Here is a 57,671-nt window from a genome sequence, read left to right on the forward strand (position 1 = left end):
GGCAAGTGATGCGAAATTGAGCGATCGCATCTGGGCACAAAACGACGGAGCGACCAAACCGCCTCGATTTACTCATGCAGAAGGCACTTCATTTAACCCAGTGCGTGCTGTTCGCTACGACCTCTCTGTGCAAGGCAATTACTATGGACTCTTCGCAAACGGCAATTTCCAGACTCCCATTCTCACCGGAAGCCTGCGTAACTACTCACCCGAAGGCGTGCCGTACAATTTACCAAATTTCGTTTTCTTCGGAGATAACACCACCTCAGCCAGTGCTTCTGTTCGCATCACCAGAGTCGATCTCACTCCTAGAGCGATCCCCTTTGCTAACTCTACAGCTCGTGCTGCTCGGCTTGCAGTCGATGTAACCGCTGTTCCAGAACCTTCTACTCTGCTCGGTTCAGGAATTGCCATCATGCTCGGTGGCTTAGTGCATCGCAAACGGCGCAAATAGATTAGATTTTCTAATCAGAATGAACAGCGGAAGCAACGACCCGAGTTTCGCCATCCATAGACCAAACTGTAATAATCTATATATTGCGCGCAATATGGAAGGGAGTTTAGAGGATGGCTAAGGCAGTCGGAATGGTAGAAGTGCGGGGTTTACCCCCGGCGCTTGCGGTTGCAGATGTCATGGTCAAAGCCGCACGAGTGACATTAGTTGAAATGGAACGTGTTAGCGGCGCTTATATTACGATCGTCGTTCGAGGCGATGTTTCAGAAGTCAAAATCTCCGTTGAAGCTGGATTAGAAGCTGCCAAAAAAATGACGGCTTACAAAGAAGGCGACAAACTGTTTCTATCATCGCACTATATTCCTCGCCCCAATGAAAACTTGATGGTTGTTTTACCGATCGATTACAGCGAACGCACCGAAGAATTTAATCAAGTCTAAGGAAAGCAGAACGAATGAGGCTATACTCCTGTTGGCTTCTTCTCTAAACTTCGGTTCCTCATGACTCTGGCAGTTCTCACACAAGCTGATTTCGATGCTTGGGTTATCCAAGCACGACGGTTTACGCTGCAAGGACGGCTTCCAGATTATATTCCGCAGTTGGCGCAGGTTGATTCGCGCCTGCTTGCGGCTCAAGTTTTGGCTGAAACTCAAACGCTAGCCGCGGGTGATGTCGCTCAGCCTTTTGTGCTGATGAGCGTCATTAAGCCGTTTTTGCTGCTTTATCTTCTAGAGCAGGTCGGTGCTGAGCGCGTCTTTCAGCAAGTGGGGATGCAACCTTCGGATTTGCCGTTTCATTCGATCGTGCAACTGAAAGCGGATCATAGCCGTCCTCGCAATCCTATGATCAATAGCGGCGCGATCGCGCTTACAGGTCTGATGCCCAAAGCTTCCGGTTCAGACCGCTGTGCCGCATTTTGCAAATGGTTGAACGATCTCGCTCACACTCAAATTGAATTGGATCAAAACGCGCTGAATTCAGTACGATCGCTGCCGAATGAAACCAATCGTGCGATCGCGGATTTACTTGTTCAGAGTGACTTGCTGGATCGTTCAGATCTGGCGCTGGATACGTATAATCAGCTTTGCTGTTTGTCAGGGACGATCGCAGATTTAGCACAACTGGGGTTATTGCTGGCAAAACCGCATCCGGAAATTTCTCACTTGCACCAGCAGACGGTTTCAGCCCTGATGTTGACCTGCGGATTGTATGAAGTGTCTGGAATTTTCGCTGTAAAGGTTGGCTTGCCGATGAAGTCGGGCGTGAGTGGAGCGCTGCTCGCCATCGTGCCAAAACAAGGCGTGATCGCTTGCTATAGTCCAGCGATCGATCGGATTGGAAATTCTGTTGCTGGACTTTTTCTAGTTGAAAAACTGGCTCAGGAATTGAAATTGAGTGTGTTTTGCTAGTGCAGAGCGTTACCACGTACTAAACGGATGCTTCGCTAAATTGGAGTTGTAATAGCGCGGGTCGTGAGAAACATCTTCTCCAATCCATTCGGGCAGATCGATCGACTGATCGGCGCTTTTTAGTTCAACCTCTGCCATGATTAATCCTTGATTCTGCCCTAAGAACTCATCGACTTCCCAAACTAAGCCATTCAGTGAAATTTTGTGCCGATATTTTTCAATCAGTGGCGGTTTGCAGAGCGTATCTAACATTTGTGCAGCATCCGTGATCGGAATTTCATACTCAAACTCCGATCGCGAAATGCCTTGAGTCATGCCTTTAATCGTGATAAATCCTCGATCGTCAATAATCCGAATTCTCACTGTACTTTCTAGCGTTGGAATGTAGCCTTGTCGATAGAGAGTGCCTGGTGCAAGCGCGCGCCATTCATCTCCAATCACTAAGAATTTTCGCTCAATTTCGATTCCCATCACTTAGCTCGCCTGTTGATCTAAAAATAAGAAAGCATCGACTTCTGCCCCGGTCGGTTGAGCGGCGATCGCGCCTGCTTTTAAGGTCGTTAACGCACCCGCAGCACTGGCATATTTGACAATATGTTCTGCATCATGGTTAATTTCAGACAGTTGGTGCTGGCAAAGTTGATGTACAAATCCAGCTAAGAAGCTATCGCCTGCGCCTGTTGTGTCTTCAACGTCGATCGAGAAAGCTGGAATCTTTCCTTCTCGCTGATTGAGGCAGTAGCTACATCCTTTTTCGCCTGCGGTTACTAGCACGCCTTCTAGGGATTCGACGCGATGGGCAATCACACCCGGATCAGTTGTATCAAATAACCATGCAGCTTCTTCTTCTGCCATTTTGAGAAAATCTGCCCGCTTGATTAAGTCATGAATCAGTGCAGGTGCAATGTTCTGGTCTTTCCAAAACACAGGTCGCCAATTGACATCTAAGACGACTTTGACAAAAAACTGTTCGGCAAGTTGTAAAGCCCGCTCGATCGCGACTCGACTGCGCGGATAAGCCATCAATAAAGTTCCAAGCACCAGATAATCTGCATGTTGAAACAATTCGACCGGAATGAGATTGCCTTGAAGTTGTGTATCTGCAAATTCGCTTGTATCGCGGTTCTCGCCGAACGCGACGAAACTACGATCGTTGGTTTGTGATCGCAACACCAGGACTGTCCGAGTTGGAGCGGGATAGATTTGCACACCGCTCGTATCGACTTTGAGCGTATTGAGTAACTCGGTCAGCGATCGACCTAAGTCATCATCTCCAACGGCTCCAACGAATGCGCTGGGTGTGCCAAGTTTAGTTAAGGCACAGGCGACATTGGCAGGAGCACCACCCGGATAATCTGTCCAAGTGGTGACTGCTTCGAGGGGGAGTCCTGGCTGGTTGGAAATGCGATCGAAGAGAATTTCGCCGAGACAGATAACACGCGGATGCATTACAGGCTTTAGGTTGAATGTGTTCTCTCATAGTGTATGAGCGCGAGAGACTTCAAAACCTAAAGAATGTTGAACTTGACAGAAAAAGGCGCCAGAAGTCTTAACTTGCTTCTATGGCTTTGTAATTCTTGACGCGATCACCTTCTGCAATGCCTAAAACTTTAGCCATCCAAGGCGGTGGAGCCGTCGCAATGACAGTTTGCAGATCAGTCAGAATCGCTCTTGCTTCACCCCCTTCGATTAGTTTCATTGGATAAATACCAGCTTGCACAACCTTGGCAGCAGCAGGGCCACCGATGGAGACGATATACACGACATGGCAATCTCGAATCAGATTGATGCGAAATCCATTGCGATCGTCGGATAGATCAGCTTCGAGTGCTGAGCGAATATCAATTAATTTAAGCGTTGTAGCAGAAAGTTGGTAGACCAAGTACCGCAAACAAGATCCGAAGTGACCATCAAGCAGTTCGCGATTGTTAGAAGCAACTGCAATCCGAACAGAGTGTGGCATTTCACCATCTTGATAAGGCTCGATCGTCGGAAGTGCCTCAGCTTCATCTTTTGCACCCCAGAGAATCCGAACCGCTTCTTTGAGCGCAGCAATGTCGCCTGCATTGGCATCTTCGCCTTCTTCTTCACCATCTAGATCATAAGTCTGTCCAAAAGCAGTTTTTAAGTTCGTAACTGTAATGCGGCTGAGTGCTGCTTCATTCAAAACTTCTCCAACATTATCTTGGAGTGCTTCAATCAACTCAGTGAGCGAAATTTCAGGCAAAACTCTAGCAGCTAGAGCGATTCGTAAGGCAACTTCATTCGAGATAGGAGGGTTACTGGTGGTAGTACTCATGCTTAAGTTTCTAGAGAGTAGGGCAAACGTAGAGATAGGTCAGACGTGAGAAAACACAAGAAAACATCTAATGTTTTCTCTATTCATTAGCTGAGACTTGACCTAAGATTTCAGTACGATCGACTACGAACTAGAGGGTGAGTCTGATTGAGTTAAGTGAATAAATAAGTGTGCTTTGTAAACCTCTGTTGCATAGGCTGTTACAGGCATGTCAGACACAAGTTCTGACGCCCGATTTTGCACCTGGACTGAGGCTGATGTTTCTAACTACGGTTTCAACGATCGATTGAAATCGATTTTTGAAATAGACACTCTATCAACTGAAGGCAGCCGTTTAGATGTAATACATTGTAATCGGCTGCTGAAAATGATTGCGCTGCTCTAGCAGATCTTGTAAGGAATGAGTTTCTAAAACCTCATCAGCTGCTTGTTTAACCTTTTGCCAAAAGCCAGTGATTGCTTGCATTGCAGCAGATTCAGAACTACCTTCAGCAGACGTTGCAGGTTCTTCTCCTTCCATACAGTTCACAATCTCCAAAATTGTGATTCTGCGAGGATGGCGAGAGAGAAAATATCCCCCTTTTTTGCCCCGCTCACTCGAAATAAGAGTAGCTCGTCTTAGGGTCGCGAGTAACTGCTCTAAATAGCGATCGGGAATATTCTGTGATGCTGCAATCTGTCGAATCTGTAATGTTTCCCCTGTCTCATAGACTGAAGCCAATTCCAACATCGCTAAGAGTGCATATTTCGTTCGACCTGAAAGTTCTAAGAGCATGATTTCGGACTATGAAACAGGTGCGCATTCAGATTTTAGCTTAGAATCACACTCCATTGATGGCTGAGGTGGGAATTTATACGGGGTCTATGTTGCCCCGAATCCTCGACTGATGGCAGTTTTGGTTCGTACCAAAATTATTGTTTGCGAATCGCTTCAAATGGCTCAGTTCCTAATGGGCTAGGTGTCCATCCGGCGATCGATTTTCGCTGCACTAATAACGGATCAGAATGCACGATCGATAATCGCACCGCTTCGCGCTGAATAATTTCATCTACTTCAGCATAAAGTTTTGCACGACGAGTCCGATCGCCTGTCAATCGAGCTTGATTCAGCAGTTGAATGACTCGATCGTTTTTCCAGTTGCCTAAATCGGTTGTGCTACCTGGGCCAAAGTGTGGATAGTAAAATGTATCTGGATCACCATAATCTCCTGTCCAACCCAACATAAACATTGGATAGCCCGGTTTTTTATTGCGATCGGCAAGATAAGCTGCCCAATCTTTTGTTTTCAGATTTGCTTTAATTCCCACGGCTTGTAGGTCGGCGGCAAACGCTTCTGCGATCGCTTTTGGTGTGGGAAAATAAGGGCGTGCTACAGGCATGTACCACAAGTCGATTTCAAAGCCATTGGCAAATCCTGCTTGTTTGAGTAACTCTTTTGCTTTGTCAGGATTGTAGTCATAGCCTTTGACCTTAGGTGACGTTGCCCAATCCAGAGACGGCGGAAGAAAATGCGGCGTTGTTTGGGCTGATCCTTTCCAAAACGCTTGCACCAGCGCTTCTCGGTTAATGGCATGTGCGATCGCTTGTCGCACTCGCACATCAGAAAGCTGCTTAAAGCTCGGATTTAATGCTAAGTAGCCGACATTAAACGAAGGACGATTCATCACTGCTAAATTCTGATCTTGCTCAATTTCTTGCTTTTGATCAGGTGCTAGCTCAACTGTAAAATCAACTTGTCCTGCTCTAACTTGTGCAAGTCTTGCGCCAGAATCCGTTACAAACCGCATCACAAGCTGATTTGACTGAGGTAAGTTTGGCTTCCAATAGTTCGGATTTTTCTCAAGCGTAATGCGATCGCCACTTTGCCACCCCTTGAATACAAATGCCCCGGTTCCAATTGCTCCGCTTGCAGGTGTCCCATAGTTTGCCCCTGCTTTCTGAATTGCGGTTGGACTCGCAATGCCAAAGTAAGAAGATGCGATCGCTGTTGGAAAAGCAGCAAACGGCTGTTTCAAAACGAATTGAATCGTCAAAGGATTGATCACTTTGACATCCTGAACGAGTGAATCAGGTTCACCTTTGTAGCCCCCGAAAATCTGACCCCAAATTTCGTAGCTTTTGCCCGCATTGCGAAATCCATTCGGATTCTTTTTATCCCACCAGCGATCGACATTAAACTTCACTGCTTGTGCATTAAACTCGGTGCCGTCATGGAATTTCACACCTTTGCGCAGCTTGAATGTCCAAGTTTTACCATCTTTTGAGGCGCTCCAAGATGTTGCTAAACTCGGCTCTAAGTCCGCAGTTCCGGGCTTGAATTGGATCAAGCGATTGTAGATTTGATTCTGAACAATCAGAGAATTTCCGTCAGTAATGTTTCCAGGTTCTAAATTGGTCGGCTGCCCACTGGCTGCATATACTAGAACCCCCGGAGTTGTTGGAGTCGTATTTTGTGAGGCACAATTCGTAACGATCGCACTCATTACAAATAGAAGCGCGATGAATGTCGATCGCCAAATTCGAGGTTTGACCATTGCAACTGATGACTAAAAGACTTCAGGATTGTATCCGAAACCCGTTGACAGTAATTGTATTATATATGTAGTATATCAGTAGTTTGCTCATGTATACGTCAGAAAATGAAATTACTGAATTGGTTCGAGCGTTTGAGGATTGTCGTTTAGCGAGAGAACACTGGACACATACAGCACATTTAACCGTTGCATTGTGGTATTTAATTCGATCTCCTCGCACTGCAGTAGAGAAAATCCGCTTTGGCATCCAACGCTATAATCATGCACACGGGATTGAATCAACTCCAACTGGCGGCTATCACGAAACAATTACGTTATTTTGGATTCACCTCATTCAAACCGATCTCAATCATGTTGATATTCATGATTCTTTACTGAACTTAGCCAATCAACTCATTCATCACTACGCTGATCCGGCAGTGTTGTTTGAATATTACAGCCGCGATTGTTTGTTTTCACCGCTTGCTCGTTCTACTTGGGTCGAACCCAATTTAAAATCGTTCTGAAATCTTATGTCAGACTTCAACTTCAATCAATACAATCAATTTCAGCATAGTCAACAGCAAGGGCAAAACTTACTAGCAGCGGGATGGCGACCGCTGAATCGAGATTTTGACTGGAATTATTTTTTGCACCTTGTACAGAACGATGGGGATGAACTGAATCGCCGCATGATGGGTGCAGTGAGTACGATTACAGATTCTCTAGGACGGAGCTATCAAGCTTGGTGGTCAAATGTAATCAATCTTTGCTCGTCTTATACGCGTGGAGAACTAGATCAGGTTTGGAACTATCTCACGCCTGAGCCACCCTGTCCGGATCACCACTATATCGATAGCTTGAGTGTAGAAACTCCGATGCGGCAAGTTGTGAGCCGTAGCAGCATTCCGATCGATTATGCTTTGAATCGATTGCAGGAAACGGCAATTCGGAAAATGCTGGAAATCTTAGGTCGTCCAGATTTGATTACTCAGAACTATCTCGATCGCTGGTTTTACTTTCCACCCGATCGATTTGATCAGTGGGAACGTCTCGATGTAGTTAGTACCGTTTATGCCTATTGGTCAAGCCATGATGTGTGGTTGCAAATTGACTATGTCGATCGCGGTCGGCGGTACTGGACGCTGATGGCGAAGAATATGGCTCCGTTGATTCAAAAGGCGACCTATGGCTTAGCAGTGATGCTAAGTGGGTATCAGAACCGTGTAGGTCAAATTCATGCTCAGTTTAGTACCCGTGACTTTCCAGAGGAGATTCAAGCCTTTAGTGATGCGGTGCAGCAAACGGTCATGACGCAAGATCGTCTCGCCGTCTTAGTGCATGGTGATCCGGGAACTGGAAAGACTGCTTGGACGCAAGCGATCGCGAAAGAAATTCTCGTGCCATTAGGCTACGTGATTTTCATTTTGGATCACGATGCAGTCGAGAATTTTGTGCCGCCTGCTTATCTAGAGCGGATTTGTCTGATTATCAATGAGGCAGATAACTTAGCACAGGATCGCTCAACGGAGATTGCTCAGGCGAGTAATAAGACAGAGCATATTTTGAGCTTGCTCGATGGAACGTTGTATCAGAGTGTGGTGAGCGTTGGTAACTTTGAGCTAGAGCAAAAATTAGTCGTGCTGATGACTTGCAATACGACGGAACGGCTTGATCCGGCAATGTTGCGCAAAGGTCGAGTCGATTTGATCTGTGAATTTCAGCATCGATTTGTTTAGCGCGATCGAGTGAATCGTGGGGTTGAGTTGCGACTACGCTCAGCCCACGCATCGCTCACGTATCGAGTTAAGCCTAGTCGAGGAGAAACCGAAACTTTCCTCACACATCTTTGGGCGTATCTATTGTGGGCGCATCTCCCCGCGTTCAATCCGTTTCACTTGCTCAAGCTGCTGTTCTGTCTTCTTCGCCCAAGCTGTATTCCCTTGACTAGAAAAGAGATCTCTGGCATATCGCAACACCCGTTCAGCTTCAGGCAAATTCTTCTGCCGAACAAATACTAAACCTGCGGCATAGTAACCCGTTGCAAACTTCGGATTAATCTGCGTTGCTTTGCGAAACCCATTCAAAGCTTGGTCTAATTTACCCTGATAGTAAGAGACTAAACCTAAGCTATAGTGTGCTTCGACATAGTTCGGATTGCGCTGAATCGCTTGCTGAAACGCAGACATCGCTTCATTCAATTTTCCTTGCTGCTGATAGGCTTGTCCGATCTGAAATAAAGGCTCCGGAGCATTCAAACTTAGATTGGCTGATTTCTGAAACGCTTGCACTGCAGCATCATAGTTCTTCTCCTGCATCAGAACTAAGCCCAGATTATACTGAGCCACACCCGACTTCGGATCAAGTTCGATCGCTCTTGCTAAGTAGTCTCTTGCTTGCTTGATATTATTGCCTTCTAGCAACGCAGCACCCAGATTTGCAAATGCTAGTGCAAAATTTGGATCGGCTTTGGTGGCTTGATGAAACGCATCGGCTGAGGGCTGAAGTTGTCCAGCTTGACGTAATGCTAACCCCAAATTATAGTGAGCCGCAGCAAGACGCGGATTGAGCTTAGCTGCTTCGCGAAATGAAGCGATCGCTTCATTCAATTTTCCTTGCTGAATTTGTTGTAATCCTTGATTAACTTTTGATTCTGCTGATGCTGTTGCTTGTCGAGAAGCTTGAGCAAGCAGCAGCGGAGTCGCATGACTCAGAGATGCCGTAGAAGAAAGCAGACACAATCCAGCGGACAAGAGTACGACTTTAAAACACAATCGGATAGACATATTTACACTCACAATCAATTGCTATAGTTGCAGACCTACCTCTCATCGCCTTCTACAAAATTCAGGTCTCATCTTTAAATTCAGGACACAATGTTCGGTTGATTTGTTCACTAAACGTTCACAATTTCAATCGATTAAACAATCTTCTAGAATTTATGGCAAGGGCTTTTCAATGTATCAGAAGCCTCAGTAATTCGGGGCATGTGTAGCGTGAGAAGGCTTAAGACATATCCCTTGAGTTCGGAAATTACAGCGACAACCTCAACTCTTCGATGTTCGAGAGTTGAGGGAATGAACGATGCTGTAGAGCAGATCTCTTTTCACCGAGTAGTTCACGGCAATCAATCAGATAGAAAGATGGGGAGATAGGGAGCAATCTGAATTTAGTCTCCCCATCTCCCCATTCCACGTCGGGCTAGCAAATGCGCCTATTGACGGTTCGACTGAACAGGCTTTTGAGCCACCTGCATCGATTTCACTAATTCTGCCATCGCCGTTTCTAAGACGACTCCTGCATCCATTGCCACCCAACCTTCAGTCGTCTGCTGGCGCACCTCAAAGTGCAAGTGAGGTCCAGTCGAATTGCCTGTACTCCCCACTCGCCCAATCACCGTACCCTGTTTCACAATATCGCCCGGTTTGACAAAGATCTCTGATAAGTGAGCATAGAGTGTCTGTTGTGCGCCTGCATTGTGTTCTAGCGCAACCGATAAACCATAGCCCCCAAAGAAATCAGAGAGAATGACGCGACCTGTTAACGCGGCTAAAACAGGAGTACCCAATGCTGCTCCAATATCAGTTCCTGTGTGTAATCTCGTATTGCCCGTGATCGGATGAACTCGCCAACCAAACATGGATGTGATCGGAGCCGGAATCGCTAACGGAAAAATTAACCTGAGATCACCGTTCCCAATGCGTCCGATCGGGCGAACACTGCGATTGTAATAATTTTGAACGGTGCCGTAAGCGGAGCCAATCGGGTTGGATTGTGCTGCTCCTGCCCAGTTAATTCCCGTGACGGACAAGTTAAAGCCGCCCACTTCAACCGGAGCCATACTCACCGATTCAGCAGGCGCACGATACCGAGGAGACACGATCGACGCTGGAGGTTTCGCAATCACGGTCGGAGTTGGAGTCGATCGTTCAGTTGCACCTAAGTCATAGTCGGTTTTATCAATAAACGTATCCCCCTCCACAGGGGCAACTTCAACCGCAGGGGCAACTTGAACGGGTGGCGCAATCTCAACCGCAGCAGGAGCAGCAGGTTTGACCGCAGGCAAAGGATCGGTTGGGGCTTGAGCGTGGACAGAACGGATCGCACCGAGTCCGACGAGCCAGCCCAACCCTGAAATCATTAAGGCACGCATCCAGAAGAGATTAAGTAGAGAGTGAGTCATGGGACGATTTAGGGAGACAATAGCGATCGAGAAGGCTCAAGCTTTTATTGTGACGGGTATTTAGAAAATCGCGCCACTTATGGGCGAATGTTACTCACAGCACGTCGCAGTTGGGCGAGTGCTTGGTTGTAACCGATGATGGCGCTAACACGGTTTCCCTGAGCTTGAGTCAGGGCTGCTTCAGCACTAATTCGATCGGTTTGTGTACCGACTCCAGCCTGGAAGCGCAAAATTGCCAATCTCAGCGCTTCTTCTGCCTGGGCGACCGATTGCTGAGTCGTATTGATATTGGCAAAGTTGGCTTGGAGGTTCGCGAAAGCTTGCTCGACTTGGAAGCGGATTTGATTGCGGTTTTGAGCAAATCGGGCTTCGGCAATCTCGCGATCGCGTTCTCGCTGGCTAATTTGAGCATTGGTTGCCCCGCCATCAAAAAGATTCCAACGTGCTTGCAGCCCCAGGCTGTAATTGTCGGAATTGTTAGCATCGGTATCAACGGTTCCAGAGCGACTGAAATCATACGAGGCGACAAAGCCAAGAGTGACTCCATTTTGCGCTCGTGCAGCCCGAATTTGAGCTTGGCTAATTTCACGCTGCACAAGCTGTTCTTCGAGTTCTGCTCGATTTTTATAAGCCAAGACGATGCTATCTTCCAACGGAATCGTCCACGTTCCTGCAGGCTGAACTGGATCAGCCGCGGTCAGCGTCGCGGTTTCAGATAAACTGAGCCGCTGAGCCAGTTGTCGGCGATTGATCTCCTGGGTCGCTTGGGAGTTGCGAAGTTGCTGCTGAGCATTGGCTAAGTTAACTTCTGCACGCAAGGTGTCAAATCGAGTTCCTAGTCCGGCTGTTTCTTGCGCTCTCGAGTCTCGCAGGTTAGCTTCTGCATTTCGGACTGCTGCTTCGTTAATCGCAACTTGAGAGTCTGCATTCTGCAAGTTGTAGTAATCATTGGAAACTTGCAGCCGCAGTTCTTCGCGAGTTTGTTCCAATTGCAATTCAGCCGTGCGCGATCGCCGTTCTGCTGCTTCAATCTGAGCGGGACGTAACCCTGACGTAAAAATGTCGTAGTTTAGCTGTGCGCCCAGACCGAACGCCGTTCGTGTGGAGCTGCCGCTCTGACTTTGGATGCCCAGTTGCTCTAGAAAGCTATTTTGTTGGGTGTCTTGAGTGATGAAAGCACTTCCAGAACGAGTGAGGTTGGATGTCAATGCAAGTGTGGGAAAGTTTCCTGCACGCGCTTCTCGAATGGCAGCACGGCTTTGTTCAACTTGCAGACGGGCGATTTCTAAATCGCGGTTGTTGCGTTCTGCAAGGTCTAGCGCTTGTTGGAGGGTAATCGGTTGGACGGAACGGACTTGGACTTCTCCAGGTTTGGTGGGGAAGAGGAGACGGTTGGGGGAGGGGGTGAGGAGGGTTTGGGCAGAAGCGCCGGGGGTGGGAGGTGGGGAGGTGGGGAGTGGGGGAGTAGGGGTGGGAGTGGGGGTGGGTGTAGAGGTCGTTGGTCGGGGTAAGGGTGCAGAAGGACGTGGAGTTGTTGGAGCTTGGGCGGTTGGGTTGGGTTTGGGGTTTGGCTTAGTCGTGACGGGTTTGGTTGGGACAACGACGGAGGGAGTTTGTGCGATCGCGTTCGGTTTGAGATCAATGACCCAAGGAGGGGTAGGATCGCCTTCTAAGTCGCGCGATGCTGCGAGGGTGAGCGTTGGAGAACTGTTCTCTGGCTTGAATTGGTTAAAAATTGAGGGTTTTGCCACACTGGGGGGAGCCGCAACCAGAACACGAGATTGTGGTTGAGCGGCGACGGACGAGTTTGAGGCGGGTTCTGGCTCATTTTGGGGTGAGGTGGGATTGGCGGTTGCCGCATCCACCGAGCCGATAGCCATCCACGCTCCTACACCTAAAGCCAACAATTCAAAATACGGTTTCATACGATTTCGGTTCGCCCACTGAGATCACGATCATTTTTTAGACTTGTTCAGACTCTTTAGAGTTCTGAGTTGTGCAGCCTTAAGCAGGATATCGTTTCTAGCTGTCGATCGACAAAAAACCTTGCGACTTTAGAGGTTAAATTTTCGAGTTCGACAAGTTCCATCGAACAGATTTAGATTGGAAGATACTTGTAAATCGGGAGGTTTGGGGATTGGTTCCGCGATCGACAATCCTTCAGCAATATTTCAGATCAATGCATTGTGAGAAGAGTAGGAATGCCAATCTGATTTATGTCGGAAGGGGGTATACAGATGGATCAGCTTGTGGAGCAGTGAGGTATAACTATTACCGCTAGGGTCAAGCGTGAATCCGGATAAGTTAAAAATTTCAATGGCTCAATCAATTTTCTCTCGTTAAGTCGATGAATAGAAGGTATATCTAATGAATCCATCTCACGATCGTCAATTTGCTCCTGCCACTCAACGCAATCGTGAACCGATTCTAGAGGTTTTACTGGAAGTGCTCCCTCCAGCAGGAACAATCCTAGAAATTTCCAGTGGCACAGGAGAACATGCGGTATTCTTTGCACCTCGTTTAGCACCTCGACGATGGCAACCTTCTGATCCAAGCGCGATCGCGCGTGACAGTATCGCCGCGTGGCGCGAGTTTGAGCCTGCGGAGAATCTAGCTGCCCCGATCGAGATTGACGCATGTGATTCAGTTTGGAATGTTGAAGACTCAATTCAAGCGATCGTGAATATCAATATGATTCACATTGCGCCTTGGGCAGCGTGTTTAGGGCTAATGGCAGGTGCGAATCGACTGCTTCCACCCGGCGGAATTTTGTATTTGTACGGTCCCTACAAACAAAGCGGAATCCATACCGCTCCTAGTAATGAATTGTTCGATGACAGCTTGCAACTACAAAATCCAGAGTGGGGTGTCAGAAATTTGGAGGATGTAGTTGATGCTGCTCAAACTCAAAATTTAGAGTTATTGAAAGTCCTTCCGATGCCTGCCAATAATCTATCTGTTGTCTTTCAAAAGCGATAAGAAACCCAAACATCCAAACGATAAATTGCTTCTCTCGCCTCAATGTTCAATTTGAGGCGAGAGAGTATTACGCAGAGGCTTTGCTAAAAGTGACCTTCGATCGCAGGAACGCATCGCTCACATAACAATGGATGCTCTTTTGATTCACCCACATGTGTCGAATAGTTCCAACAGCGATCGCATTTCTCCCCTTCAGCATCAATCACGCCAATGCCAAGCGTATCCGTTTGAGAGCAATACTTTGAACCAGTTAAGCGATCGCTAGATTCGAGCAGTTCAACTTGCGAGGTGATGAACAGATAGCGCAATTCATCCACACAATTGCCGCTCAAACTACTAGCAGGATTCAAAGCTTGCAGTTTTGCCCGCAGACCTGAATCCGCAACAAAGAGTAAAAGCTTAGCTTCGAGTGAAGACCCGATCGCTTTATCAGCGCGAGCTTGTTCCAGAACTTTGTTCGCTTCTGCCCGCAGTTCTCTCAACTGCTCCCACTGTTTTGCTAGCTCTGGATTGCGCCATTGATCCTCTAGCTTCACCCATCCCGCTGCAAACACCGATTTGTGCGAAGTGGAATAAGGCAAGTACTGCCAGATATCTTCTGCCATGTGAGAGAGCACAGGCGCGATCGCTTTGGCTAAATTCTCAAGCGCGATCGCCAAAACAGTCTGACAACTCCGGCGACGTTGAGCATTGACCGAACTGATATACAGCCGATCTTTTGCAATGTCTAAGTAGAAGTTCGATAAATCAACCGTACAGAAGTTTTGAATCGTCTGGAAGAAGCGGAAAAATTGATAAGTTTCAAACGCATCTTGAACCTCGTCGAAGACTTCAGTGACGCGATGCAACATATATCGATCGAGTTCTGGTAGCTGCTCATAGGGAACAGCATCTTTTGCAGGATCAAAGTCATGCAAGTTCCCAAGCAAAAAGCGAGCCGTATTGCGGATCTTGCGATACACATCGGACATTTGCTTCAAGATATTTTTCCCGATCGGCACATCATTGGTGTAATCCACCGAAGACACCCACAATCGCAAAATATCAGCCCCATAAGGCGGTTCTTGCTGCTGATTCTTACCCCCTTCGATCACCACCATTGGATCAACCACGTTGCCTAGCGATTTACTTTGCTTCCGTCCCTGTTCATCCAAAGTAAACCCATGAGTTAGCACCGCTTTGTAAGGTGCATGACCATGCACTGCCACACTCGTGAGTAAGCTTGATTGGAACCAGCCGCGATGTTGATCTGAACCTTCGAGATAGATATCAGCTGGATAACGAAGTTCCGATCGCTGTTCTACAACCGATGCCCAAGACGACCCTGAATCAAACCAGACATCCATTGTGTCTGTGCCTTTTCGATACTTCTTCCCGTGGTATTTTTCGGGAAGCAGTTCTTCGATCGACAATTCCCACCAAGCATCTGAGCCTTTTTCGGCAACGATCTGCTGCACATGCGCGATCGTTTCTTCATTCATTAATGGCTCACCCGTCTCTTCCTCATAAAACACGGGAATCGGCACGCCCCAGCTCCGCTGCCGTGAAATACACCAATCCGATCGCTCAGCAACCATCGATGTGATGCGATTCTCGCCTTGTGCCGGAATCCATTGCACTTCTGCGATCGACTTCAAGGCTTGATCGCGGAATCCTTCAACAGAGGCAAACCATTGTTCAGTCGCTCGGAAGATCGTCGGCTTTTTGGTGCGCCAATCGTAAGGATATTTGTGCTGGTAGGGTTCTTCTTTTAAGAGCGATCGGACTTCTTGCAATGCCTCAATCACGGCTGTATTCCCTTCACCCAGAACATTCAGCCCTTTGAATTGTCCGGCTTCTTCAGTAAAGTTGCCATTGTCATCGACAGGCGCAAGAATCGGCAACCCATAGCGCTGTCCAACCTGATAGTCTTCTTGACCATGCCCTGGAGCCGTATGAACTAATCCTGTTCCGGATTCCGTTGTGACATAATCGCCTCCGATCAAGATTTCACTGACGCGATCGTACAAGGGATGCCGATACGTACAATGCTCAAGCAATCGACCCATCATCGTTGCTTTGACTTCTAAGGTTGTCCCAAGCACTTCTGACAAGCGATCGACCAAATCCTTTGCCACGATCAGATACTTAAATCTTCCCGGTGCATTCTCTCCAACTTCAACGACTGCGTAAACCAAATCCGGATTGACACTCACACCCAAATTTCCTGGAATTGTCCAAGGCGTTGTTGTCCAGATCGCCACACCCAATTCACCCAAAAATGGATCAAGGGGCATTTGCAATTCTTTCGACAAGTTCAACACTTCAAACGCCGCATACAAACTGCGCGAAGTATGACCCTCTGGATATTCCAATTCCGCTTCAGCCAAAGCTGTCTTAGAGCTTGGACTCCAATGCACGGGCTTCAATCCTCGATAGATATAGCCTTTCAGCACCATTTGCCCAAACACACCAATTTGAGCCGCTTCGTATTCCGGCTTCAAGGTCAGATAAGGATGCTCCCAATCTCCCCAAACCCCATATCGTTGAAAGCTCTTGGACTGTTGCTCGACCGTTGCAAGGGCGAAATCTCTCGCTTTGTGGCGTAGCTCGATCGTCGTCAAGGCTCGACGCTCATCTGGCTTGAGGGTTTGCAAGACTTTTAACTCGATCGGTAAACCATGACAATCCCAGCCCGGAACATACCGAACCTTTCGCCCTTTGAGCAATTGGTATTTATTAATCGTGTCTTTGAGAATTTTATTCATCGCATGACCGATGTGTAACGCGCCATTGGCGTAAGGCGGCCCGTCATGCAGAATGAACACTTCACCCGGATTTTCTTGTGACAGGTGTTCATAAATCTTCTGTTCTGCCCAGAACTTCTGCAATTCGGGTTCCCGTTTGACGGCATTTGCGCGCATGTCAAACTTAGTCTGGGGAAGATTGACACTATTTTTGTATGAACCTGGCTCTGTCGCAGTCATAAGAAAAAAGGGCTAGAAAAAATCACATCTATCTATTCTGTCAGGAATTTCGCCACTGCGGAGATTCAAGCTGATTTTGCTCCGCATTCTTAGCAAGAATAGAATCTTTTATCAGCGAAAAATACGATAGAAGTCGCATCATCTTTCCTGTATTTCTAGTGCCTTCTCATCAATCTTACGGATTGATCATTGAATAAAATCTATTCTTAATTGCTTAAATATTGAAATTAATCTAATTTTATCTCCGGGTTTACAAGGAGAATGTGAAGCGATCTCTTTTACTATGCAAGAAATTTATTTCCTCCTCAAAAACGCCTGGGATTACATCAGTAAAGAAACAAGAAGAGTGTAAAAACATACACACTAAAACACTGAGATGCCAGTATGAACGCATTCATCTCAAGGAGCTACAGGCATGTCTCTCTCTGGAAAACAGTTCATTGCTGGAGCAATTCTTGCAATGGGGATCGCACTCTCAAACGCAGGTCAAGCGTTTGCAGCTTCCCTCACGAGTCGGGCTACGCTAACTGCTGATAATCACTACGGACTCTTTCATGGCAGCAGCACGGGCGACCGCTTAAACTTCGTCGGACGCAATGAGTATGGTCCCAATGGCAGCACGGGCGGCTACAACTGGTCACATGCCGAAACTTGGGATTTCACAATGGACTCCAATGATTATTTGTATGTCGTCGTTTGGGACGATCGCAGTGTAGACGAGTCTTGGGTCGGCGAGTTCAGCTTCAAAGACAAAGACAGCAAGACTTACAACTTACTCTCGAAACCGGATGCGTGGGAGTATGTCATTACTCAGAAAGGCACAAACCCCGGTGACTGGGGACACACACCCGGTAATGCTGAGTTGAACTGGGAAATCTCGAATGCGAATTGGATTTCTGCTCGTAGCCGAGGCTTGAACGATGGTTCAACTCGTCCTTGGGGACGGATTTCGGAAGTGACTCAAGCAGCAGAATTCCTCAACACCACAACCAATTCATCCGGTGACAAGCGTGATAATAATCGCTACACCATTTTCCGCACCAAGCTGACGGTTGCTGATGTCACTGATATGCCGCCTGCTGAATCCGTTCCAGAACCCGCTTCTGCTGCTGGATTGCTCGCTCTGGGCGCAGTTGGTGCTTACTCTGCCCGCAAACGTAAAGCGAAAGCAGAATAATTTTTCGCTTTGCTAGTCAATGCCTATCAACCAGGGCTTGGAAAATTCCAAGCCCTTTTCTCTTTGTCGCTCACACTTTAAGCGCTTTCATCTGCGGCAAAATCGCCTGGAAAGCCCGCCCACGGTGACTAATTTCCTGCTTAACCTCTAACGGCATCTCAGAAAACGTCATTCTCTGCTCTGGCACGTAAAAAATCGGATCGTATCCAAATCCGCCTTCGCCTCTCGGAGCGGTTAAAATTTCACCCGGACAGAATCCTTCGGTCAAAAGCGCGATCGTGCCATCTGGTTTTGCAACCGCAATCGCACAAACAAACTGTGCCCGCCGATCGGTGGCATCTCCCAATTCACCCAATAATTTCGCAATTCGAGCTTGGTCTGACTCTGCATACCGAGCCGAATACACGCCGGGTCTACCGTCTAATGCCATGACTTCCAATCCCGAATCATCGGCAATTGCCCATTGTCCGGTCGCGATCGCAACTTGCGTCGCTTTTTGAGCCGCATTTTCCTGAAACGTCGTTCCCGTTTCTTCCATCTCCAATTCTGGCGGCTTCAACCGTAATTCCCAATTCAGCCCAGACAAATACGGCTCAATCTCTTTCACTTTGCCCGGATTTCCGGTTGCTACCACTAAAACTGTCATCTCTCAATCCACTTGCGAAACGCATCCCAACTCGAAATATCTTCTAATAATGCCTGATATCCACTGACATTGGGATGCAATCCATCTTCAGTAAATTGCTGCTGACACCAAGTTGATCCTCTCGATCTCCAAGTCTCGAACAGATCTAAATGCGGGATCTTTCTTGCCTCACATGCTGATCGAATGGCTGCGTTATAGCGACTCTGATCTTTATGGTTGTAATGCATACAGTCCAGAAACGGCATTCTCGCTTCGTCTACTGGAACCATGCCAACAAACAAAACAGGACAGAGCTTACTGGCTCGATCGAGTAAATCCGCCATTTCAACCTGAAAAGTCTCAAACGGCGTTAAATTCTTTCCATCCAGCTTGCCAACTCGTGGCGAATCGTTCACCCCAACCGACAAAATAATCAAATCCGGAACGCGATTTCGCAATTCTCCGCGGTGATGAAATTCGACCTCTAATCGCCGTGCGACCTGCCGCACCCCATCTCCTCGCACTCCCAAGTTATAAAGGGCGTGGTTTGCCTCTCCCGGACTCATCCAGCGTCGTCTGAGTCGCTCTACCCAACCTCCACCTTCTGGATCACCAAATCCATAGACGAGGCTATCGCCTAATGCCAAAATTCGCAGTGAAGACACTGGAGGAGCCGTAGAATTGATTGGGGGAGAAACCAAAATCTGCATGAATCTTGTGCGAATGAAACAGGTCTGCGCTATTAATAGAGTCTGAGCTAATTCGGACTCTATCACTCTAAACGAAATTTTTCAAAACTTTACACAAGCTTTGAAGATCGAAATACCTCCGAATTCTTTACTGAGAGAACACTGATGGCAAAATCTGGATCCTTACATAAACGTCCCACCTTTGACACGGTTCAACTGATGCGCCGCGCCGATGACTTGATTAGCGCTGCTTCTAACCGTTACCGGATCACTGTTCAAGTTGCAAATCGCGCCAAACGCCGCCGTTTTGAAGATTTTGACAGTGGAGATGATCCGATGATGAAGCCTGTGATGCGAGCCATTATCGAAATGTCGGATGAACTGACACAGCCCGAAATTATCGGCGAATAATCCTGAATTTGGGGCAAGCAATTGCCCTTATTTTTTGATCAGTCTTATGAAGCGCTTTATTACTCTCAGTCTCGTCACGCTGTTCTTGAGTTCGCCTGCTCTCGCCCAAACGCCTGGTTCTCGCCCGACTCGGATTCAGGAAGCATGGCAGCAAGTATACAAAGACAATCCGGATCTCCCGCTCGAAAATCAATACGTGAATCGTGAAACGGGCAAGGTTGATCCCAACAACACTTTAGTCAGTCGTTTGGTGCGTTATCACTATTTCATCAAAGGTCGTCCGGTGAATTATCGGCTGGACTGGAAATATACGATCGCGGATTTTCTGGGCGCAAATGAACTAATGAGCGCAAGTACTTATCCTGGGGCTGAAAATCTCCGCAAAAATCCCTTTGAAAGCGATCGTGCGATTATCCAAAAGTTGAATCGCAAACAGCGCGATGCCTTGATTCAGTCGTTAGTGAATGTCTTTACCCCTCGATGAGCCGGATTCTGAAAACGGGTGCAGGTTGGCGATTAGGTTGGGATGCTGCGGCTCCTGAATTTAAAGGCTTAGTCGGTGGAGAAGATTGGGCGATCGAACTAACCGAGCAGGAATGGAATGATTTTCGTCGCTTGAGCGAACAACTGCATGAGACCCTTCAACAAATCGCTCAAGAGTTGATGGATGAAGAGAGGATCGCTTGCGAATTAGAGAGCGATCGCATCTGGCTAGAGGTGGAAGGATTTCCGAATGCTTATAGTTTGAGATTAATTCTTCAAACGGGAAGAAGGGCAGAAGGTTACTGGGAAAACGCTTTGGAATTGCGAGAGGCACTGTGTACGATCGAAGGTTTCTAAAACTTGGACGGTATGCGTGAACATTAGAGCTTGAGTGATCAGTTAAGTCTCCTACCAGGTCACAAGATCGCGCAATCGTTCCATTAACTTTTTACCGACTCCAGGCACACGATCGAGATCTTCCAAGGATTGAAATGGACGGGCTTGAATGATTCGTTTCGCTAATCCTGAACCAACTCCTGGCAATGCTTCTAACTCTGCCTGAGTTGCAGTATTGAGATTGACTAACCCGGTGCGAGATTGGCTTGGTGGAGGACATTGTTTCTGTTCAGCCTCAACCTTGCGCTGAATTGCTGGAGGAATCCCCAGAACTGAATTTGCATACAGTCGATCAAATTCTCGTTGAAAATGGGCTGCAACTACCGGATTCCGAATCACGATAACCGTTTCATCATTTCCACGATTCGCGGCAAGCGTCCAGTTATGAGACCCTGTAATCACGGTATGTCCGTCTACAATTCCAAACTTGTGATGCAACATATCACCGGGCGGAAGTTGCGGCACTCCAACTGTCTTGATGGGATTTTGCCAAGGACGATTATTGACTTCCCACTTGCAGTTATTACTTAGCGCCACGCCTAACATATCTAAACCTTCGCTGAAAGGTCTATACATGAAGCTGGGTTCGATTAATGCCCGAATTGATTTTCCTTCGATCGTATTAACCAAATCCTGATCCGAGAACACAAACAACGCTAAATCGATCGCTTGCGTGGATTGCTGAAGCGTTTTGGCAATCAAACCATTGGGTGTTTGTTCCCAGGGAATCGTTCTGGAATTGGGTGAGAACTGCAAGGAAATCACGCTCTCGCCCAGTTTGAACTGCTGTGCTGGACGAAATGGCTTTTTCACGCCAAATTTGCGATCGCTCCACATGAGTTCAAATTCTGCTGTAAAAGCCTGTGCAACTTCCACACTTTCCATCTTCAGCAAATTATTAGCATTGCCGCGGCTGCTAGGACGAGCAAAGTCTCCGTGTACGTCTGACATCGTGAAGTTTGCCGAAGTCACGATCGTAGTCTTTCCATCCACAACTATGAATTTGTGGTGCATTAAGTTACTGCCTCGGCTGCCATCGGCTCGATCATCGATCCGAGGAATCTTCGCAACATCCAAAATCACTAAGGCATCTCGATCCTGAATTTCAGTCAGGCTTAACTGTCCATCTTGATCTTGATCGATCAGCGTTCTGGATTCCTGATATCTCGCTTTTTCTCGCTCCGGCAATTTCTCAACTTCTGCGGCAGAATAACTGCTGTAAGGACGAGCGTACTGATTTTCGAGAATCACTCGAACAGTCACGCCTGCTGCTGCGCGATCGCGCAATGCCTTCGCCACATTAGGCAATCGAAATTCTTGAACAGCAACATCAATGCTCGACTTTGCCTGTGCGATCGTATCGATTAAAACTTCTTCTAAGTTATCGCCCGCCCTTGTAATTTTGCGATACGGCTCAGTATATTCAGAGGTCGCTGCTTGATTCGTAAAGACTTGGATGTTGGGATCTTGTGGCAGTGGGCGCACACTGATCGAAGATGAAGCTGCTCGGCATCCCGCAAATAGGAGCGTACAGAGACTAAACTGGATAAGGTGATTCAGTCTGACCACAAGCTAGATTCTCGCACAACATCAACGTGCTACTTTCGATGCATTCGCATCGAATAGCACCTGTAGCGTACCCATCTTTGGCAACCCCCACTCATGCAAATTTATCTCGACTATAGTGCAACTACGCCCACGCGACCCGAAGCGATCGCAGCAATGCAACAAGTCCTGACGGAGGAATGGGGCAATCCGTCGAGTTTGCATCAGTGGGGTCAGCGTGCGGCAACGATTCTAGAGCGATCGCGCGTTCAAGTTGCTCGTCTAATTAATGCACCCGAAGAGTCAATTGTTTTTACCTCGGGTGGAACAGAGTCAAATAATCTTGCGGTGATGGGAATCGCTCAGCAGTACCGTACGCCTCAACATATCATTATTTCTAGTGTTGAACATTCCGCCACTTCTGAGCCTGCAAGCCTTCTAGAACAGTGGGGTTGGGAAGTGACTCGACTGCCAGTGAATCGACTTGGACAAGCCGATCCCGCAGATTTAAAAGCATCGCTTCAATCCAACACCGTTTTAGTGTCGATCATCTATGGTCAAAGCGAAGTTGGAACACTTCAACCGATCGCCCAATTGGGTCAGATTGTTCATGATCATGGTGCAGTTTTTCATACCGATGCTGTCCAGGTTGCGGGACGATTGCCGATCGATGTTCAGCACTTACCGATTGATTTACTGTCACTGTCAAGTCATAAAATTTACGGCTCTCAGGGAGCTGGAGCACTTTATGTGCGTCCTGGGGTAAAACTTCTGCCGCTGCTCAATGGTGGCGGACAAGAAGCAAAACTGCGATCGGGCACGCAAGCTCTGCCAGCGATCGCAAGTTTTGGCATTGCAGCCGAGTTGATCGCTCAAGAATTAGCGATCGAAACTCCTCGCTTGATTCGGCTCCGTGATCGCTTATTTGATGCGCTATCTAATGTTTCTGGCTTAGTCGTGACCGGAGACCGGGTGCATCGGCTCCCGCATCATGTCAGCTTCTGCTTACCCGAGGCAGATGGGCAGACGCTGAATGGCAAAGTGTTAGTTCGACAAATGAATCTTGCGGGCATTGGAATTAGTGCAGGGGCTGCCTGTAGTAGCGGAACATTGCGCCCCAGTACGATTTTGCAGGCGATGGGTTATGACGATCGTGTTGCGAAATCAGGTATCCGGCTTACGTTAGGAAAACAGACAACCGAAGAAGATATTGATTGGACTGCAATCGTATTGCAGCAAATCTTGGCGCGTCTGCAACCTCAAAAGCAGCCCTGTGAATGCTACTAAATTAGAGCATTCGGAAGCATTGCTAAAGATGCTCCTGCTTGGACTCGAACTTCTAAATCAGCATCTTCTATCAATCGATTCAAGAGGGTCACGACTCGATCAACCGCTTGCCCTCGTTTTGCCAACTCTCCCAATTCAACCGCAACCGCCAATCGCATGAATGGATCTGGATCGATGACCTTGCTCGTCAGCTGATTCAACGTTTCCTCAACCTGTTCTAACTGCTCAAGTTCTGCGAGAACAGGTTGGGAATGATGCGTTGCTTCTGGGGGTGAATCAGTCTCTAAGCTCGGATCAATCACCTCTGAAATTCTCAGCGATGTCGCCAAAGGAATATCAGGTGTAGGCTGTGGAATCATCGACAGAATTGCACCTTCAGAGTCTAAATCAGGCTGAAGTTTCGGAGCTTCTGGGGCAATGGCTTCTTGAACAGAATTGGGCTGTAACTTGAGTTTTGTATAAGTGCGAGATGCAGACACGATCGCGCCAAGAATTGCAGCGATCGCGATCAGAAAAAATAAAGTCATCATTCTTCTAAACTTTCAAGTTGGATAGCTCTATTCCACAGCGATCGCATCAGAACTTACATCCGACTTGATAGAGATTCTACACAAAAAGCCCCCGCACGAGGCGAGGGCTTTGAAATCGAACTGACTAGAAATTAGTCAAGGTTCGGCATCGACAATACAGGCTCAGTCTCACGGTTGATTCCTTTCTCGAAGCCAGCAACAGCCGCGCGTGCGCGACCTGCATGCCACAAGTGACCAACCAAGAAGAAGAAGCCCATGATGAAGTGGAAGCTCGCTAACCAAGCACGAGGGTTCACATAGTTGAACGAGTTAATTTCCGTTGCAACACCACCCACGGAGTTGATCGAACCCAGCGGAGCATGAGTCATGTACTCAGCCGCGCGGCGAACTTGCCAAGGTTGGATATCGTTCTTGATCTTGTTCAAGTCAAGACCGTTCGGACCCCGTAGCGGCTCTAACCAAGGACCACGGAAATCCCAGAAACGCATGGTTTCACCACCAAAGATGATTTCACCCGTCGGAGAGCGCATCAGGTATTTACCAAGACCTGTCGGACCTTGAGCAGAACCAACGTTCGCACCCAACTTCTGGTCACGAATCAAGAAGGTCATCGCTTGCGCTTGAGACGCTTCAGGACCCGTCGGACCGTAGAATTCACTGGGGTAAGCCGTATTGTTATACCAAACAAAGACAGAAGCAATGAAGCCCATCAAAGACAACGCACCCAAGCTGTAGGAAAGGTAAGCTTCACCTGACCAAATCAGCGCGCGACGTGCCCAACCAAAAGGCTTGGTCAAGATGTGCCAGACTCCACCTGCAATACAGATGAACCCGATCCAAATATGACCGCCAATGATGTCTTCCATGTTGTCCACGCTGATGATCCAGCCTTCTCCACCAAAAGGAGCTTTGGTGAGATAGCCGAAGATCTTAGCAGGGTTCAATGTGGGATTCGTGATCACACGAACATCACCACCACCCGGTGCCCAAGTATCGTAGACTCCGCCGAAGAACATTGCTTTAATCACCAACAGCAATGCACCTAGACCCAACAGGATCAAGTGATAGCCAATGATGTTGGTCATTTGGTTCTTATCTTTCCAGTCGTAGCCGAAGAAAGACGAATATTCTTCAAGCGTTTCCGGTCCACGAACTGCGTGGTAAATTCCACCCAGACCGAGTACTGCGGAAGAGATTAGGTGTAAAACACCGACGACAAAGTAAGGGAAGGTGTCAATCACTTCGCCACCCGGTCCAACACCCCAACCTTGGGTTGCCAAGTGAGGCAGCAAGATCAAACCTTGCTCATACATCGGTTTCTCGGGGATAAAGTGCGCAACCTCAAACAAGGTCATTGCACCTGCCCAGAAAACGATCAGACCTGCGTGGGCGACGTGAGCACCCAGTAATTTACCAGAGAGATTGATTAAACGAGCATTACCTGCCCACCAAGCAAATCCAGATGATTCTTGGTCGCGGTTGCCTGCGAAAGAAGTATTAGAGAGCGTTACCACGGGGAAGAACCTCTTCGGGGAATACAAAGTGTTCATGAGGCTGATCCTGAGATGCCATCCATGCCCGGATGCCCTCATTCAGCAGAATGTTCTTGGTGTAGAACGTCTCGAATTCTGGGTCTTCAGCGGCCCGAAGCTCTTGCGACACGAAGTCATACGCCCGCAAGTTCAGCGCAATGCCGATGATGCCCACCGACGCCATCCACAACCCGGTCACAGGCACGAACAGCATGAAGAAGTGCAACCAGCGCTTGTTGCTGAACGCAATCCCGAAGATCTGCGACCAGAAGCGGTTCGCCGTCACCATCGAATACGTTTCTTCTGCTTGGGTCGGGTTGAACGCCCGGAACGTGCTAGAGCCTTCGCCGTCTTCAAACAGGGTGTTCTCTACAGTCGCTCCGTGAATCGCACACAGCAGCGCACCCCCGAGAATCCCCGCCACGCCCATCATGTGGAACGGATTCAAGGTGAAGTTGTGGAACCCTTGCACAAACAAGATGAAGCGGAAGATGGCAGCTACCCCAAACGAGGGAGCAAAGAACCAGGACGATTGTCCCAAGGGGTACATCAAGAACACCGACACGAACACGGCAATCGGACCCGTAAACGCGATCGCGTTATACGGACGGATGCCCACCAACCGAGCAATCTCAAGTTGGCGCAGGCAGAAGCCAATCAGTCCGAAGGCGCCGTGTAGGGCAACAAATGTCCACAGACCGCCGAGTTGACACCAGCGGGTGAAGTCGCCTTGGGCTTCGGGTCCCCACAGCAACAGCAAGGAGTGTCCTAAGCTGTCAGCGGGGGTGGAGACTGCGACGGTGAGGAAGTTACAGCCTTCGAGGTACGAGGACGCGAGTCCGTGGGTGTACCACGAGGAAACGAAGGTGGTTCCGGTCATCCATCCGCCGAGTGCCAGGAAGGCACAGGGGAAGAGCAGGATGCCCGACCAACCGACGAAGACGAATCTGTCGCGTTTGAGCCAGTCATCGAGAGCGTCAAAGACTCCTCTCTGCGGCGCGCGACCTACTGCGATGGTCATGAATCAAAATCCTCTAGCTTAATAAAAACTGCTGGCTGTCTAGAGTGAACGAGTTTATATGCCTATATATAATAAGAGAAATTAGAAAATTTACAAACCGACACGTCGAATCTCAGCATAATTTTTTTGTACTTTTTTGCGATCGCTAAACAAATCAGGCTTTTCAGCATTTCAGTCTTTGAATCGCTTTATGAGAACGCTCGATTGTCAATGAGTAACTATACTTATGTTTACTTGTACTTAACGAAGTGTTGCAGGCGGTATACTAATTAAGATTGTCTGTAAGATTGTAGATCGGGCTGGGATACGGTTTGACGCGATCAATGAATTTGAGATTTTGTAAGTTTTTTAGGTAGTAAAAGCGCTATGGCGGCACAAACCACATCATCTTCAGAAAGCCTTGTTTTGAGGCAGCCAGTCTTAGGTGCGCGGCGGTTCAGTAACTATTTTTGGGCAACGGTTGTTTCAGTAGGAGCGACTGGATTCTTCCTAGCTTCAATTTCTAGCTATACCAAAACGAATTTTTTGCCGTTTTCTGATCCGACTCAGCTTGTCTTCGTGCCGCAAGGACTCGTGATGGGCTTTTATGGCACGGCTGGATTATTGTTGGCAACCTATTTATGGTTGACGATTTCTTGGGATTTAGGCGGCGGTTACAACGAATTTAACAAAGAGAAAGGCGAAGTCAAAATCTTTCGCTGGGGTTTTCCTGGAAAAAATCGTAAGGTTGAAGTTGATTTGAAGACTTCGGATGTTCAGGCAGTGAAAGTGACGCTGAGAGAAGGGGTCAATCCTCGACGATCGCTGTACTTGAAAGTGAAAGGAATGCGCGATATTCCTTTGACTCGCGTCGGACAGCCGATGACACTAGCAGAATTAGAGAACGAAGCAGCAGGATTGGCGAAGTTTTTAAGTGTTCCCTTAGAAGGTTTATAAGGGCGGATTTACGATGCTGTAGCAAACGTTGACGCAGCTTACAGATGATGAATTCTGTTGATAGAAACTGATGAATGTATAGAAAAGCTTGTGGGTGTGGAATCTACAAGCTTTTTTATGCTTCATTTGCGCGAATGTGCGTAAGATGTTAGTTGGCTTTTTGTTGGAATAGGTATCTAGAAATGCAGACAAAACTCCAGAATTGGCTTGTATGTTTATTGGTCATCACAATGTTTGCCTTAGTTGGGTGTAATTCTCAACCGGAAACTTCTGCCGCTCCAACCGGATCGCCTACTCCAAGCCCTTCTACACCAGCAACAAGTTCGCCAACGGCAACGACACTGCCTCGCTTAGAAGGAAAAGCAACCGTGGTGATGACGGTGAAAGGTGCGCCCATCACAATGGAATTAGATGGAACCAGTGCACCGATTACAGCCGGAAACTTTGTCGATTTGGTAAACCGCAAGGTTTATGACGGATTGGTGTTTCATCGTGTAGTGCGGGAACCTCAACCGTTTGTAGTGCAGGGTGGCGATCCTCAAAGTAAGAATCCGAATGTACCGCTCGATCGCTTGGGAACAGGTGGATTTATTGATCCAGCAACTCAGCAACCGCGAGACATTCCATTGGAAATTACGCCCCGAGATGCAAAAGAGCCGATTTATAGCCGTACATTTAGAGAAGCTGGGGTGAATGTTCCACCGAAACTTAGACATACTCGTGGAGCAGTCGCGATGGCGCGATCGCAGTCTCCGGATTCGGCTTCATCACAGTTCTATGTCGCGTTGGCAGATTTGCAATTCCTAGATGGCGATTATGCCGTGTTTGGATATGTGACCCAGGGAATGGAGACGGTGGATAAGATTCAACAGGGCGATCGTATTGAATCTGCGAAGGTCACTCAGGGATTAGAAAATTTAAAGGGAGGTTCGGCGAGTCCAGCGGCGAGTCCAAGCGCAAGTCCTTCTCCAAGTCCGACGACTTCACCCTAGTGAGAAAATGAAGAGTTGGGAGTGGTTTCTTCATTCCCCAACTTCGTTTTTCACGTTTAACCTTGCGAACTACTCAATGGATGTCGTTGTTACTGGGATTGGTTTAGTCTCAGCGTTGGGAAATCTAATGTCGAGTTGGAAAGGGTTGGTAGAAATGCGATCAGGCATTCAGTTCTACCAGCCTTTTTCGTGTGTGGAGTCGAAACCCATCGCATTGATTGAACAACAGCCGAGTGAGATTTTAACGTTGACGCGACAGGTTGTAGCAGATGCGATCGAGGATGCAGGATTAGAATCACCTTTGTTTGACTGTGGGATTGTGCTGGGGTCAAGTCGTGGCAACCAGATGCAGTGGGAAAAGTTAGCGGCAGGGCAAGGGGAGATGTCAAACTGGTTGAATACGTTGCCCAATGTGGCGGCGATCGCAACGGCTCAGATGGTCGGCTCTCAAGGGATTGTGTTGGCTCCGATGGCCGCCTGTGCGACTGGACTTTGGGCGATCGCGCGTGCGGCGGAATTGATTCGCAGTAGACAGTGCGATCGTGTCATTTGTGGAGCGATCGAAGCACCCATTACTCCTCTGACCCTGATTGGATTTGAACGGATGGGAGCCTTAGCGAGAGAGGGAGCGTTTCCGTTCGATGTAGATCGACAAGGCTTAGTATTAGGAGAAGGTGGGGCAGTTTTGATTTTGGAGTCGGCGGAGTTAGCCGCTCAAAGAAATGCCAAAATCTATGGACGAATTTTGGGGGCTGGACTGACGGCGGATGGGTATCATGTCAGCGCGCCGGAGCCTGAGAGTCGAGCCGCGATCGCTGCGGTTCAACACTGTTTGGAGCGGAGTCAGCTTCGACCCCAAGAGATTGACTACATTCACGCTCATGGAACGTCTACCCAATTGAACGATCGCAATGAAGCCCAGTTAATTCAGCGCTGTTTTTCCGATTCGGTTTGGGTCAGTTCGACGAAGGGAGCGACCGGACATACTTTGGGTGGATCGGGTGCTTTGGGAGCGGCGTTTTGTTTGATGGCTTTGCAAGAGCAAATTGTGCCACCGAATGTAGGTTTGCGAGAATTAGAGTTTGAGTTAGCGATCGCGCGATCGGCTCAGACCGCAAAATTAGAAAATGTTCTGTGTTTTAGTTTTGGATTCGGGGGACAGAATGCGATCGTTGCTTTTTCGCGGTGAAAATTGCTATGGATGATATCCCTCTCTCTCCCGCAGTTTATATTGTCGGTGCAGGACCAGGCGATCCCGATTTACTGACGGTAAAAGCGCAAAAACTTTTAGCTCAGGCAGATACGATCGTATTCGCTGATTCCTTAGTTCCTCTTCAAATTCTTGAGGGGATTCGGGCTGATGCTGAGGTGATTCCGACAGCAGATAAGACTTTAGAAGAGATTTTGCCGATTCTGATTGATCGAGTGCGATCGCACAAATCGGTGATCCGGCTTCATTCCGGCGATCCTTGTCTTTACAGTGCTATCCAAGAACAAATGCAGGCACTATTTGATGCGGATATTCCTTTTGAAGTCATTCCAGGCATTAGTGTTTATCAGTTAGCGGCTGCGCGGTTGAGAGTTGAATTTACCGTTCCAGGCTTAGTGCAGTCGATCATTCTGACTCGCATTAGCGGACGGACTCAGGTGCCAGAATCCGAAGAACTTTCGTCATTGGCAGCCCATCGCTCAACGCTTTGTCTCTATCTCAGTGCGCGCCATGTTGAAACTGCTCAGCACAAACTTCTGCAACACTATTCAGCCGAAACGCTGGTTGCAATTTGTTTTCGCTTAGGTTGGGAAGATGAAAAAATTCGAGTCGTTCCTCTTGCTCAAATGGCAGAAGTGACCCAACAGGAAAATCTAATTCGGACAACCCTTTATGTGATTAGTCCTGCCTTGAGTGCTGCAACTGTTCCTTATGGGTCTGAAGGCGTGAATTTAAACGCGCGATCGCGACTTTATGATCCACAACACGATCGCTTGTTTAAAGATCATCCAACTTCCGAATAATGTCTTGATTGATAGAGTTCACCTAGCACTGCATTAAGGATAAAAGCTGTACTTCGGCAATCCTAGAGTTTCATCCCATCCCATCATGATGTTGAGACATTGAATTGCCTGCCCTGCCTGTCCCTTCATTAAATTGTCGATCGCGGACATGACAATCACTCTGCCCGTTCGCTGATCGACTTCAATGCCGATATAGCAAAGATTTGTTCCACATGCCCATTTGGTCTGCGGATAGGTTCCACTGGGCAACAACTTCACCCAAGGTGACGATCGATAAAATGCCCCATAAATTGTCAGCAAATCATCCCGCACCAATCCTGGATCGCGCAACGTTGCATAAACTGTGGATAAAATCCCGCGCACCATTGGGATTAAATGCGGTGTGAACTGAACAAGCACATCATGCCCGGTCAGATCGCTACAAATCTGCTCAATCTCTGGGGTATGACGATGCCGCGCCACACCGTAAGCCCCAAGCGAATTATCCGCCTCGGCGAGTAGGAAGCCAGTCTTGGGAACTCGCCCGCCGCCAGAAGTCCCAGACTTCGCATCAATAATTGCAGTTCCTGGATCAACCAATCCCTGCTTTAGCAAAGGAGACAACGCCAACAAACTTGCGGTCGGATAACATCCCGGGCAACCGACTAAATTCGCTCCAGCAATGCGATCGCGATACAACTCCGGCAAGCCATAGACTGCCGTTTCAGCGACGGCATCATCGGTACGATCGCCGCCATACCACTGCTTGTAAACTGACAAATCCGAAAAACGATAGTCGGCTGACAGATCCAAAACCTTACAGCCGCGCTCTAGCAACGTTGGAGCCATCTTCAGTGCCAAACCATTTGGCAAAGAAAGAAAAACGACATCGCAACGTTCAGCAATTTTATCGAGATCAATTGCTTCGATCGGCTGTTGTACTGCGTAAAAAAGATGAGGATACTGAGCAGAGAAATCCTGTCCCGCAGTACTATCGCCGCCCAAATAAGCCAACTCCAGGCGCGGATGATCCAGCAACAGGCGAACGAGTTGAACTCCTCCGTAACCTGATGCGCCTATAATCCCGACGGAGATCCGTTCTGAATCACCCATAGCCTTCGACCTTCTGTGAATCACCTTAATGTTTGCTGCATTGTAATGCCGATCGTGAAATTCTCAAAGCCGATCTCGACAGATTTCAGCCGTTACACTTGCATTTTTAATCTATGGTCACACTTCAATCAAAACTGCTTCGCTCGATACGACTTCAGAGAATTGACGAATGTGAATACTCACTGGTTTTCTCATAAATCTTACGGATCTGTACAATATCCTACGTATTGATTTTTAGAAGTGTAGCGTGCGATGCTTGCCTCCTGCCCATCCCTCTGCGTAAAAAGAATTACAATTAGACGATGAGTTCCGTAGTCAAAAGAATTACAATCAAAGATAAGTCCGCTTCAAGAAACTTTACGGTGTGGTCGCCTTGAACTTCTCTGTTAAATCGTCTCAACCAACCTATACCCAACCGTTTACCTTCGATTCGATCGATGATGCCCTCGCCGACTTGAAAATCGGAAAAGCGATCGTTGTTGTCGATGATGAGAACCGGGAGAACGAGGGGGATGTCATCTGCGCCGCGCAGTTTGCCACGGCTGACATGATTAATTTCATGGCAGTTTATGCTAGAGGTCTGATCTGTCTCGCTATGACGGGAGAACGGCTCGATGAGCTAGATATCCCTTTAATGGTTCGAGAAAATACGGATACGAATCAGACGGCTTTCACTGTCAGTATTGATGCGTCTCCTCGGATCGGCGTCACGACCGGGATTTCCGCCGACGATCGCGCTAAAACAATCCAGGCTGTTCTTGATCCCGACACGCGTCCGACTGATTTACGTCGTCCCGGACACATCTTCCCGATCCGTGCACGCAGCGGCGGTGTTCTGAAACGTGCAGGACATACTGAGGCAGCGGTCGATTTATCTCTCTTGGCAGGTTTATATCCGGCGGGTGTGATCTGTGAAATTCAAAACCCAGATGGGTCGATGGCAAGGTTGCCACAGCTTATCGACTACGCCCGTGAGCATGATTTAAAAATTATCAGCATCGCCGATCTGATCAGCTATCGGTTAAAGCATGAACGATTTGTACATCGAGAAACGGTTGCTGATTTACCTTCCCAATTTGGGCACTTTAAGATTTATGGCTATCGGAATCTGCTCGACAATACAGAGCATGTGGCGATCGTCAAAGGTGATCCCGCCGAGTTTTCAAACCAGCCTGTGATGGTGCGCGTCCATTCAGAATGTTTGACTGGCGATTCTTTAGGGTCATTGCGCTGCGATTGCCGAGTGCAACTGGAAGCTGCATTGAAGATGATTGAGCATAACGGTTCTGGTGTCGTCGTGTATTTGAGACAAGAAGGGCGAGGGATTGGTTTAGTGAATAAGCTGAAAGCCTACTCGCTGCAAGACATGGGACTCGATACCGTTGAAGCCAATGAAAAGCTAGGATTTCCAGCAGATTTGCGGGATTACGGAGTGGGCGCTCAGATCTTGAACGATCTGGGGGTAAAACAGATTCGTCTAGTCACCAATAATCCGCGCAAGATTGCAGGACTTAAAGGCTATGGATTGGAAATGATCGATCGCGTTCCTTTATTAACAGAAGCGACGACTTACAATTCTGGCTATTTGGCGACGAAAGCAGAAAAATTAGGGCATTTATTTCTTCGCACTTACTTAGCAACCATTTCGATCAACTTACGAGATGATCTGAATTCTGTGACCGAGCGGTATGCGCTGCTTGAGAAATTACGGCATGTGGCGAAAGCTCGGGATTTGATGTTACAGGAAGAAACTCGACCGATGGCGCTCGCGCTGTTTGATCGATCGTCATTGATCATCAATTTAGGCTTTGAGCATGAAATCGCCGCTGATGCCGAGTGGTACAAGTCTGCGCAGCATCCGTTTACGATCGCTGTTGCCGATATGTTGGATCAAATTACGATGGGCCTGTCTCTAGAGAAGATGGAGTTTCTCGTTTCACCTGGAAGTGATCCATTAGTTGGACTCCAGATTCAACTCGATCGTCAAACCTTCCCGTTACATCGTCTGCCTTCTACGATCTGTGACTTGCTGACAACTCAAACGATTTACAGCTTCTTGAAGGTCTAAGTCCGGCTGTGCATCTATCCTGGTTTTGATTGAAGGAGTGCTGGACTGTCCAGAGTGACTGACATTTCTTCAAACTCAGGATTCTCCTGAAACACCACTAAATCAAACCAGAAGGTTGTGCCACAGCCGACTTCGCTGACGAGACGGACATGGCTCCGATGACGCTCAATAATATTTTTGACGATCGACAGTCCTAAGCCTGTTCCTTCTAAGGTATGGACTCGGTTTTCGACGCGGAAGAAGCGATCGAAGATTGCTTCTTGATCTGCGCCATCAATTCCAATGCCAGTGTCACCGATTTCAACTCTCACGAACTGCTGGACTTGATCTTCAGATGATCTTAAAGAGTAGGCGCGCAGGGCGACTTTTCCACCCGCCTCGGTGAATTTCAAAGCGTTGCCCACGAGATTCGCAAAGACTTGCAGCAACAGATCGTAATGCCCAAACACAGGCGGCAGATCTGGTTCAATATCTTTAATCAGTTCAATGCCTTTGTCTTTGGCGTTGAGTTGGTAAGTTCTGAGAATTTGTTCGATCGGTTGTACTAAGTCGATCGCTTCAAATTGATAAATCTTGCAGGATTCGAGGCGAGACAGATCTAAAACATCGTTAACCAGGCGAGTTAAGCGATCGGTTTCTCGATTTGCGGTTTCCAAAAATTCGAGCTTCTGAGTTTCGCTGAGTTCGTCGCCGTATTCGTAGAGCGTTTCAATAAACGACTTGATGTTGAATAATGGCGTTCTCAGTTCGTGCGAGACATTGCTGATAAATTGACTTTTTGCTTCATTCAGTTCAACTTCGCGGGTAATGTCTTGCACCGTCACCGCAATTCCTTTCACGTTGTCTCGGACTGGATCGACGACGGCATTTAAAAGAATTCTCAGCGTCCGGTTATTCGGCTCGATCGCGGTAATCCGAAATTCTGCTTCTTCTCGCAATTCGCCACGCGCCATTTGAAAGAGCGGGCGCGTCAGTTCGACTTGAACGGCAACCGGGAAGAAATACATGGCGTTTTCGCTTTCGATCGCTTTGTTCTCCCAGCCAAAGATTCTCCGTGCGGTGGGGTTGGCAAGAACAATCCGCATGTTGGCATCGAGCAGAACGGCTCCATCTGCGATCGTCGAAATCAAAGTCTCAAGCTTGGCTTTCTCGGCGGTCAATTCCTCAATGTTCTGTTCTTCATAGCGTTCTAAGCGTTCTGCCATGTCATTAAAGCTGGCAATCAGTTCGCTCAGTTCCACGCCTGCGCCCACAGGCAGTTCGACTCGTTGTTTGAAATTTCCTTTAGCGATGTTTCTCACGCCGATCACGAGTTCCCGAATCGGTTTGGTAATTTGCAGCGCGTTGAAGACTGCACCAAGAATGACCATCACCCAGATTGAGACGAAAACCGCGATCGTGACGTCTCGCGTTAAATGCGATGAGGTGACAACGGTTGGATTGGGATTGGTTCCGATCGCTAAAACGCCTAAGTATTTGTTCTCAAAAACCAAGGGCACAAACACATCGGTGACTTCACCATCCGGCGTAATGTGCTGACGCACCATGGGACGATTGGTGCGTTCATTAAAGTCTTCAGGCAGTTGAATTTTGCGCTGAATGGTTAGGGAATTTTGAACCTCGGAATCCGAGAAAGGAATGCCGAAGAAAATATTGCCATCGGCATCGGCATAGAGCATGTAGCGAATGCTAGAAGTGCTGCCATAAAACCGATGCGAGAATTGAGCCAGTTCGGTGCGATTTTCTTCATTCACTAATGGCGCAACGTTGGCGGCTAATAACAAGCCTAAATCACTGCCGAAGCGAGTGTCATTCATTCGGGCATCGAGCTGGATCGTATTGACTGCCCAAAATGTGAGACCGCTCATGACGATCGAAACGACTAAAGTTGCCGCCGCCATCAGTTTTGTCTGGAGGCTAAATCCTGACCACCAGCGTCGTAAAACGTCTCGAATCGGTGTGATAAAGGAGGACACGGGCAGATTCTAAAGAATGAAGAACGAAGGTTGAAACTTAATAGTTTGTTTCACGCCTTACTGTCTTTTAATCTTACTGTGTTTAGGGAATCTGAAACTTTTGCCTAAGTGATGCAGTGCCGCGAAATTTCGGAAGTGGAACGCGGTATAAAACGATAGCGAATTCTGGTGGAGTTGTAAGTCCCAAAAAGAGTAGGGAGTGGGGAAGTAGGGAGTAAGTCTAGGTGACTCCCTACTCCCCACTGTCAAACTGCTCACGGGGATTTTGAAGGACTACCGCTTCACATACTTTTTCCTCGGACTCGGTGCGCGATGTCTCGGCGGAAGTACATCCCCTCGAATTGAATTTGATCGACGGCTCGATACGCCTGCTCGATCGACTGGTCAAAGGTGTCTGCGATCGCCGTTACACCAAACACGCGACCTCCATCTGTGACGATTTGTTGATTCTTCATTTGGGTTCCGGCATGGAAGACGGCTGCACCCGTCTCTTCTGCGGCTGTAATTCCGTTGATCGGCAAGCCTTTCGGATAATTGCCGGGATATCCTTCTGAAGCAATCACTACGCAAGTTGCTGCTCCTGATTTCCATTCGATCTCTGGAAAGTTTGCTAATTTCTGCTTGGCACAGGCATAGAGCAGTTTTTCCAGCGGCGTTTCTAGTAAAGGCAGAACGACTTGAGTTTCGGGGTCGCCAAATCGACAGTTAAATTCGATCACTTTCGGATCGCCTTCGGGTGTGATGATCAATCCAGCGTAGAGGATGCCTCGATAATCGATATTGCGATCGCGCAACGCTTGAATGGCTGGCTCCAGGATTTCTGTTTGAATGCGCTGTTTTAAGTCTGGAGTGACGATCGGGGCTGGAGCGTAAGCCCCCATGCCGCCTGTATTCTCGCCAGTATCGTTCTCGCCAATTCGCTTATGGTCTTGAGCGGGCAATAAGGGACGAATCGTTAGACCATCGGTGACTGCCAGAATCGAAACTTCTTCACCTTGCAGATATTCTTCGATCACGACTTGGCTACCTGCTGCGCCAAATTGTCCGGAGAAACAAGCAGTGACCGCAGTTTCAGCTTGTTCGAGCGTCATGGCAACGGTGACGCCTTTTCCGGCAGCTAAGCCATCGGCTTTGATCACGATCGGCGCTCCTTGAGAGCGGATATAGGCGATCGCAGATTCTGCGTCTGTGAAAACTTCTGCCCGCGCAGTGGGAATGCCTGCGGCTTTCATCAAGTCTTTTGCCCAGGCTTTACTCGACTCGATTTGTGCCCCCTCTCGGGTTGGTCCAAAGACGGTTAATTCCTGCGCTTTGAGATAATCTGTAATGCCAAGCGATAGCGGTAATTCTGGCCCGACAACGATCATTCCAATGTTGTTGACTAAGGCATATCGGGCAATACCTTCAAAGTCATCTACAGAAAGCGCTAAATTTCGGCAATTCTTCAGAGAAGCCGTCCCGCCATTTCCCGGAACACAGACCACCTGTTGCACTTGCGGGGACTGCAAGAACTTCCAAGCTAGGGCATGTTCTCGCCCACCATTGCCAACAACCAAAACTCTCACAGATTCCTCACCCAAACCAAATGGATAAATTCATCAAGAAATAGCGCGATCGATTTTCGCATCTAGTCCAGTACAAATCTTAAGCCTAACTGTAAAATCTTCAGTGCGCGGAAATTATGAATTTTCGTTTAATTCCAGCAAATCGCAAATTTTTGGCTGAAACTTTTCCAGAGTCTGGAATTCTATTAAGTAGATAGGGTGATCGCTTCTAGAGATAAATTTATGACAAGATTTGACTGGTGGGGCTTCAGTGGAATAGCAATTGCCGGAGTTGTTTCATTGACCTTAAGTGTGAATGCGGCTGAACCGCCCAAACAACCGGATAAATTTCCGCCGAATCCGCTGGAGTTGACGGCTCCTGATCCGCTGTTGCCTGGAGGGCTAAATCGCCCTTTGTCAGAGCCAGAACGTCAAACGTTACGCAAAGCATTAGATGAATTAAATACACAAGCGATCGCAAAACTACGGGCTGGAGATGTTCTAGGATCGTTTGAAATTTGGAACCGAGAATTAAGACTCAGACGGGCGCTGGGATTTTTAGAAGAAGTGCAGGCTTTGGGTCGAGTAGGAGACATCGCTTGGCGACAAAATCTAAATCCCCAAGTCCGAGTGATTACCAATCGTCTGTCCGCGATTCAAACCCAAGTTCAAAGACCGCTGCAAAATCAGCAGCAGGTCAGTCTGCCCGATCGCGCTCAGATTTTCCCTGCGTTGGGTATTGCTTATCAACAAGTGCGATCGCCAGGACTGGCGCTGGAGGTCTATCAGCAAATGTTGAGTGAAGCCCGAACGCGCAAAGACTCCGTGGCAGAAGTGAGCTTACTCAATACGATCGGACAATTGCATTTAAGCTGGTTTGATTATCCGCCTGCGATCGCGACGTATGAGGAGCTTTTGCAATTGGCGCGATCGCGCAATGATGCTCCTAACATTGTGACAAATTTAGCTCAGCTTGCTTACATTCACGAACAAGCTAAGCAATCGGCTCAAGCGGTGACGTATCAGCAGCAGTTGATTGAGATTTATCAAAAGAATCCGCAGCAAGCTTTGTTCGTTCCGGCTTTGAAGATCAGACAGGGAGATAATTTTGTTGCGAGCCAGCAATTAGATGCGGCAGAAAGGGTATATCAGGATGCATTTGAGCTTGCACAGCCTTTGGGACAGTTGGCATATGCGAGTGATGCGTTGAAAAAATTAGGGGTGCTTTATCGATCGAACAATCGATTAGAGGCAGCACTTCAGGTTTACAACTATTTAGCGGGCGTGCAGCAGCAGGCGTATGACACGTATGGAGTAATGGATGCGCTAGATCAGATTGGTCAGATTCAACTGCAACGAAATGCGCCAGCGGAGGCTGCAAAGGCATTTCAGCAAGGGTTAGAAGTTGCAAAACAAATTAATTATCGAGTTGATTATTTCACTCAGCAGATCCAGAAGATTCAAGCAGCAAAATAAATCGTTTCTAAAGGAGCTGTGACAATTCGCGGACTCCGAGTTTCTTCTGCGGTAGAAAAGAAACAGTGTTGTCTCTGAGTTGCCTCGATGAGTACGGACACAAAGAAGGATTTTTTTGTCAGCTACAATCGGCATGACAAAGCTTGGGCTGAGTGGATTGCTTGGATCTTGGAAGAATCGGGATATACCGTCGTGATTCATGCCTGGGATTTTCGCCCAGGTGGAAACTTTGTGCTAGATATGCATGACGCGATCGACAATACGAGAAGAACGATCGCGGTTTTATCTCCGAATTATCTAAAATCCGAATTTGCTCAACCAGAGTGGGCAGCCGCATTTGTACAAGATCCAAAAGGGAAGAATCGCACGTTGATTCCGGTGCGGGTAGAAGCTTGTGAATTGACGGGATTGTTACGAGCACTCGTTTATGTGGATTTGGTCGGAGTCGCAAAAGCAGAGGCACAAGAATTATTGTTGCGGGCGGTTTCGGATGAGAGAACGAAGCCATCTCGATCGTCAGAATTTCCTCAGTTAGGCATTCCAGCGAATTTGCCGCTTGCGAATCAGCTATTTGTAGGGCGAGAGCAGGCGCTTGAGGAGTTGCATTTGCAGGTGCGATCGAGAGAACTGACTGCGATTTCGTCAATCAAGGGAATGGGCGGGATTGGCAAGACCGAATTGGCACTGCAATATGCGCTGAAACATCTGAAATTACAGGATTATCCGGGCGGGGTGTGTTGGCTGAAGGCGCGAGAGGATATTGGATTGCAGATTGTCCAGTTTGCGCGGGAGAAACTGGGAATGATTCCGCCGGACGATCGCGAGTTAGTGGCACAGGTGGAATGGTGCTGGACAAATTGGCAGAAAGCAGCAACCTTGATTGTGTTCGATGATGTGCAAGCTTATGCCGATATCCAACTGTTCTTACCGAAACATCGCGATCAGTTTCGGGTACTGCTGACAACGCGCAAATATCTAGATGGATCGGTGAGAAATTATGAGATTCAGGTGTTGAGTGAGACGGCATCGCTGGACTTATTGCGGCGGTTAGTATCCGATGGACGAATTGAGCAGGAGTTGGAGACGGCAAAGCAGATTTGTGAATGGTTGGGCTACTTGCCGTTGGGCTTGGAACTAATTGGGCGATATCTCAGGCGCAAACCTGGAACGTCGATCTCGAAACTTTGGGAACGGTTGCAGGAGCAGAAGCTAGCAGCGAAAGCATTGCTTGAAGCTGAACTAGGAATGACAGCATCGTTGGGTGTAACGGCAGCATTCGAGTTGAGTTGGCAGGAATTGGATGAGACTGCCCAATTGATTGCAGCATTTTTGAGCCTGTTTGCGCTTGCTGACATCCCGTGGTTGGTAGTGCAATCGTGTGTATCAGGACTGGATGAGGAAGAATTAGAGGATCTACGTGATGATCAGTTAGTCAATTCGAGTTTACTCAGCTTTAAAGGGGGCAGGAATTATCAACTGCATCAATTGTTGCGGGAGTTTTTTGCTGTGAAGCGATCTCAGATGGAAAAAGATGAGTCAATCAAGTACGCCTTCTGTGCAACGGTAGTTATGATTTCACAGCAGTTTCCGCAATCGCTAACACTGGAAGACATTACACGATTTACTCCTATAATTCACCATCTTAAAGAAGTGGCAACGTTCCTTCATCCTTGGCTCGCCAATGAGCATTTAAGTGCAGCTTTTACCAGTATTGCTTTGTTTTACCAGGAACAATCAGATTTTGCAGAAGCTGAACGATGGTATCAGAAGTGTCAGGCTCTTGTAGGAGAACGTTTAGGCGATGCTAATCCCGATATAGCAACAATTCTAAATAATATGGCAGTCCTTTATGAATTGAAAGGACAATATACCGATGCAGAACCTCTTGCAATGAGAGCAAACGAAATTTTGAAGCGGCAATCTGATAAGAATTACTTTTCTCTAGCATCGAACCTCGATTGTCTAGGAAATATATACATATCCCAAGGACGCTATAGCGAAGCGGAAGTAGTCTTTCAACAAGCGCTTGAACTTATGCAAGAGAAACTAGGCAGTGAACACCCCAGAGTACAAGTAGTTTTTAACAACCTCGCAAACGTCTACTATTCACAAGGACGTTACCGAGAGTCAAAGCAGTTATTCCTCAAATGTCTTAGAATTACCCATAAAAGTATGGGTAAAGAGCACCCTGACATAGCTACTATTCTTAATAATTTAGCTTTAGTTTATGAAGCTGAACAGCGCTATTTTCGAGCAACCCGCCTTCATCTTTTTTCGCTCAAGATTCTTCAGAAAAAACTACCTAGTAATCATCTTCGGATTGCGCGTACTCTTGCCAATTTAGGATCATCTTATCGTTTTTTAAAACGCTATGCTCAGTCAGAGCAGTTCTATCGTCAAGCTCTCGAAATTGAGCGCGACATATTCGGTCATAATAGTCCACAAGTTACAGATCGACTTCACAATCTGGCTAACCTTTATCTGGAACAAGAGCGCTATCCAGAAGCAGTTAATTTATTGACGATGGCACTTAACATTAAGCGAAATCAGCTAGGTAATGATCATTCTGCCATCGCACAAACCTTAAACAATTTAGGCTGGGTTTATTACTTGCAAGGATACGATGATGTCGCTGAGTATGTTTACAAACAGTCTCTCATGATTGATGAAAAATATGAAGGGAGAGAATATGAGAGAGTAGCTGTTACTGTTTACAATTTAGCGCTCGTATATCATTCCCGAGGACAGTACGACCAAGCAGAGCAACTCTTTGTTAAAGCACTGCAAATCTTGCTATTAGAGCTTGGGGAGACCCATGTTGATACACAGAGAATCATATGCAATTTTCTTTCATTCATACGGCAAGTTATTGAAGAGCAACGCACTTCAGAACTCTCGGATCATCCGATTACACGATCGCTCCTTCAACAACTCCAGAACGAGAAATCATAGAGAACGCTCGCCTTTCTAGCAAGCTCGATCGCTTTTTCTCATCCACTTCACACGATCGCTACTTATACACATCCCCACGCGGTCGAATCGTTGTCACGACATAAATCTGATTTTCTGAATCTTCCCGGAACAAAATCCGATATTTTCCAATCCGTAACCTTGACTCAGGGCGACCTTTAAGCGGTTTGATATCCAACCCGATCGAATCCTGGATCAATTGATCAAGTGCCTCAATCACCCGCAGTTGATCCTCGATCGGCATTCGTTTTAGATAGCGCTGAGCAGGTTTGAGCAGAATGTAATCCCAATCAGCCAAGATTCTCTCCCAACAATTGCTGCTTTAACTCCTTAGAACTAAGACCTCGATCGCGCCCATCTAAATAATCCTGAAACGCTGCCTCACTCTCTGCAATCTCAGCAGAAGAAATCACTTCATCACTTTCTTCAGTAGTTGTAGCCGGATAAATGACTTGGCTTAAAACCTTCCACAACTGAACTTGCTCATCTAGATTCAAGCGTTGAGCTAGATTCAGCACTTCCTCATAAGTTGGTGTTTGCATTAAGTTGTATCCTTTCCGAAAACTAAGTCCAGTATAGATTCCTTTCCTAAAGATGAACCCACCAAGACACGCCACTGCCTCACCCTAACTCGATTGACCGCTGCTCCAACAACTTCAGAACGAGAAACCCGTAGAGAGTGATTGTGCTTCTAGGGAAGTCGCTCCCTACGATTTCCGGCGGGTTTGTAGAAATTAGGCGGATCGCGTCTACTGCACGATCTCTCCTCCAAAAGTCATTGAAAACAATTTCACCGATGCACTCTCGGATGACCCAATGACATGCTCAATTCTTCAAGCACTGCAATCCCCATCGGACTGAGGAATGTTCTCGCTTCACATCGAAATGATCGTAAGTTCTCACTGCAAAGGTAAAGTAAACCAAAAATTGGCGCCCTTCCCTCCGCAATTCACACCGATCTGACCCTGATGTGCTGTAATCACCTGCTTACAAAGAAATAATCCTAATCCCAACCCAGTGCGATGATGATTTTGCGATCCTCTTAGGAAAGGCTTATCGAACAGCAAATTGCACTGATCGGGTGGAATTCCGATTCCATTGTCCGAAATCGTACATTTCATCTCATTCTCAGCCTTCTCTACCTGAATTGCTAAATTGATGCCTGGAAGATTGTGGTTCATAGCATTGGTAATCAGATGTTCTAACACGCGTTGTAACTGGATTGAGTCAGCTAGGAACTGTGGCACATCAGGCGCAATCTGCTTCTCTAAGCGAATTTGATTTTGATGGAGCAATGGCTCTAATCTGTGTAACGTTTGATCGACTAATTCCACGATCGACACACGTTGATAATTCAAACTCAACTTGTGTGGTTCCTGCGAATAATTTTCTAGTAAGGAACTAATCAAACTTAATTGGCGATCGCCACTTTCGACCATGCGATCGAGCACGGATTTCGAGAGTGAAATGGTTTCCTCTGCTTTCGTTTGCAACCGTTTCAGAACCATCAACATTCCTAACACAGGCGTTCTCAAATCATGACTTACCGCATGAACCAGCGTGTCCTTCACCTGATTTAAAGTCTCTAATTCAACCATTTTCTGCTGCAATTGTGCAGTCCGCTCCTGTACCTGAGATTCTAATCCGCTGGCAAATCCCTGCACCTTTTCATACAGACGTCCCTGCTGAATCGCCAACTCTACCTGAGTCGCTAACCGAGTCAGCAATTCAATTTCAAAATCCTGCCAATTCCTCGGTGCAACGCACTGATGCACATTTAACACACCATACAACTGTCCTTCTTGCCAAATTGCGATTCCAATGCTTGCTTTGACCTGATACATCGCATAATAAAGCTTCAGAAACTCGTTCTGAGTCATGTCTGAATTTGGGTTGACTCGCACAGATTGCTGCTCAAATAAAACGGCAATATCCGCCAAGATTGGTCGAGGCGATCGCGTTCCTAGCATCGGGTTCCATCCGGGTGCAACTGATTCGGCAACAACATCGGTAAACCCTTGTTCATCAAACACAGCAATATGAGCACGATCGGCGTTCAGATATGCTCGAACTTCTGCGACGGTCGTATTCAAAACCTGCTTGACATCTAAAGATTGCCGAATTCTCAATGTGCTTTCAGCTAAAAACTGATCTTGTTCAATTCTGCGCCTTAGTTGAGCTTCGACTGTTTTGCGCTCCGCGATCGTTGCAACTAAAACCAGGGTGATGATCGCCATGATTGCGATCGCAATCTGGATCTGAAACAGTGAAGATTGAAAATTTCCCTGCTGGATCTGGGTCAGTCCCCAAATCGAACTCAAGGATGCAATCAGCAAGCACAACATCGTTCTCTGCTGTCCAAACCGCAGTGCTGCCCAAACTACAAACAGAAATGGTGAATACTTCAGTAAAGGCAGTGCTGCTCCCTGCACAATTGGGGCTGTTCCGGTTGAAGTGGTCAACATTAGCCCATTCCACACTCCCATCAATCCTAACCAGATGTAAAACTCGATCGTCCGTTGACCCACGAGAACGGGCTGCAACTTTTTCAAGCTGTTGCGAAAAGAGTGCGGTACACGAAGTTCTTGATTTCCCCACACCACGATCGCGGGTGTGAAAACCAAAATCGAAACTGAACTGTCAAGCCAACTTGCAAACCAATGATTCATAAGCTCCGTCGGTTGGGAGATCGCAGCCGAAGTCAGAGTTGTGATGGTTGCATTCAGCGTGGGGGCAAGAACGGCTCCACATCCAATTAATGCCAACACGTCTCGTACACGACGAAGTAATCTACTAAATTCCACTTGTTTCAACAATTGGCTCGCAACGATAACTTCTAGCGTGTTGCCCGTTGCTGCTAGGAATGTTGTCAGCCAATTGACTTGATCGAGCGATCGCCCAGACATGACTGCACCAGAAAAGACACCGAGCCAAACAGGATGTTCTATCAGTAAAATAGCTGCCAGTGAAATTCCAATCGGGGGATAGAGCACAGATGCCAGAGCACAGTGATTGAGGAGGGTGATGCTCAAGGCAAAACGTGCACTCCAGTAGTACACGATCGCGATGATCGCAATCGCGAACAATGAGTGACCAACCTGAGATAGGTTGAGTTTTGCCATGTGATCCTTGAACAAGGATGTAGCACTCCAATCGCTGGAATAGACTAATCTAGGTTAGAAGGATATTCCTTGATAGGCTTCACCCGGCTGGGTGATCTAGACTGAATTTCAATGAAAAACGCAAGTTAACCGAATCTTAAATGAGTGTTGTTGAGTTCTGCCAAGTTTCCTATCAACTAAATCAGAGATTGCTGATTGCAGATCTCAGCTTTACAATTTTTTCTGGTGAAACAATTGTTTTACTGGGTCGAAGTGGTTGCGGAAAGACAACGACCCTGAGATTGATCAATCATCTTCTGACCCCTACGCAAGGAGAAGTTCGAGTCGAAGGTCGATCGACTCAATCTTGGAACCCGATCCACTTGCGGCGGCGAATTGGATATGTGATTCAAGAAGTTGGACTCTTTCCGCACTTGAGCGTGGCACAGAATATTGGAGTTGTGCCTGTCCTGGAAAATTGGCAGCCGGAGCGGATTCGATCGAGAGTGATGGACTTGTTAGAACTCGTCGGATTGGAAAAAAGTATTAGCGATCGCTATCCGCATCAATTATCGGGTGGACAAAGACAACGGGTTGGAGTCGCGAGAGCTTTGGCGGCAGATCCGCCGCTGTTACTGATGGATGAGCCGTTTGGGGCACTTGATCCGATTACGCGCGTCGAACTTCAGCGAGAGTTTCAGCGGTTGCAACAGCAGTTAGGGAAAACGATCGTCTTTGTCACGCATGATATCCGTGAGGCGTTTAAGTTGGGAACTCGGATTGGATTGATGCAAGCTGGTCGGTTGATAGAAATTGCGACTCCGGCTGAATTTGAGCGATCTCAGCATCCAGAAGCCAGAGCATTTTTGAGCGCGAGAGACTGAGAGGAATTGAGATGGAATTCTGGACACGGTATGGCGAGGAGATTTTACAGCGAAGTGGAGAGCATTTATTTTTAGTGGCAGTGGCAATGGCGATCGCAATCCTTATCGGAATTCCGCTAGGAATTTTGATCACGCGATATTCGAGACTTGCGAAACCGATTTTGGGGTTTGCCAATGTGATGCAGACGATTCCGAGTCTGGCGCTGTTTGGCATTCTGTTGCCGATTCCGATCATTGGGGGAATTGGAGAGAAAACTGCAATCGTGGCGTTGGTGCTGTATTCGCTGCTGCCGATTATTCGTAATACTTTTGTTGGGATTAACTCGGTCGATCCCGCTGTTCGAGAAGCAGGACGAGCCATGGGAATGAGCGATCGTCAATTGCTGTTACAAGTTGAAATTCCATTGGCGATGAGTGTGATTTTGTCGGGTATTCGGCTGGCAACTGTGATTGGGATTGGATTGGCAACGATCGCATCGGCAATTGGGGCAGGAGGATTAGGAGAATTTATTTTTCGAGGAGTCGCGATTGTAGATAATCAACTGATTCTTGCAGGCGCGATTCCGGCTGCAATAATGGCGTTAGGTGCAGATTGGATTTTAGGTTGGGTTGAACGACGATTGACGGTTAAAAAATGAAGCTGAAAAAACTTTTTACATTTGCACTCCTCGCCGTTTGTTTAACGGGTTTGATCGTGGCTTGTCAGCCCGGGGGAGATCGCATTGTTATTGGCTCGAAAAACTTTACAGAGCAGAATATTTTAGGTGAACTGCTGGCGCAGCAGATTGAGCGGAAAACAAATTTGAAAGTCGATCGTCGATTGAATTTAGGTGGAACGTTTATCTGTTTGACGGCAATTCAGAAAGGTGAAATTGATATCTATCCTGAGTACACGGGAACGGCTTATAACGCGATTTTGAAGCTTGGAGCAAACAGCGATCCCAAAAAGACACGTGAAACAGTCGAGAGTCGATTTAAGCGCGATTTTAAGCTGCTCTGGTCAAAGCCGTTTGGCTTTAATAATTCTTTTGCGATGGTGATTCGAGGCGAAGATGCTCGCAGATTGAAGCTACAAACATTGTCCCAAGCTGCGCCTCAAACTCCAAAATGGCGAGCGGGATTTGGTCCTGAATTTCTCAATCGTGAAGATGGATTTCCGGGACTTGCGAAACATTACAATCTCAAATTTACTCAGCCGCCAAAAGTGATGGATTTGGGACTCTTGTATCGATCGCTCAACGATAAACAAGTGGATATCGTGGCTGGCAATACAACTGACGGGCTGCTTTCGACTCTGGATCTGACGGTGTTGCAAGACGATAAACGCTATTTCCCACCCTATGAGGCTGCCGCAGTTGTCAGACAAGAAACCTTGCAGAAACACCCAGAACTCAAAGACGTTTTGGATCAGCTTGGAGGCTTGATTTCTGATAAAACCATGCAGGAATTGAACTTCCGTGTGGATGGAAAGAAAGAAGATATCAAAGCAGTTGTTCGGGATTTCTTAAAGTCTAGATAGGTAGACTAGTTAGTTAGAGAGCGTTTGAACCGTATCAACAGTTTCCTCGCCCCGTTCTATCTCGCCCTGGAATAGAATTCCGGGCTAACGGTGCGAAGTCCTTTGAAAAGGACTGAAGACCTGATTCTAATTGGTTTTTAGTCCCTTTAGTGGACTTCGTTCAACTAGCCCGGATTTTCAATCACGGGCGGGTGAATGCGATGAACGATACGTTCCAAACATTCTCTTAGTTAACTGCATTGATTTTCCGGAGTGGAGAAATGGAGAGAACCCAAGCTCAGATTGCTCCCTATTCCCCCACTCCTCACTCCCTCACTCCCCCACTATCCTTGCTTATGCTTTCCTATCCCATCACTCCCACCGTTGAGCAAAAAGACATCTATCACGGACTCGAAGTTACAGATCCGTATCGCTGGTTAGAAGACCCTGATTCTGAGCAGAGTCGTACCTGGATTGAGGCTCAAAATCAATTGACGTTTCGCTATCTCGAACAGCTTCCGCAGCGCGAATCGATTCGACAACGGTTGACTCAGCTTTGGGACTATGAGAAATATGGCACGCCGTTTCAAGCTGGCGATCGCTATTTTTATTTCAAAAATGACGGCTTACAAAATCAAAGTGTACTTTATACGTTGAATTCGCTAGAAGATCAGCCGCGAGTCTTATTTGATCCAAATCAACTTTCAGACGATGGCACGATCGCGCTGTCTGGTCTTGCGATTAGTGATGACGGTCAATGGATGGCTTATGCTCTTTCTACTTCGGGATCTGATTGGAAAGAATGGTATGTACGCGATGTGGAGACGGGAGAAGATCAAAGCGATCGAGTCAAGTGGGCGAAATTTTCCGGGGTTGCTTGGACACATGATCATCAAGGATTCTTCTACTCTCGCTATCCTGAACCGAGCGAAACGACACAGTTTGAAGACATCAACTATTTTCATAAACTCTACTACCATCAACTCGGAACAGACCAAGCTGAGGATGTTCTAGTGTTTGAGCTTCCTGAGCAGAAAGAAGCGTTGATAGATGGCGAGGTGACCGAGGACGGGAATTACTTGATCATCACAGTCCGCTTCGGATCAGAGCCGAAGAATTTGATCTATTACAAAGATTTGACTGTTCCCTATGCTCCGGTAGTTGCTTTGATCGATCAGCTAGAAGCTAGCTATCACTTGATCAACTCTGAAGGAAGTCTGTGCTGGTTTCAAACTAATCTTGATGCACCACGCGGGCGAGTGATTGCGATCGACTTAGAAAATGCTCAGCGTGACCAATGGCAAGAAGTGATTGCAGAAACTTCGGAAACGCTTGATAATGTCAGCCTTTTTGGTCATCAATTCGTTGTGTCATCTCTCAAAGATGCTTGTAGCCAAATTAAAATCCTGAATCTTCAGGGTGAGTTGATTCGAGTCGTCGAATTGCCTGGGATTGGTTCAGTGGGAGGATTTGGTGGAAAGCGAAGTCATACTGAGACGTTCTATAGCTTTACGAGTTTTACAACACCCACAACGATTTATCGCTACAACTTAGAGACAGGAGAAAGTACTCTATTCCGACAACCGCAAGTTGAGTTCGATCCTCACGACTACGAAGTTCAACAAGTTTTTTATCAGAGTAAAGATGGAACTCAGGTTCCGATGTTCATTGCCCATAAAAAAGGCTTAGAACTGAATGGAAACAATCTCACCTGTCTGTATGGCTATGGTGGCTTTAATGTTTCACTGACGCCGAGTTTCTCGATCGCGAATCTCGTTTGGATGGAGCGCGGAGGGGTCTATGCAATCCCGAATCTGCGCGGAGGCGGTGAGTATGGTGAAGCTTGGCATCAAGCAGGAACAAAACTCAATAAGCAGAATGTGTTTGACGATTTTATTGCAGCAGCAGAATGGTTAATCGAGCATGCCTACACGTCTGCTAGTAAGCTCGCAATTTCTGGCGGAAGTAATGGCGGTTTACTGGTCGGCGCTTGTATGACGCAACGTCCGGACTTATTTGGTGCGGCACTTCCTGCGGTTGGTGTATTAGATATGCTGCGGTTTCCGAAATTTACGATCGGGTGGGCATGGACAAGCGATTATGGTTCTCCTGATGATCCAGAAGAATTCAAGGCACTGTATGCTTATTCACCGCTGCATCAACTCAAAGCAGGAACGAGCTATCCAGCAACTTTGATTACTACAGCAGATCATGACGATCGCGTTGTGCCAGCCCATAGCTTTAAGTTTGCTGCGGCACTGCAAGCGGCGCATCAGGGAACGCAACCTGTGCTGATTCGGATTGAGACGAAAGCAGGACATGGAGCGGGAAAACCGACTGCAAAAATTATTGAAGAAGTTGCAGATAAGTGGGCATTTGTTGAGGCAGTGCTAGAGCAGTAGCTGATGCGATGAGAGAGGAGGAAATTGAGCGATCGCTCAACTTCCTCCTCTCTCAAACGTTTATGAATTGTACAGCCTTTATCGAGTGCGATAATTTGCATCAACCCAACATTGGGGCAGAGCTTCTCCCGAAGGAAAGACTAAATTCGTTTTCGCAAATTTCTCTGGGTCTTGTTCTTCTTGACCCGCTTGATCTTTTGCTGAAATCGTTTCTTCATTCGGGTCAATCAGCAGTTGGATATCGAGCACTTCGACTAAATTACCTGTTTCTTTCTCTTGTAGCAGCATAGTGATGTTCAAAATAGGGGGATAAGATTATTCAACGGTTTGGGTGTCGATCGAATCGAGCATCTTTTCTTGAGTCGAACTTGCAGCACCGACTACCTCTTGCTTGAGTTCGTCTACTTTTTGGGAAAGTTCTTGACGAGTTTCGGCGTTGAGCAAGTAGCGGTTCGCAAACCATACAGAGTAGCCAATTCCAACCAGTTCAAGCAGTCCACCGATCAGAGGTAGCCCAGTCACAAATCCAATGAGTCCGAGCACAACTTTCAGGGCAACCAAAGCGGTAAAGATAGCACCTAAGACATAAATAATCGGCTTATATTCTTGCCAGAATGCACGAACATATTTTCCGGGTTCATTGAAAAAGTCTTCAATCTGAGCGCGATCGCGCTCCCAAGCCATCAGCCGACGCGCTTCAATTAGTTCTTGATCAATTACTTCGGGACGTGCTTCAAGTTCAGTCGTCATAGATGTCTCCTAGGATTTACGGCAGCGATCGAACCAAGTTTGATAAGTCTCTTGATGCTTAGAATCTTTGAGCTTGATTTCGACACGAATTTCAGCACAACTGTGATCCGGAGTTCTTGCGATCGCATCTAAGAGATCGCTGACCGCACGCGGAGAGTCGAATTTGCCAGAGACGATGGCTCCTGAACCTGCGGTTTCAGTGGTTTGTCCAAGATCAATTTCTGCGAGTCGCTCATACTTGGGCTGAACTTGCTCAACGATCAGCTTTTCGCGACGGACGGGAACTTCGACCATGCGGACTTCAACTTCTTTCCGCACCACGATTTCTCCAACCTTCCGCTTATCAGACCGAACGATCAATCGTTCTTCTAACAGGCGAATGGCTTGTTCAGGGGTGAGATCGATTTCTTCGCTAGGGAGTAAGCTGTGAGGTTGAGAGGTCATGATTCGGGTAAGGGGAGTGATCTGTTGGGGTTGTGGGTTCTTAAGTGGGGAGTGGGGAGATGGGGGGGTAAGTTTCCCCCTCCTCCCTACTCTTCACATCAACACTGAGGTTACTTAGCCAAAATTAGATTTGTCGATCGACATTCGGATTGCCATCAATGTCGAGATCGAGTTCTTCTCGGCGAACCTGATCCTCTGCGGTTACTGTTTCATGATCGACGACCTTTTTCACGCGGACTTCTTCGCGCACAAATGTCTCTTTCTGGATATCAGGCACTTCTTCATAGACTTCCACCCGTGCGACTTCGCCTTCGTGGAAATCTGCTTCACCCGGCATCACAGTTGATTCACCTGTAACAGGAGATCGCTCAATGACAACGCGCTCTCTCTCGACTGGAACTTCCACCCGTGCGGTTTCAGTTTCAATGTGTTTACCAACTGCGACTTCACCTGTTTTGCGACGAGCTTTATTGGCAATTAAGCGCTCTTGATACAGACGTAAAGTGTCGTGATCTTCGGTGAGATTGTACAACGCTGGATCATGCTCGTAGCGATAGCTGTCTTGGTCGTAGGTCATGTCGGTTGCAGTCATGCCCGCTGCGACTGTATTCGGACGATAGATATCGCGGACTTGTTCTTCGTAGTCGTAGCCGACCAAGTGATCCGGGTCGTATTCGGGTAAATCTTCGACTTGAGCCTTGGTTAAGCCGTTGGCATACACTCGACGTTCGCCATAAACAATTCGAGCTTGTCCGATCGGCATCAGGACTTTTTTACCTAAAATCCACACACCTGTATTGATCACGAGATAACGGAATGCACCATTATCATCAACGAGAACATCCTCAACTGAACCGATCTTGTCGTTGCCAGAATATAAATCAAGCCCGATTACATCATCATTATCAAAATGCGTCCGATAGTCGGGGTCAAAATCCTTAATCTTATGAAGCGCCATAGTACTTTTGTCGATCCTTAGTAAAGAACGAATATGTCTTCACAATAAGGTTCGCTGACTCTGGCTTCCTCACCCTTTTGATGAGTTGTGTCGAGCCAAAAGCAGTAGTTTCTAGCGTTCTCTCGACCTCAGTAGCTCCATTCTTGCAGCGCGATCGCAATTCCTGTTTTCAAGTCTGATTCTTGTGCTTCGATCTGACCTAATTTTTGATACGCGACTTCTGCATCTAATGTTTTCAAAGCAGAAATCACATGCAATCGCACGCCCTCATCAGCATCTGCTAGCATCGCGATCAGCGGATCGATCGCATTCGGATCGCCTAATTGCCCCAGAGAAAGCGCCACGGCTTGCCGAACGGTTGGTGTACGTGTAGGACAGGCTAATAAAATGGCAGTCGCTTGTGATCGTAAATTCTCTCCAACTCGCCCTAAAGTTTGAACAATCTCAAGCTGAATTCCTTCATCGGAAGTTGTCATGAAAACACATTCTAAATAGATGAGTGCATCCACGATCGGCATCCATCCTAAAGCACGAACTAAGTCGATCGCGAGATTTTCTGGCATATACTCTGACTTCAAAGCTTCATACAGAGCAGTTGCAGCTTCGGGAGTCGCAAGGCGACCTAACGCGATCGCCGCCTGACGACACACTTCTAAATTCAGATCAAACAATAACGGGCGGAGATGCTTGACTAAATCTCGCCCTTCACAAAATCCCAGTCCTGATACTGCGGCAATTCTGACCGGAGCCGCAACATCTTTGAGCGCCGTGATTAGGAGGGCAGTGATTTCAGGAGAATGAAAGCTGCTGAGGGCTTCGATGGCGATCGCGCGCACTTGAGCATCTGAGTCATTCACGACTTGCATCAGCAAGGGCACGGTCTGCGATCGCCGAATTTGTCCTAATGCTTGGGTCGCAAACAATCGAGTCGAATCTTCATGCAATAACTCTTCAATCACATGCACAGCCGTACTCCCTAAAGTTGCGAGCACTGAAACTGCCATTGAATTGAGTTCTTCACTGTGCGAAGTCTTCAAGACCTCAATCAAGGTTTCAACCACTTGAGGGTGATGAAAGTTTCCTAAGATGCGGATCGCAAACCACTGAGACTCCGGATCAGCTTCTTCATCTTTGAGCAGTTCAATTAAGGGTGGAAGTGCATCAATGCCGAAATTCGGAAAGACTTTTGCGATGTCCCAACGTTCTTGGAAACTTCCGGATTCTAGAACTTGCATGGCTAGATTCAGAAGTGCAGGTGTCACATTCGGGTCAGAAAGTGCTGTTCCTTGAGTAGACTCATCTCCTAGAAGGAGCAGTTGTAAGTCTAAGCTTAATTGCTCCCAGTCCGCGCGACGAGCCGAGGTTTGAGCGCGTTCCAAAATTTCGGTGTAGCTGAATTTCTGCACAATATTCGCCCTAGCACATCTCAGTTCTCACGATGTTTACTTTGCCACAGAAAGGGGCGATCGAGAAGTAGGGGTTCCGAGAATAGCATCGGGAGGATTCGGATTGTGCATAGGGTCGGAGTTTTATGGGGAAGTGGGGGATGGGGAGATAAGGGAAAACTGGAAATGATTCTTGTTTTCTATCTTCCCATCCGGCTGAAATTGACTAGCTGCTCGCTTCTGCTTCCAGAATTAGAAGAAAGCGAGTTTTACATTTTGCCGTTTTGCATCACTTGTTGAAGGTGATGACGAATCTCTTGAGCCGTTTGTTGATCTTGCTCTCTTAACTTCTGAAACAGTTGCACACAGGGCTGAGAATTCATCTGTTGTGCATCTTGAATGTAAGTTTCATAAGCTTTGACCGCTTCTGCTTTATTGTGCAAGGCGGTGAGCAAATCATATTCGAGGTCGCTAATTGCGCTGCCGCTTTTTTCTGCCATTTGAGTCATAATCACATCTCCATTCGATCTGATCTAACGGTGGAACAAAGCGATCGAGCCGTCCTCTACCTAAAGTTTCACTACAGTTTCACAACCACATTTTCTCCATCGATGCTTGCCTCGTACTTGGCTAAAGCTGCGGTTGCAGGACCTTTCTGTACCGAGCCATCGGGTGCAAAAGCTGAGCCATGACAAGGGCATTCAAACGCTTTACGCTCAGCCTTCCATGCCACTAAACACCCTTGATGGGTACAGGTTGGATTCACAGCTAACAGAGATTTCGGATCAGCCGGATTACGAACAACAGCGATCGGTGCAGGTGACTCAGTCTGTAAAAAGCCTTTTTGATCTAACTCTGCCACCTTGCCCACAGTCTGCATCCCACTCGCACTCTTCTGCCCCCCCTGACAAGCTGCTAAAAACGCAGTCAACACTGCCGGAACTCGACTCATGACCCATCCAACGCTTGCCCACGATAGAAATGTTCTCCGACGCATGAGGTTCTCCTAAAGAACGATAGAGGAGTAGTGAGTAGTGAGTGGGGAGTAGGGTAAATCCTTTCTATCTCCCACTCCTCCCCTGCTCCCCACCAAATTACAACTATTTCTAAAGTACGCCCTTCCCCCTCTTCCCGCCGACAGATGACGAAAACGAATCGACTTTATGCAGAAACGTCATATTATGAAAAGTTTTGTAACAACAGATACGAATGTCCTCTGTGATCCCGATTACCTTTACTCAGTAATCACCGCGAATCATCAAACGGTTCCGCAGTTGATATCGATTTGTGTTCGCTCTGGAACACCTTATATTCATAGGCTCAATCCATGACAGACACCCTTGCAGCACCGACCCTCAATAAGTTTGAAAAACTCAAAGCAGAGAAAGATGGTCTTGCGGTGAAAGCAGAACTCGAGCACTTTGCTCGGCTCGGCTGGGAAGCAATGGATGAAACCGATCGTGATCATCGCTTGAAGTGGCTCGGTGTGTTCTTTCGCCCCGTAACTCCTGGCAAATTTATGCTGAGAATGCGGGTTCCGAATGGCATTATCACGAGCGGACAAACCCGGGTGCTAGGAGAAATCCTTCAGCGCTATGGAGATGATGGCAATGCAGACATCACGACTCGCCAGAACTTTCAACTGCGAGGAATTCGGATTGAAGACCTTCCCGAAATTTTTCGTAAGTTTGACCAAGCTGGATTGACGAGCATTCAATCCGGGATGGATAACGTTCGTAACATTACCGGATCGCCTGTTGCTGGCATTGATGCAGATGAGCTAATTGATACTCGTGGGCTAGTTCGCAAAGTTCAAGACATGATCACGAACAATGGTCGTGGTAATTCGAGCTTTAGTAACTTGCCTCGGAAATTCAATATTGCGATCGCAGGGTGCCGCGATAACTCAGTTCATGCTGAAATCAATGACATTGCTTTCGTTCCCGCTTTCAAAGATGGCACATTAGGATTCAATATCCTAGTTGGCGGATTCTTCTCTGGGAAACGCTGCGAAGCTGCAATTCCACTCAATGCTTGGGTTGACCCGCGCGATGTCGTTGCGGTCTGCGAAGCAATTTTAACGGTCTATCGGAACTTAGGACTGAGAGCAAATCGTCAAAAAGCTCGCTTAATGTGGCTGATTGATGAGATGGGCTTGGAACCGTTCCGCGAAGCTGTTGAAAAACAATTGGGATATGCTTTTACGCCTGCTGCTGCCAAAGACGAGATCCTTTGGGACAAGCGAGATCACATTGGGATTCATGCCCAAAAACAGCCTGGATTAAACTATGTGGGCTTGCATGTTCCAGTGGGACGGTTATACGCGCAAGATTTGTTTGATTTAGCTCGGATCGCTGAAGTTTACGGCAGTGGTGAAATTCGCTTAACTGTCGAGCAGAATGTGATCATTCCGAATGTTCCGGATTCACGAGTTTCTGCATTGCTCAGAGAACCCATTGTCAAACGGTTCTCGATCGAGCCTCAGAATCTTTCACGGGCACTAGTGTCTTGTACTGGCGCACAGTTTTGCAACTTCGCACTGATTGAAACTAAAAATCGTGCGGTTGCTTTAATGCAAGAGCTAGAACAAGACCTGTACTGTCCTCGCCCAGTGCGCATTCATTGGACAGGTTGCCCGAACTCTTGTGGACAACCTCAAGTTGCAGATATCGGACTGATGGGCACAAAAGTCCGCAAAGATGGCAAAACAGTCGAAGGCGTGGATCTCTATATGGGGGGCAAAGTTGGCAAACATGCTGAACTTGGAACCTGTGTGAGAAAAAGCATTCCCTGTGAAGATCTCAAACCGATTCTGCAAGAGATTTTGATCGAGCAATTTGGTGCGCGTCTCTGGTCAGACCTGCCCGAATCCGCTCGTCCAAATCCGACCGCCTTGATCACGCTCGATCGTCCCACGGTGGAAACACCGAACGGGAAATCAACAACCGTGCAAGAGCTTAATGCACAAGAGTTTGACTATGTGCTGAGTGCGCCACCTGTTGTAAAAGCGCCAACAGAAATCGCAGCTCCAGCAACGATTCGTTTTGCTCAGTCAGGAAAAGAAATCACCTGCACCCAGGATGATTTGATTCTAGACATTGCAGACCAAGCCGAAGTCGCGATCGAAAGTTCTTGCCGATCAGGAACGTGTGGAAGTTGTAAATGCACCTTACTCGAAGGTGAAGTCAGCTATGACAGCGAACCCGATGTGCTCGATGAGCACGATCGCGCTTCGGGTCAGATTCTCACCTGTATTGCTCGTCCTGTCGGTCGTATCGTGCTCGATGCTTGATCCCTAAGTTTGTTCGCTCCGCTCATTGTTCTCACATGCGCCAGCTTTTTGCTGTGCTTCCTTTTCCTTCAGTACATTCTCTAAAAAGGACGATCCATGTCTTCTAATCTTTCAAGACGTAAGTTCATTTTGACCGCAGGCGCAACCGCAGCAGGCGCAGTGATTGTGAATGGTTGTAGCACAGGTCTAAATAAAAGTGCTTCTAGCGGTGCGTCCTCTCCGGCTGCCTCTCCTGCTGCAAATATCAGTGCGGCAGATGCACCAGAAGTCACAACGGCTAAATTAGGCTTTATCGCCCTGACCGATTCGGCTCCATTGATCATTGCGTTAGAGAAAGGATTCTTCGCGAAGTACGGCATGAAGGATGTGACCGTTACTAAGCAAACCTCATGGGCAGTGGTGCGTGACAACTTGGAATTGGGTTCCGAGAGAGGTGGAATTGATGGTTCTCACATTTTGACTCCGATTCCTTACTTTATGTCCACAGGTAAAATTACTAAGGGTAATACGCCTGTGCCGATGTACATCTTGAGCCGTTTGAACACTGACGGTCAAGGAATTTCAGTCTCGAATGACTATGCTGATCTTAAATTAGCAGCCGATAGCTCTCCTTTGAAAGCAAAAATCGCTGAAGCAGCAGCAGCAGGTAAGAAATTCAAGTGTGCTGTGACTTTCCCAGGTGGAACTCACGATCTGTGGATGCGCTACTGGCTGGCAGCAGGTGGAATCAATCCTGAAACTGATGTCGATATCGTGGTTGTTCCGCCTCCGCAGATGGTTGCGAACATGGAAACGAAGACTATGGATGCCTTCTGCGTGGGTGAACCTTGGAACGATCGCTTAGTGAACAAGAAATTGGGTTACACAGCGATTACCACAGGCGAATTATGGAAGAACCATCCAGAAAAGTCGTTCTCAATGCGGGCTGATTGGGTAGACAAGAATCCTAAAGCAACAAAAGCCCTGATGATGGCAGTTCTAGAAGCTCAAATGTGGTGCGACAAGGACGAGAACAAAGAAGAAATGTGCAAGATCTTGTCGGCTGACAAGTATGTGAAAGCGCCTGTAGCAGACATTATTGAACGTTCAAAAGGGAACTTCGACATGGGTAATGGTCGCACGTTGCAGAATAGCGATCTGCTGATGAAATTCTGGCGTGAGGATGCAGCTTATCCGTTCAAGAGCCACGATGCTTGGTTCGTCACTGAAAATATCCGCTGGGGCAAATTTGCAGCCGATACGGATGTCAAAGCGTTAGTTGACAAAGTGAATCGCTCGGATATTTGGCAAGCAGCAGCCAAAGCGATCGGTCAAGAAGCGGCAATCCCCAAAGATGCAGATTCTCGTGGCGTAGAAACCTTCTTCGATAAAGTGACCTTTGATCCTGCGA

General features: G+C 47.5%; 52 protein-coding genes (2 of these 52 running past the window's edge). 24 read left to right on the plus strand and 28 right to left on the minus strand.

Annotated features, from left to right (window positions below; translation table 11 throughout):
* The 3 genes from OU814_RS26595 to OU814_RS26605 form a co-directional block, all read left to right on the plus strand.
* Positions 1–454: the 3' portion of a PEP-CTERM sorting domain-containing protein gene (locus OU814_RS26595; RefSeq protein ID WP_268242647.1), read on the plus strand. It extends 362 nt beyond the left edge of the window; the window shows 454 of its 816 coding nt (coding positions 363–816); its start codon lies off the left edge, out of view; it ends in the stop codon at positions 452–454.
* A 113-nt stretch (positions 455–567) separates the two neighbouring features.
* Entirely contained in the window at positions 568–894 is a 327-nt protein-coding gene (locus tag OU814_RS26600; RefSeq protein WP_017288983.1) for a carbon dioxide-concentrating mechanism protein CcmK, read from the plus strand.
* Between the two features lie 60 nt (positions 895–954).
* Positions 955–1,863, plus strand: a complete 909-nt coding sequence (locus OU814_RS26605; RefSeq protein WP_017288982.1) for a glutaminase — start codon at positions 955–957, stop codon at positions 1,861–1,863.
* Positions 1,864–1,872: 9 nt separating this feature from the next.
* Here the strand turns inward: OU814_RS26605 and OU814_RS26610 are convergent, their stop codons facing one another.
* The 5 genes from OU814_RS26610 to OU814_RS26630 all read right to left on the minus strand — a co-directional run bounded on the left by OU814_RS26610 (position 1,873) and on the right by OU814_RS26630 (position 6,697).
* The gene (locus tag OU814_RS26610; protein ID WP_268242648.1) at positions 1,873–2,334 is read right to left on the minus strand and encodes a CYTH domain-containing protein; all 462 of its coding nucleotides are present in this window, start codon (positions 2,332–2,334) and stop codon (positions 1,873–1,875) included.
* 3 nt (positions 2,335–2,337) lie between these two features.
* The gene (locus OU814_RS26615) at positions 2,338–3,312 is read right to left on the minus strand and encodes a carbohydrate kinase family protein (RefSeq protein ID WP_268242649.1); all 975 of its coding nucleotides are present in this window, start codon (positions 3,310–3,312) and stop codon (positions 2,338–2,340) included.
* A 100-nt stretch (positions 3,313–3,412) separates the two neighbouring features.
* Positions 3,413–4,162, minus strand: a complete 750-nt coding sequence (locus OU814_RS26620; RefSeq protein ID WP_268242650.1) for a dinitrogenase iron-molybdenum cofactor biosynthesis protein — start codon at positions 4,160–4,162, stop codon at positions 3,413–3,415.
* Between the two features lie 334 nt (positions 4,163–4,496).
* The gene (locus OU814_RS26625) at positions 4,497–4,937 is read right to left on the minus strand and encodes an RrF2 family transcriptional regulator (protein WP_017288978.1); all 441 of its coding nucleotides are present in this window, start codon (positions 4,935–4,937) and stop codon (positions 4,497–4,499) included.
* A 137-nt stretch (positions 4,938–5,074) separates the two neighbouring features.
* Positions 5,075–6,697, minus strand: coding sequence for an ABC transporter substrate-binding protein (locus tag OU814_RS26630; protein ID WP_268242651.1), 1,623 nt, complete (start codon positions 6,695–6,697; stop codon positions 5,075–5,077).
* A gap of 89 nt (positions 6,698–6,786) precedes the next feature.
* On the opposite strand from OU814_RS26630, the gene OU814_RS26635 reads away from it, so the two are divergent.
* Complete coding sequence (locus tag OU814_RS26635; RefSeq protein WP_268242652.1) at positions 6,787–7,203, plus strand: hypothetical protein; 417 nt, start codon at positions 6,787–6,789, stop codon at positions 7,201–7,203.
* Between the two features lie 6 nt (positions 7,204–7,209).
* Entirely contained in the window at positions 7,210–8,415 is a 1,206-nt protein-coding gene (locus OU814_RS26640) for an AAA family ATPase (protein WP_268242653.1), read from the plus strand.
* 120 nt (positions 8,416–8,535) lie between these two features.
* On the opposite strand, the gene OU814_RS26645 is transcribed toward OU814_RS26640, so the two are convergent.
* The 3 genes from OU814_RS26645 to OU814_RS26655 all read right to left on the minus strand — a co-directional run bounded on the left by OU814_RS26645 (position 8,536) and on the right by OU814_RS26655 (position 12,739).
* Positions 8,536–9,462, minus strand: coding sequence for a tetratricopeptide repeat protein (locus OU814_RS26645; RefSeq protein WP_268242654.1), 927 nt, complete (start codon positions 9,460–9,462; stop codon positions 8,536–8,538).
* A 428-nt stretch (positions 9,463–9,890) separates the two neighbouring features.
* Positions 9,891–10,859 (minus strand): M23 family metallopeptidase, encoded by a 969-nt coding sequence (locus tag OU814_RS26650; RefSeq protein ID WP_268242655.1) that lies wholly within the window; start codon positions 10,857–10,859, stop codon positions 9,891–9,893.
* A 77-nt stretch (positions 10,860–10,936) separates the two neighbouring features.
* Positions 10,937–12,739, minus strand: coding sequence for a TolC family protein (locus tag OU814_RS26655; RefSeq protein ID WP_268242656.1), 1,803 nt, complete (start codon positions 12,737–12,739; stop codon positions 10,937–10,939).
* A 487-nt stretch (positions 12,740–13,226) separates the two neighbouring features.
* Here OU814_RS26655 and OU814_RS26660 point away from each other — a divergent pair, with 487 nt between their 5' ends.
* A complete protein-coding gene (locus tag OU814_RS26660; protein ID WP_268242657.1) occupies positions 13,227–13,838 on the plus strand; it encodes a DUF938 domain-containing protein in 612 nt (203 codons plus the stop codon).
* Between the two features lie 83 nt (positions 13,839–13,921).
* Here the strand turns inward: OU814_RS26660 and ileS are convergent, their stop codons facing one another.
* On the minus strand, positions 13,922–16,804 hold the full coding sequence (ileS, locus tag OU814_RS26665; protein WP_268242658.1) for an isoleucine--tRNA ligase: 2,883 nt from the start codon (positions 16,802–16,804) through the stop codon (positions 13,922–13,924).
* Positions 16,805–17,219: 415 nt separating this feature from the next.
* On the opposite strand from ileS, the gene OU814_RS26670 reads away from it, so the two are divergent.
* Complete coding sequence (locus tag OU814_RS26670; protein ID WP_017288969.1) at positions 17,220–17,981, plus strand: PEP-CTERM sorting domain-containing protein; 762 nt, start codon at positions 17,220–17,222, stop codon at positions 17,979–17,981.
* A gap of 70 nt (positions 17,982–18,051) precedes the next feature.
* On the opposite strand, the gene rdgB is transcribed toward OU814_RS26670, so the two are convergent.
* Complete coding sequence (gene rdgB / locus OU814_RS26675) at positions 18,052–18,627, minus strand: RdgB/HAM1 family non-canonical purine NTP pyrophosphatase (RefSeq protein WP_017288968.1); 576 nt, start codon at positions 18,625–18,627, stop codon at positions 18,052–18,054.
* A complete protein-coding gene (locus OU814_RS26680) occupies positions 18,624–19,316 on the minus strand; it encodes a GDSL-type esterase/lipase family protein (protein WP_268242659.1) in 693 nt (230 codons plus the stop codon). The genes rdgB and OU814_RS26680 overlap by 4 nt, the downstream gene beginning before the upstream one ends.
* 144 nt (positions 19,317–19,460) lie before the next feature.
* Between OU814_RS26680 and OU814_RS26685 the strand changes: the two genes are divergently transcribed.
* Genes OU814_RS26685 through OU814_RS26695 form a run of 3 tightly spaced genes read left to right on the plus strand, consistent with a single transcriptional unit; the run spans position 19,461 to position 20,546 of the window.
* Complete coding sequence (locus OU814_RS26685; protein WP_017288966.1) at positions 19,461–19,706, plus strand: DNA-directed RNA polymerase subunit omega; 246 nt, start codon at positions 19,461–19,463, stop codon at positions 19,704–19,706.
* 46 nt (positions 19,707–19,752) lie between these two features.
* Positions 19,753–20,190 carry a hypothetical protein gene (locus tag OU814_RS26690; RefSeq protein WP_190653203.1) on the plus strand — a complete coding sequence of 146 codons (438 nt, stop codon included), beginning with the start codon at positions 19,753–19,755 and terminating at the stop codon, positions 20,188–20,190.
* A complete protein-coding gene (locus OU814_RS26695) occupies positions 20,187–20,546 on the plus strand; it encodes a DUF1818 family protein (protein ID WP_017288964.1) in 360 nt (119 codons plus the stop codon). Before OU814_RS26690 ends, OU814_RS26695 begins: the two co-directional genes overlap by 4 nt.
* Positions 20,547–20,597: 51 nt before the next feature.
* Here the strand turns inward: OU814_RS26695 and OU814_RS26700 are convergent, their stop codons facing one another.
* On the minus strand, positions 20,598–22,070 hold the full coding sequence (locus OU814_RS26700) for a phospholipase D-like domain-containing protein (RefSeq protein ID WP_268242660.1): 1,473 nt from the start codon (positions 22,068–22,070) through the stop codon (positions 20,598–20,600).
* Between the two features lie 177 nt (positions 22,071–22,247).
* Between OU814_RS26700 and OU814_RS26705 the strand changes: the two genes are divergently transcribed.
* The gene (locus OU814_RS26705) at positions 22,248–23,417 is read left to right on the plus strand and encodes a cysteine desulfurase family protein (protein WP_268242661.1); all 1,170 of its coding nucleotides are present in this window, start codon (positions 22,248–22,250) and stop codon (positions 23,415–23,417) included.
* Here OU814_RS26705 and OU814_RS26710 read toward each other — a convergent pair.
* From OU814_RS26710 to psbD, 3 genes are all read right to left on the minus strand, one after another.
* On the minus strand, positions 23,414–23,944 hold the full coding sequence (locus tag OU814_RS26710; RefSeq protein WP_268242662.1) for a hypothetical protein: 531 nt from the start codon (positions 23,942–23,944) through the stop codon (positions 23,414–23,416). The two genes, OU814_RS26705 and OU814_RS26710, sit on opposite strands and share 4 nt — an antisense overlap.
* A 134-nt stretch (positions 23,945–24,078) precedes the next feature.
* Positions 24,079–25,461 carry a photosystem II reaction center protein CP43 gene (gene psbC / locus OU814_RS26715; protein ID WP_017288960.1) on the minus strand — a complete coding sequence of 461 codons (1,383 nt, stop codon included), beginning with the start codon at positions 25,459–25,461 and terminating at the stop codon, positions 24,079–24,081.
* On the minus strand, positions 25,445–26,500 hold the full coding sequence (psbD, locus tag OU814_RS26720; protein WP_017287122.1) for a photosystem II D2 protein (photosystem q(a) protein): 1,056 nt from the start codon (positions 26,498–26,500) through the stop codon (positions 25,445–25,447). The genes psbC and psbD overlap by 17 nt, the downstream gene beginning before the upstream one ends.
* Positions 26,501–26,866: 366 nt before the next feature.
* Between psbD and OU814_RS26725 the strand changes: the two genes are divergently transcribed.
* The 4 genes from OU814_RS26725 to cobM all read left to right on the plus strand — a co-directional run bounded on the left by OU814_RS26725 (position 26,867) and on the right by cobM (position 30,441).
* Entirely contained in the window at positions 26,867–27,436 is a 570-nt protein-coding gene (locus OU814_RS26725) for a photosystem I assembly protein Ycf4 (RefSeq protein ID WP_017288959.1), read from the plus strand.
* A gap of 230 nt (positions 27,437–27,666) precedes the next feature.
* Positions 27,667–28,428: a peptidylprolyl isomerase gene (locus tag OU814_RS26730; RefSeq protein ID WP_017288958.1), complete on the plus strand. Its 762-nt coding sequence runs from the start codon at positions 27,667–27,669 to the stop codon at positions 28,426–28,428.
* 7 nt (positions 28,429–28,435) lie between these two features.
* Entirely contained in the window at positions 28,436–29,617 is a 1,182-nt protein-coding gene (locus OU814_RS26735) for a beta-ketoacyl-ACP synthase (RefSeq protein ID WP_326498332.1), read from the plus strand.
* Between the two features lie 8 nt (positions 29,618–29,625).
* Complete coding sequence (cobM, locus tag OU814_RS26740) at positions 29,626–30,441, plus strand: precorrin-4 C(11)-methyltransferase (RefSeq protein ID WP_268242663.1); 816 nt, start codon at positions 29,626–29,628, stop codon at positions 30,439–30,441.
* A gap of 33 nt (positions 30,442–30,474) precedes the next feature.
* On the opposite strand, the gene argC is transcribed toward cobM, so the two are convergent.
* A complete protein-coding gene (argC, locus tag OU814_RS26745) occupies positions 30,475–31,533 on the minus strand; it encodes an N-acetyl-gamma-glutamyl-phosphate reductase (RefSeq protein WP_017288955.1) in 1,059 nt (352 codons plus the stop codon).
* Positions 31,534–31,897: 364 nt separating this feature from the next.
* On the opposite strand from argC, the gene ribBA reads away from it, so the two are divergent.
* Complete coding sequence (gene ribBA, locus OU814_RS26750) at positions 31,898–33,601, plus strand: bifunctional 3,4-dihydroxy-2-butanone-4-phosphate synthase/GTP cyclohydrolase II (protein WP_017288954.1); 1,704 nt, start codon at positions 31,898–31,900, stop codon at positions 33,599–33,601.
* A gap of 14 nt (positions 33,602–33,615) precedes the next feature.
* On the opposite strand, the gene nblS is transcribed toward ribBA, so the two are convergent.
* Both nblS and purD read right to left on the minus strand, forming a co-directional pair.
* On the minus strand, positions 33,616–35,577 hold the full coding sequence (gene nblS, locus OU814_RS26755; protein ID WP_036044704.1) for a two-component system sensor histidine kinase NblS: 1,962 nt from the start codon (positions 35,575–35,577) through the stop codon (positions 33,616–33,618).
* 281 nt (positions 35,578–35,858) lie between these two features.
* Entirely contained in the window at positions 35,859–37,142 is a 1,284-nt protein-coding gene (purD, locus tag OU814_RS26760; RefSeq protein WP_017288952.1) for a phosphoribosylamine--glycine ligase, read from the minus strand.
* Positions 37,143–37,364: 222 nt separating this feature from the next.
* Between purD and OU814_RS26765 the strand changes: the two genes are divergently transcribed.
* Together OU814_RS26765 and OU814_RS26770 are read left to right on the plus strand one after the other, a co-directional pair.
* The gene (locus OU814_RS26765; protein WP_190647079.1) at positions 37,365–38,597 is read left to right on the plus strand and encodes a tetratricopeptide repeat protein; all 1,233 of its coding nucleotides are present in this window, start codon (positions 37,365–37,367) and stop codon (positions 38,595–38,597) included.
* An 87-nt stretch (positions 38,598–38,684) separates the two neighbouring features.
* Complete coding sequence (locus tag OU814_RS26770; RefSeq protein ID WP_268242664.1) at positions 38,685–41,549, plus strand: tetratricopeptide repeat protein; 2,865 nt, start codon at positions 38,685–38,687, stop codon at positions 41,547–41,549.
* A 58-nt stretch (positions 41,550–41,607) separates the two neighbouring features.
* Here the strand turns inward: OU814_RS26770 and OU814_RS26775 are convergent, their stop codons facing one another.
* The 3 genes from OU814_RS26775 to OU814_RS26785 form a co-directional block, all read right to left on the minus strand.
* Positions 41,608–41,865, minus strand: coding sequence for a type II toxin-antitoxin system RelE family toxin (locus OU814_RS26775; protein ID WP_190647077.1), 258 nt, complete (start codon positions 41,863–41,865; stop codon positions 41,608–41,610).
* On the minus strand, positions 41,858–42,109 hold the full coding sequence (locus tag OU814_RS26780) for a hypothetical protein (protein WP_190647082.1): 252 nt from the start codon (positions 42,107–42,109) through the stop codon (positions 41,858–41,860). The genes OU814_RS26775 and OU814_RS26780 overlap by 8 nt, the downstream gene beginning before the upstream one ends.
* A 357-nt stretch (positions 42,110–42,466) precedes the next feature.
* A complete protein-coding gene (locus OU814_RS26785) occupies positions 42,467–44,689 on the minus strand; it encodes a sensor histidine kinase (protein ID WP_268242665.1) in 2,223 nt (740 codons plus the stop codon).
* A 140-nt stretch (positions 44,690–44,829) separates the two neighbouring features.
* Here OU814_RS26785 and OU814_RS26790 point away from each other — a divergent pair, with 140 nt between their 5' ends.
* The 4 genes from OU814_RS26790 (at position 44,830) to OU814_RS26805 (ending at position 49,452) form a co-directional block, all read left to right on the plus strand.
* Complete coding sequence (locus OU814_RS26790) at positions 44,830–45,552, plus strand: ATP-binding cassette domain-containing protein (RefSeq protein ID WP_268242666.1); 723 nt, start codon at positions 44,830–44,832, stop codon at positions 45,550–45,552.
* A gap of 11 nt (positions 45,553–45,563) precedes the next feature.
* Positions 45,564–46,190 carry an ABC transporter permease gene (locus tag OU814_RS26795; RefSeq protein WP_268242667.1) on the plus strand — a complete coding sequence of 209 codons (627 nt, stop codon included), beginning with the start codon at positions 45,564–45,566 and terminating at the stop codon, positions 46,188–46,190.
* Positions 46,187–47,071: a glycine betaine ABC transporter substrate-binding protein gene (locus OU814_RS26800; protein WP_017288944.1), complete on the plus strand. Its 885-nt coding sequence runs from the start codon at positions 46,187–46,189 to the stop codon at positions 47,069–47,071. The genes OU814_RS26795 and OU814_RS26800 overlap by 4 nt, the downstream gene beginning before the upstream one ends.
* 335 nt (positions 47,072–47,406) lie before the next feature.
* Positions 47,407–49,452 carry a prolyl oligopeptidase family serine peptidase gene (locus tag OU814_RS26805; protein WP_268242668.1) on the plus strand — a complete coding sequence of 682 codons (2,046 nt, stop codon included), beginning with the start codon at positions 47,407–47,409 and terminating at the stop codon, positions 49,450–49,452.
* A gap of 78 nt (positions 49,453–49,530) precedes the next feature.
* Here the strand turns inward: OU814_RS26805 and OU814_RS26810 are convergent, their stop codons facing one another.
* From OU814_RS26810 to OU814_RS26840, 7 genes are all read right to left on the minus strand, one after another.
* A complete protein-coding gene (locus tag OU814_RS26810; protein WP_017288942.1) occupies positions 49,531–49,740 on the minus strand; it encodes a hypothetical protein in 210 nt (69 codons plus the stop codon).
* Between the two features lie 27 nt (positions 49,741–49,767).
* Positions 49,768–50,202, minus strand: coding sequence for a CAAD domain-containing protein (locus OU814_RS26815; RefSeq protein WP_017288941.1), 435 nt, complete (start codon positions 50,200–50,202; stop codon positions 49,768–49,770).
* A gap of 9 nt (positions 50,203–50,211) precedes the next feature.
* The gene (locus OU814_RS26820) at positions 50,212–50,646 is read right to left on the minus strand and encodes a DUF2382 domain-containing protein (RefSeq protein ID WP_190647072.1); all 435 of its coding nucleotides are present in this window, start codon (positions 50,644–50,646) and stop codon (positions 50,212–50,214) included.
* Between the two features lie 124 nt (positions 50,647–50,770).
* On the minus strand, positions 50,771–51,604 hold the full coding sequence (locus tag OU814_RS26825) for a DUF2382 domain-containing protein (RefSeq protein WP_017288939.1): 834 nt from the start codon (positions 51,602–51,604) through the stop codon (positions 50,771–50,773).
* A gap of 128 nt (positions 51,605–51,732) precedes the next feature.
* On the minus strand, positions 51,733–53,010 hold the full coding sequence (locus OU814_RS26830; RefSeq protein WP_268242669.1) for a HEAT repeat domain-containing protein: 1,278 nt from the start codon (positions 53,008–53,010) through the stop codon (positions 51,733–51,735).
* Between the two features lie 248 nt (positions 53,011–53,258).
* A complete protein-coding gene (locus OU814_RS26835; protein ID WP_017288937.1) occupies positions 53,259–53,498 on the minus strand; it encodes a hypothetical protein in 240 nt (79 codons plus the stop codon).
* A 71-nt stretch (positions 53,499–53,569) separates the two neighbouring features.
* Positions 53,570–53,986: a QcrA and Rieske domain-containing protein gene (locus OU814_RS26840; protein WP_026148733.1), complete on the minus strand. Its 417-nt coding sequence runs from the start codon at positions 53,984–53,986 to the stop codon at positions 53,570–53,572.
* Positions 53,987–54,316: 330 nt separating this feature from the next.
* Here OU814_RS26840 and OU814_RS26845 point away from each other — a divergent pair, with 330 nt between their 5' ends.
* Complete coding sequence (locus OU814_RS26845; RefSeq protein ID WP_326498333.1) at positions 54,317–56,281, plus strand: ferredoxin--nitrite reductase; 1,965 nt, start codon at positions 54,317–54,319, stop codon at positions 56,279–56,281.
* A 96-nt stretch (positions 56,282–56,377) separates the two neighbouring features.
* A protein-coding gene (locus OU814_RS26855; RefSeq protein ID WP_268242670.1) for a CmpA/NrtA family ABC transporter substrate-binding protein crosses the window boundary here: on the plus strand, positions 56,378–57,671 show its 5' portion. Its footprint extends 44 nt past the window's final position; the window shows 1,294 of its 1,338 coding nt (coding positions 1–1,294); the start codon lies at positions 56,378–56,380; its stop codon lies beyond the right edge, outside the window.

The sequence above is a fragment of the Leptolyngbya sp. GGD genome (assembly GCF_026735145.1).
GTDB lineage: Bacteria > Cyanobacteriota > Cyanobacteriia > Leptolyngbyales > Leptolyngbyaceae > Leptolyngbya > Leptolyngbya boryana.

Bases quoted from the DNA above. Each gene is read 5' to 3' on its own strand.
- OU814_RS26650 (WP_268242655.1), bottom strand. From the start codon at position 10,859: ATGACTCACTCTCTACTTAATCTCTTCTGGATGCGTGCCTTAATGATT.
- OU814_RS26815 (WP_017288941.1), bottom strand. From the start codon at position 50,202: ATGACGACTGAACTTGAAGCACGTCCCGAAGTAATTGATCAAGAACTA.
- OU814_RS26645 (WP_268242654.1), bottom strand. From the start codon at position 9,462: ATGTCTATCCGATTGTGTTTTAAAGTCGTACTCTTGTCCGCTGGATTG.
- OU814_RS26800 (WP_017288944.1), top strand. From the start codon at position 46,187: ATGAAGCTGAAAAAACTTTTTACATTTGCACTCCTCGCCGTTTGTTTA.
- OU814_RS26730 (WP_017288958.1), top strand. From the start codon at position 27,667: ATGTTTGCCTTAGTTGGGTGTAATTCTCAACCGGAAACTTCTGCCGCT.
- OU814_RS26605 (WP_017288982.1), top strand. From the start codon at position 955: ATGACTCTGGCAGTTCTCACACAAGCTGATTTCGATGCTTGGGTTATC.
- OU814_RS26630 (WP_268242651.1), bottom strand. From the start codon at position 6,697: ATGGTCAAACCTCGAATTTGGCGATCGACATTCATCGCGCTTCTATTT.
- OU814_RS26735 (WP_326498332.1), top strand. From the start codon at position 28,436: ATGAAGAGTTGGGAGTGGTTTCTTCATTCCCCAACTTCGTTTTTCACG.
- OU814_RS26765 (WP_190647079.1), top strand. From the start codon at position 37,365: ATGACAAGATTTGACTGGTGGGGCTTCAGTGGAATAGCAATTGCCGGA.
- OU814_RS26615 (WP_268242649.1), bottom strand. From the start codon at position 3,312: ATGCATCCGCGTGTTATCTGTCTCGGCGAAATTCTCTTCGATCGCATT.
- OU814_RS26820 (WP_190647072.1), bottom strand. From the start codon at position 50,646: ATGACCTCTCAACCTCACAGCTTACTCCCTAGCGAAGAAATCGATCTC.
- OU814_RS26690 (WP_190653203.1), top strand. From the start codon at position 19,753: ATGAAGCGCTTTATTACTCTCAGTCTCGTCACGCTGTTCTTGAGTTCG.
- OU814_RS26710 (WP_268242662.1), bottom strand. From the start codon at position 23,944: ATGACTTTATTTTTTCTGATCGCGATCGCTGCAATTCTTGGCGCGATC.
- OU814_RS26840 (WP_026148733.1), bottom strand. From the start codon at position 53,986: ATGCGTCGGAGAACATTTCTATCGTGGGCAAGCGTTGGATGGGTCATG.
- OU814_RS26810 (WP_017288942.1), bottom strand. From the start codon at position 49,740: ATGCTGCTACAAGAGAAAGAAACAGGTAATTTAGTCGAAGTGCTCGAT.
- argC (WP_017288955.1), bottom strand. From the start codon at position 31,533: ATGGGTGATTCAGAACGGATCTCCGTCGGGATTATAGGCGCATCAGGT.
- OU814_RS26805 (WP_268242668.1), top strand. From the start codon at position 47,407: ATGCTTTCCTATCCCATCACTCCCACCGTTGAGCAAAAAGACATCTAT.
- OU814_RS26685 (WP_017288966.1), top strand. From the start codon at position 19,461: ATGGCAAAATCTGGATCCTTACATAAACGTCCCACCTTTGACACGGTT.
- OU814_RS26770 (WP_268242664.1), top strand. From the start codon at position 38,685: ATGAGTACGGACACAAAGAAGGATTTTTTTGTCAGCTACAATCGGCAT.
- OU814_RS26705 (WP_268242661.1), top strand. From the start codon at position 22,248: ATGCAAATTTATCTCGACTATAGTGCAACTACGCCCACGCGACCCGAA.
- OU814_RS26625 (WP_017288978.1), bottom strand. From the start codon at position 4,937: ATGCTCTTAGAACTTTCAGGTCGAACGAAATATGCACTCTTAGCGATG.
- OU814_RS26695 (WP_017288964.1), top strand. From the start codon at position 20,187: ATGAGCCGGATTCTGAAAACGGGTGCAGGTTGGCGATTAGGTTGGGAT.
- OU814_RS26600 (WP_017288983.1), top strand. From the start codon at position 568: ATGGCTAAGGCAGTCGGAATGGTAGAAGTGCGGGGTTTACCCCCGGCG.
- OU814_RS26640 (WP_268242653.1), top strand. From the start codon at position 7,210: ATGTCAGACTTCAACTTCAATCAATACAATCAATTTCAGCATAGTCAA.
- OU814_RS26655 (WP_268242656.1), bottom strand. From the start codon at position 12,739: ATGGCTATCGGCTCGGTGGATGCGGCAACCGCCAATCCCACCTCACCC.
- cobM (WP_268242663.1), top strand. From the start codon at position 29,626: ATGGATGATATCCCTCTCTCTCCCGCAGTTTATATTGTCGGTGCAGGA.
- OU814_RS26845 (WP_326498333.1), top strand. From the start codon at position 54,317: ATGACAGACACCCTTGCAGCACCGACCCTCAATAAGTTTGAAAAACTC.
- OU814_RS26635 (WP_268242652.1), top strand. From the start codon at position 6,787: ATGTATACGTCAGAAAATGAAATTACTGAATTGGTTCGAGCGTTTGAG.
- ileS (WP_268242658.1), bottom strand. From the start codon at position 16,804: ATGACTGCGACAGAGCCAGGTTCATACAAAAATAGTGTCAATCTTCCC.
- OU814_RS26780 (WP_190647082.1), bottom strand. From the start codon at position 42,109: ATGCAAACACCAACTTATGAGGAAGTGCTGAATCTAGCTCAACGCTTG.
- OU814_RS26785 (WP_268242665.1), bottom strand. From the start codon at position 44,689: ATGGCAAAACTCAACCTATCTCAGGTTGGTCACTCATTGTTCGCGATT.
- OU814_RS26835 (WP_017288937.1), bottom strand. From the start codon at position 53,498: ATGACTCAAATGGCAGAAAAAAGCGGCAGCGCAATTAGCGACCTCGAA.
- OU814_RS26620 (WP_268242650.1), bottom strand. From the start codon at position 4,162: ATGAGTACTACCACCAGTAACCCTCCTATCTCGAATGAAGTTGCCTTA.
- OU814_RS26795 (WP_268242667.1), top strand. From the start codon at position 45,564: ATGGAATTCTGGACACGGTATGGCGAGGAGATTTTACAGCGAAGTGGA.
- OU814_RS26825 (WP_017288939.1), bottom strand. From the start codon at position 51,604: ATGGCGCTTCATAAGATTAAGGATTTTGACCCCGACTATCGGACGCAT.
- OU814_RS26680 (WP_268242659.1), bottom strand. From the start codon at position 19,316: ATGCAGATTTTGGTTTCTCCCCCAATCAATTCTACGGCTCCTCCAGTG.
- rdgB (WP_017288968.1), bottom strand. From the start codon at position 18,627: ATGACAGTTTTAGTGGTAGCAACCGGAAATCCGGGCAAAGTGAAAGAG.
- OU814_RS26660 (WP_268242657.1), top strand. From the start codon at position 13,227: ATGAATCCATCTCACGATCGTCAATTTGCTCCTGCCACTCAACGCAAT.
- OU814_RS26725 (WP_017288959.1), top strand. From the start codon at position 26,867: ATGGCGGCACAAACCACATCATCTTCAGAAAGCCTTGTTTTGAGGCAG.
- OU814_RS26670 (WP_017288969.1), top strand. From the start codon at position 17,220: ATGTCTCTCTCTGGAAAACAGTTCATTGCTGGAGCAATTCTTGCAATG.
- OU814_RS26610 (WP_268242648.1), bottom strand. From the start codon at position 2,334: ATGGGAATCGAAATTGAGCGAAAATTCTTAGTGATTGGAGATGAATGG.
- OU814_RS26790 (WP_268242666.1), top strand. From the start codon at position 44,830: ATGAGTGTTGTTGAGTTCTGCCAAGTTTCCTATCAACTAAATCAGAGA.
- psbD (WP_017287122.1), bottom strand. From the start codon at position 26,500: ATGACCATCGCAGTAGGTCGCGCGCCGCAGAGAGGAGTCTTTGACGCT.